The sequence below is a fragment of the Ruegeria sp. CDSC025 genome, assembly GCF_059610805.1.
This window is the reverse complement of sequence record NZ_JBXWOJ010000009.1, coordinates 113698-169342: the sequence shown is the minus strand read 5'-3', so window position 1 is coordinate 169342 and position 55645 is coordinate 113698. Positions and strand designations below refer to the sequence as shown.

The window sequence follows — 55645 nt, the reverse complement described above, 5'->3', positions numbered from 1 at the left end:
TGCGCCAGCCTGCGTCATACCTTGACCGGTGATATCACCAAACGTCTTGTAGACCACGTGGTCGTCGAGCAAGGTCTGATTCCGATAGACGAGCTCTATCATGACCTAAAGCCAGGTTCGCGAAACCTTGGACAGGTCGATCACAAGGCGCTGGTCAATGGTGCGTTCCCGTTCAGGGAAGAAGAGCCGGATGGCCAGTTCTATCTGGCCCGAATTGGTGACGCGATCGCAGGCCGCAATATGCACGCCGCGATTCTCGACGCTATGCGTATTTGCTGTTCAGCCTGAGCTGCGCTCCGAGCATTTTTCATCAGTTGCGGCGAAGGCAAAGCTGTACCTCGGCCCGCATCGAAATACCTTCAGGAAAGCAGAAGTTCGCAGCACTCGCACAGAGACCTAGTTTGCAGGCGAAAAGCAGATCTTAAGTTCGAAATACGATGCTTGCTCTACGCTGGAGGAAGCGGCCGCCCCAGCAAAGGGCTACCTAAACAATGCGGCATCAAAATACGCTCCCGATACTCAAACTTGGTGCTGTAAACAGGCTTGGCGGTTCAAAACCCACCGGTGCTGAAAACCAATGCTCGTTGAATTTTCTTGCAGAACCAACAGTACAGTGTTGAGATTGCTTTTGTCATTGGGAGGCTGGTCGGATGTTGATCTGGCCAACGCAATTAGATCAACTAGCGACTTAGAGCGACGGCCACTAACGACGAATTGACGAGTATCGCGCTGAAAATTTCGGCACGACACATAGGGGAGGAAAGAAATTGAAAAATCTGACGACGACGCTGGCGGGATCGCTGATAGCATTTGCGGCTTCGCTAACTGCGGCCCAAGCTGAAAAGCTGACGTTTTACTGCTCGGCACAGGAAGATTGGTGTCAACTCATGGCGCGCAGTTTCGAGGATGCCACCGGTATAGACGTCAATATGACCCGCAAGTCCTCGGGCGAGACGTTTGCACAAATTCGCGCGGAAAGTTCTAACCCTAAAGGCGATGTATGGTGGGGCGGTACCGGTGATCCCCATTTGCAAGCGGCCGAAGAAGGCCTGACGATGGAATACGTGTCGCCGATGCGTGACCAGCTTCACGACTGGGCGATCTCGCAGGCTGAAAGTGCAGGAAACAAGACCATCGGAATTTATTCAGGCGCACTCGGCTACGGCTATAACTCCGACCTCTTGGCCTCGAACAGCTTGCCCGAGCCCGCATGTTGGAAAGACTTGCTGAAGCCCGAATATAAAGGGCACGTGCAAATGGCGAACCCGAATTCCTCGGGCACCGCTTATACGACGCTTGCCTCGATGGTTCAGATATTTGGCGAAGACGACGGCTTTGAGTTCATGAAGGGCCTGCACTCGAACATCAACCAATACACCAAGTCGGGTTCGGCCCCAATCAAGGCCGCCGGCCGGGGTGAGAACACCATCGGCATCGTCTTTATGCATGATGCGGTCAAGCAGGCCGTATCAGGTTTTCCGGTCAAGGTCGTGGCCCCATGCGAAGGCACAGGCTATGAGATCGGTTCGATGTCGATCATTGACGGCGCTCGAAATGAAGAAGAAGCCAAAAAGTTCTATGACTGGGCGCTCAGCCCCGAGGCCCAGAACCTTGCGCTTGAGGTTAACGCCTTCCAGGTTCCGTCCAACAAAAATGCGGAAACCTCTGAAAGCGCACCTGACATGAGCCAGATCAAGCTTATTGACTATGACTTCAAAAAGTACGGCTCGTCTGACGAACGCAAGCGTCTCTTGCAGAAATGGGACGAAGAGGTCTCAGTACTGCCACAGTAAGTGACTGACACCACACCAAAAACGAACCACCCGGTTCTGATCTTCTGGATTGTTGCCGGGTGGGTTGGTTTCTGTCTGCTGCCATGGTTCATGGTGGAGGATGGCATTTGGTCATTCGTATGGCTGGTCGATGGATATCCGTTCGATGAAGATTATGCGCCCGCTGCTTTCCTGATCGGACAGGGCGAAAAGCTGTGGCTTACGCCGCTTTTGGTCCCGCTTACCTTGCCTTTGTTGATACTCGGCAAGCCAAAGTCCGATCCACAATATGCACGTATCCTGATTTTGGCTGGTGCCTTGGGTTTTGGCTGGCTGATTGCGCAAGGGTTCTCAATTGGCCTTCGCGGGTTCAATTTCGAATGGATGAAGGTGCTGTTCGGAGAACCGAAGATCCGCCAGTTCGGCATGGGATACGGCGCGATGATCTGCGCCACAGCGTTTCTGTTCCTTTTAACTCAGGGTATTGCAGCGCGCGGCGCTATCAACGGCGACGTTTTCGTCGTTAGCGCTATTGGTGGCGTAATCACCATTGTTACAATTTTCGTTTTCTTTCCAATTGCGAAGATGTTGTTTGCCGCCTTCGTTACCGAAGATGGTGTCTATTCAGTTTCGGTTTTTGCCTCGAAGTTCTTTGATGACCGACTTTGGGGCTTGGGCTGTTTTGCCGGTGCCAAATGCGGCGCCGCGTGGAACTCTCTGTTTCTTGCAGTTCTTGTGGGCTTCATCACGACGGCACTTGGACTATGTTTTGCACTTGTCGTCACACGGTCAGGTTTTCGTTTTAAACGCGGGATGCGCGCGCTGACAGTTTTGCCGATTATCACACCGCCCTTCGTGATTGGTCTTGCACTGATCCTGCTGTTTGGGCTTTCCGGTTCGGTCACCAAATTTGTTGCTGAGATCTTTGGTGTGCAGCCTACGCGCTGGCTTTATGGTATGCCCGGGGTGCTGATCGCTCAGACTCTGGCATTTACGCCGATCGCCTTTCTGGTTTTGATCGGGGTGGTCGAAGGGGTGTCACCTTCGATGGAAGAGGCCGCCCAAACCCTTCGAGCCAATCGTTGGCAAACATTCAAAACCGTGTCCCTGCCTCTGATGCGTCCCGGCCTGGCCAATGCCTTCCTGCTTGGGTTCATCGAATCCATGGCCGATTTTGGCAACCCACTTGTCTTGGGCGGAAACTTCGATGTGCTTTCGACTGAGATATTTTTTGCCATCGTCGGTGCGCAATACGATCAGGGCCGGGCTGCTGTTCTGGCCATGGTGCTGCTGTTCTTCACACTTTCCGCCTTCTATGCGCAGCGCGCGTGGCTGGGGAAAAAGAGTTATACCACAGTTTCCGGCAAGGGCGACGCGGGTGTGCACCCCTTGATGCCGCGCGGCCTTGCCATACCGGTTCTGGGCATTGCAATTGCCTGGGCGGTTTTCACTGCCGTGGTTTACGGGATGATCATCTATGGAAGTATCGTCGAACTGTGGGGCGTTGATAACTCGCTGACGTTCAAGCACTACGTCACAGCCTTTTCGGTTCGCTTCGAAGAAGAAGGTATTCGCTGGACCGGAGCCGCCTGGGATAGCTTCTGGACCACAATCACCATTGCTGCCATTGCCGCACCGTTGACGGCCGCCGTAGGGTTGGTCACTGCCTATCTGCTGACACGGCAAAGTTTTGCGGGAAAGAATGCGTTTGAGTTTGGTACGATGCTCTCTTTCGCCATTCCCGGCACGGTTATTGGCGTAAGCTATATCCTGGCATTCAACGTGCCCCCGATCGAGATCACTGGCACAGGCGTTATCCTTGTCGTCAGCTTTATCTTCCGCAATATGCCGGTTGGGGTTCGCGCGGGTATTGCGTCTATGTCACAATTAGACAAGTCGCTTGACGAGTCTTCGCTGACGCTCGGTGCAAATTCCTGGCAGACTTTCAGGCGGGTAATTCTTCCTCTTTTACGGCCCGCTATCCTAGCTGCGCTGGTTTACAGTTTTGTCCGGGCCATGACGGCGATTTCGGCGGTGATATTCCTTGTTTCAGCAGAGTATGACATGGCTACCAGCTACATTATCGGTCGGGTCGAAAACAACGATTACGGTCTTGCAATCGCATATTCCACAACGCTGATCTTCGTGATGTTGGCGGCAGTCGGGATGTTACAAATCCTCGTGGGCCGTGTTCAGATCGGGCGACGTACACAACTCGGGACAGAGAAAACGACATGACCGAAACGACTATAGCAAGTAAAGCCGCGCCTGTTCGTTTCGAGGGGGTTTCGAAAGTGTTCGGCAGGGATGTGGTGGCTGTCGACAGCATCGATCTACACGTCCAGGCCGGCAAGTTGGTGACGCTTTTGGGCCCTTCTGGTTGCGGCAAAACGACGACGTTGCGCATGATCGCAGGTCTGGAAATGGCGACCTCGGGCCGAATTCTGATCGGCGACCGAGACGTGACCAAATTACCCGCTACCGACCGTGACGTGTCGATGGTATTCCAATCCTACGCGCTTTTTCCTCATATGAGCGTGCTGGAAAACGTCATGTATGGGTTGACCTTTTCCGGCTTCGACAAGCGCGAGTCCCGATCGCGCGCGCTGCATGGGTTAGACTTGGTTGGCCTGAAGGGCTTCGACAACCGTTTGCCAAGTGAACTCTCCGGGGGGCAGCAACAGCGCGTTGCCGTCGCTCGTGCGTTGGTTTTGGAACCGCAGGTTTTGCTCTTTGACGAACCTCTCTCAAACCTCGATGCAAAACTGCGCCGCCAGGTGCGCGAAGATATCCGCGCCATTCAGCAAGATCTCGGTTTGACCGTCGTCTATGTGACTCACGATCAGGAAGAAGCCCTTGCCGTTTCAGATGAGATTGTCGTCATGCGCAACGCTGCCATCGCACAGATCGGCACGCCGCGTAAACTCTATGATGCGCCGGTTGACCGGTTTGTGGCCGATTTCATTGGTGAGGCTAACCTGATCAGCTGCACTATTTATTCCGTCAAAGGCGATTTAGCCACGATCGAAATCGAGGGCTATCAACACACACTCCCCTCTCGTGGCCTAACGCCTGGTCCCGCAACACTGGCCGTGCGCCCGTCACGGATATTGATTGGATCTGATATCGGCATCCCGGCCAAAGTTGCCAAGGCGACCTATGTTGGCGTGCGGATGGAGTACACTCTGGCCGGTGCCTTCGGGCAGGTATTTGCTGTGCAGGACGACGTGGACGAGCCACTGGAAATCGGCTCGGAAGTCAAAATGTCTTTTGCCGAACGTGGCCCCGTTCTGTTGCCGGAAGGGTGACGTGGGTAAACTTTTAGTCGTCTCTCACCCGGAGGTCGTCCTTGAGCCAGAGAAACCAGTCACCGAATAGGGTTTGAGTGAAATTGCCCGCGCCCGAGCCGACACATTTTCACAAAGTAAGACCATGTCTAGCGTGACAGATATCTGGTCCAGTACCGAGCGAAAAGCGTCCGATACAGACGCTATCCTTGCAAAGCCTTTGGGGCTGGTCGCGAATTCCGAGCCTGGATTGAGTGAGAACGACCGAAACACTACCGGGTTCCTTCCTCCCTCGATATTCAAGGTCCGCCGCTGACACCTTTTTCAAGGCACCTATGTCCAGCTTCTGCAGTTGGGAAACAGCCCATGCCGCGCAACTGCGTATCGTTCGAACAGTCCTGTCAATCGTCATAAACCAAGACGGAAAAGACTTGGCCATTGTAACCCAAGGCGCGGTCGGAACACTGCTTTGGTGCCATCTTGCAGGGCAGAAAATCGATCGTCGGATTGTTCAACCTGGTCTGGGCCACTTCTGGCGTGCGGATATTAAAACTCTTCAACCTGAATTCGGGTCGAGCCCGATTGCCTGAAGGACGTCATTCGTTCCAAGCGTCGTCGCAGATCATTTTCAAGGTCCCGAACACGGCCGGTGTGCCAGCGATTACGCGACCACCGTCCCGGATCATCCCGTCGGCGTCTTGATCCTCGATCTCGCCACCTGCTTCGGCAATCATCAACTGACCGGCGAGGCAATCCCAGGCGTTCATGTGCTCTTCAGTGTACCCCAATAGACGTCCCGCCGCGACATAGGCCAGCGAAAGCGCACCGCTTGCATTGCGATGATAGAGAGCGCCACGTTCGATAAGGGCCGCAATCACCGGTATGACTTTTGATGCCTCGACCCGGTTCGAATAACCTATTGAGACGGTTCCACTTGCCAGCTCCACGCTTGAGGCAACCTGCATGGCGTGTCCATTCAAAGTGGCACCTTCGCCTCGGACCGCCACGTAAGTTTCACCAACGTTTGGCTCGAAAATCACACCGACCTGCGTCTGACTGTCCGAAACGCACGCTAAGACAATCGTCCAGGCCGGAATGCCATTGACGAAGTTCGTTGTCCCATCAATCGGATCGATCACCCAGTCAAAACCGCTGGAGCCAGCTTTTTCCGCGTGTTCTTCGCCATAAATCCCATCATCGGGAAAAGAGTTCACAATCTTTTGGCGAATGAAGGTCTCGACGTTGCGATCCGCCTCGCTGACCCAGTCTTGCGCGCCTTTTTGATCAATGACCAAGGTATCTCTGGAAGCAAAATACTCTAGTGCAAGCGCGCCTGCCTCTTCTGCTACCGCAACGGCGAAGTTTCTTCGTGCAATGATGTTATGCATAGGTCGGCTCACTTCCTGCTAAATGCAAAACCATCCCTAGTGGATGGGGTGTCAGAACACAAAACAGTGTTTGCCAGACAGAAATCCACTTTCTTCGAGTCGCCCGAGTTTCTGTCGAAAGAATATGCCAATCAAAGCACTCATTCACTTCCGTGCAGTGAAGTCGCCTATTGCTCGTGACCATTGCCGGATTTTGAGAACGCTGCATCGCAGCACTTGAAGTTGCGATGACGGTCCGCTTCGGGCTGCCTGCGAGAGCGGCCCAGAGATATTATATTTCAATGGCTTCGGAGATAGCCAAGGCATCTTCAAGTTCAACACCAAGATACGTGACCGTGCTGTCCATCTTTGTGTGCCCCAACAGAAGCTGGAAGGCGCGAAGCCCAAATTCCATATCCTGCGACCTGCATCATAGTCCGCTTTCGTTCAGTCGATCCAATGAGCCAAATCACATAATCACAATTGTTCCCTTCATATGTGGATGAAACGCACAGAAATATTTTGTTTCCATACCTTTGGTAACCTCAACTTTGGCGCTGACACCGTTTACCATCTCCCCAGTGTCCCACCCGAAGTCATCGGCTGTCGCGGTATGTGGCGCCAGATCCTCATTCGTCCATAGAATGGTGTCACCAACAGACACGTTCAGAAGCTTTGGCGTGAATGCGAATGCCTTGATCCTGACTTCATGGATTACGGGTTCTGCGGCTCGGGCCCGCGTTCGGGTTAAAGCGAGAGCGGCCGCCGATGCGACCGCTCCAACCATCACGCAACGGCGTGACTGAGTTTTTCCCATCACTGAAGCGCCTCGACCATCATTTCGGCGTGACCTTCATGGGCTTTAAAGATTTCAAGACCCTGCTCGAACAGGGCCTTCACTTCGGCATTGTCGATATTGGGGATCATTGTGTTCTCCACCAGATCATTCACCGCCTGATGATAGGCCAATTCATTGGCTGCATAAGCGGCATCAAACTCTGCGCCACGCAGCTTGACGAAGCCATCGATGATCTCTTCGGCATTGGCATTCAGCGTCTGGCTGAACGCGTTGTCCTGCGCTGACGCGCCCAGTTTGTCGAGCAAGCCCAAGGCCGCTTCGTTCACGGCAGTATGGTCGCGGATCATTGTGTTTGCGAATTCATGGATGTCGGGGTTCGACGACAAAGCCAGCGCCAGATAGGCATACCGAATGTCGATGTTGTCGGCCGTATAGGCAATGTGAGCGTATTCGAGATCGCTCATCTCGGCGACGTCTTGCGCAGAGGCTTGAGCGCCAGTCATGGCAAGTGCCACAGCAAATGGGGAAATCAGTTTCTTCATTTTGGAGACTCCACTGAGTGTTACGATGGCAATAGGAGTAATCCGACCCGGGAAGTGAGATACATGCGGGAACGTTCGATTTTCTGTGCAGATCGTTCAAGATACTGTACAAAAACGCCAAATACTGCCATGAAAATGCATGCTTGATTTGCTTAGCGATATCCTTACGAAACTGTCTGTTCAAGGCGCGCTCTATTTTCGAACTTCGTTGACCACCCCTTGGGGGATTGAAGTTCCCAAGTTCAATAACGTCGCCCGATTTCATTTTGCTCATAGGGGCAATTGCCTGATCGAAGTTGAAGGATATGAAAAAGTGGTGGCGCTGGAGCAGGGCGATCTGTTGATTGTTCCGCATGGCGCGTCACACAAGTTGTACTGCGCGGCTGAAACAAGAGATGCAGTTTTGCCGCTGGACACGGTAATCGAGCGGTCGGGATACACTGGAACTGGGGTTCTGGTTTACGGCGGCGACGGCGATGAACGTGACACGCAACTTATCTGCGGCCATTTTTCATTCGACCCTCATGCAAAACACATACTGTTGGAACGCCTTCCACCGATCATTCACCTAAGGAATTACGGGGAATCCGCTGGAAAATGGATGGAGGCGACACTGCGCATGATCGGAGATGAGGCCGGGGGTCTTCGCCTCGGTGGCGATCTCATTGCTTTGAAGATGTCAGAAGCCATTCTTGCGCAGGCAATACGTTCGTTTGTGGAAAGTGACGAATCCTCGAGGTGGGGCTTGAACGGATTCTCTGATCACCATCTGGCTCGGGCTCTTGACGCGTTTCACAAGGATCCAAGCGCATCCTGGACGATAGAAACAATGGCGCGCATTGCAGGCATGTCACGAACAAACTTTGCGGTTCAGTTTCAGAAAAAGATGGCGATGTCGCCACTGCAATACGTAACAGCTTGGCGGCTGGAGATCGCGAAACGCTGTCTTACTGACCCATCAAGTTCTGTTTCGGATGCGGCAGAACGCGCTGGATACGCATCGGATTCTGCTTTTGCACGCGTTTTCAAGAGGGAAATTGGCCTCTCACCTGCCGGCTTCCGTCGGCAGATCACATTATCATCGGCGCAATAAACCGGACGGGATCTGTTGCGAAGTTTTAACTTGCCACAGTGATATCTTTGTACCGGCGGACTAAGCCGCCAGCTCCGTAAATTGCCGAAACGGACAGACACCGGGCGTGATTTGCCCTTTGCGGATTATGTGCACCACTTCTATTCCGTCGAGCGTTTTGCCGTGGTTGTCGACGGCTGGGTAAAGATAGACCCACGCGCCTTTCCCCTTGATGTTGATCACACCATTCACGTTATAATAGGTATTGACAATGCCTATTATAGCACACAGATAGTGAGGCGTATCGTTAAGGTAGATCCGATGACTCGTACCATGCCAATTCGGCCACATATGTTTGACATCACAGCGGATGAAATCGCGACTTTGGTCAACCAGTTCTATGCGCGCATCAGAGTGCATCCTGATCTGGGGCCGGTATTTGACAGGGCAATCGAAGATTGGCCGGAACACGAAGAAAAGATCGCAGCCTTTTGGCGCGGCGCCATTCTACGAGAGGCAGGCTATTCGGGTAACCCGATGCAGGTTCACCTGGCGAACTCTGAAATCCTACCAGAACATTTTCGCCTGTGGCTCGACCTGTTCGAAGACACCGCAAAAAAAGCCCTTAAACCTGCAACCGCCGAAGCGTTCTCTCATTTGGCCACCAGGATCGGTAAGGGCTTGTCATTCGGAATTGAGAACTTTCGTCGTGAGGCTGACACTCCACCGGTGTTGTCATGACGGTCTCTGTCTATACCAAAGCTCAGGTCATCTCTGATCCTCCCGCACGCGTTGTCAAACGTTGGCTGCAGGCGGGCTGGGGCGACGTGAAACGCAACCCGGGATATTCCTTGCTTTACGGTGGTTCACTCGTAGTTCTGGGGTGGATTTGCATTGCGGCCCTGATGCTCAACGATCTTGGTTGGGTTTTGTTGCCTTTGCTAGCTGGCGGCGTTTTGGTCGGACCACTTGCAACGATTGGTCTTTATTCCGTAGCAAGCGGTAAAACAGGGCTCAGAGCGGCCACGGGTCAGATTACGTTGGTGGGCGTCATACTGATGGTTTTTGCTCTCATCTGGATTCGCGCGGCCACAGTTATGTTCGCCATAGTCTACGGGCTGCGCCCATTCTCAAGCTTCGCAGATACGCTGCTTTTGCTGATTACTACGCCATCAGGATGGGCGCTGTTAATCGCAGGATCATTGGTTGGCGGGCTGTTTGCGGCATTAGGGTTTGCGGTGTCAGCGTTTTCATTGCCAATGCTGATCGACCGCAAGATCGATGGCTTCTCGGCTATGGGGCTCAGTTTCAACGCCACCACTCACAACTTCAAGCTTTGCTTGTGCTGGGGAGCCATCATCACTCTTTTGACTTTGGTTGGAATACTGTCCGGGCTACTGGGTTTGGTCGTGGTGTTCCCATTGCTCGGGTACGCGACCTGGCATGCTTATGCCGAGCTTTTTCATGGAGATGCATAAATGACTGAAGCGCTTCCAAAAGGCGTGGTGCACTATGCGACCTCGCGGTTCACGCATGAGACATTGCCAGAAAAGCTGCGCAAAGATCACAGCACCAAAGCGGGTGTTTGGGGTCAATTGGCTGTGCAACATGGGCAACTTCTACTGAGCCGGGATGACAAGGGTGATCTGGTTCTGGGCGTTGGGGCCACTGCTGTGTTCGCGCCACAGGAAACTCATTCGGTGAACCCGATTGGCGAAGTTGAGTTTGAAGTACGCTTCCACCGGCAGGAGGCGCCCGATGCAGCGTGAGAGTTTTCTTGAGGATGCTGCCGTCCTGTGTGCCCTTGCTTTGATCTTTGTCGGTGGCGTAGCCATACTTGGCTGGGGGGTTCCTACCGCCTACGTGCTGCACGGTTGGTTGATCGCAATAGCCGCTGGTTGGGGGTTGATGTGGATGATCAACCGTTTGAGCGAGGCCCCAAAGGACATCCCTTTAGAATACAATGACAAGGTCATTCGGTTTGGTGTCATCGCCGCGCTGATTTGGGCAATCATAGGGTTCACGGTTGGCGATATCCTCGCCTGGCAGTTGGCGTTTCCAGCACTGAACGGTGATATGTTCTGGTCGAACTTCGGCCGGTTGCGCCCGGTTCATACATCTGCCGTGATTTTTGGTTTTGGTGGCAACGCGTTAATCGCGACGTCGTTTTATGTGGTCCAACGTACCTCGCGCGCCAGATTGGCCAGTGAATCGCTGCCCTGGATGGTGTTCTGGGGGTACAATCTGTTCATGGTCCTTGCGGCGACCGGCTACCCCTTGGGGATCACCCAATCGAAGGAATATGCCGAACCGGAATGGTATATGGATCTGGTTTTGCTGATCGTCTGGGTTGGTTATCTAGGTCTGTACCTAAAGACGCTCTCTCGCCGGGCCGAACCGCATATATATGTGGCTAACTGGTACTATCTGGCCTTCATCGTCGTCATCGCGATGCTGCATACGGTGAACAACCTCTCGGTTCCGGTTTCCATTGCCTATCCCAAAAGCTACTCGCTGTTTTCCGGCACACAGGATGCAATGACGCAATGGTGGTATGGGCACAATGCTGTTGGCTTCCTGCTGACCGCCGGGTTCCTAGGGATGCTGTATTACTTCTTGCCCAAAGCTGTGAACCGGCCAATCTACTCTTACCGAATGTCAATTGTTGGCTTCTGGGGGATCACCTTCCTGTATCTTTGGGCTGGCTCACATCACCTTCACTACACGGCGCTACCGGACTGGGTTCAGTACCTTGGCATGACCATGTCGATCATCCTGCTGGTCCCCAGCTGGGCCTCTGTGTTCAACGGAATCCTTACGATCAACGGGGCTTGGGATAAGGTCCGGACGGATCCGGCGGTCCGGTTTATGATGGTCGCGATTCTGTTCTACGGACTGTCGACATTCGAAGGGTCGTTCATGGCGATCCGTCCGGTCAATTCGCTGAGCCACTACACGGATTGGACCGTCGGCCACGTACATGCCGGCGCGTTGGGCTGGGTCGCCTTCATCACCTTTGGTGCCATGTATAAAATGGTGCCCTGGATTTGGAAACGAGATGGCGTGTATTCATTGCGGCTGGAGGCATGGCACTTCTGGCTCGCCCTGAGCGGGACGCTGATTTACGTCGGCGCAATGTGGAACAGTGGCATCACACAATCGCTGATGTGGCAGACCTATGATGCGGATGGTGCGTTTCTTTATTCCTTCCTCGACAGTGTGATCGCAATGCATCCTTACTATGTCGCCCGTGCGATCGGGGGGCTGCTGTATCTGATCGGAGCGTGCATCGGTGCATACAACATCTACATGACGGTCAGTGGGCCGCGGCAAACCGAGACCAGGCAATCCGGACCTTTGGTCCAGCCGGCGGAGTAGCAGCCCATGAGTACACAACACCAAAAGCTCGAACGCCACTCACTTGGCTTTGCCATGGCCATCCTGCTGGTTGCATCAATCGGTGGCATTGTTGAAATCGCCCCTTTGTTCACCATCGAAAACACGGTGGAAGAAGTCGACGGTATGCGGCCCTACACTCCGCTGGAACTGGCCGGGCGCGATATTTATGTGCGCGAGGGCTGCTATGCCTGCCACAGTCAAATGATCCGCACCCTACGGTCGGATATCGAACGCTATGGGCACTACAGCCTCGCCGCCGAAAGCATGTATGACCACCCGTTCCAATGGGGCTCGAAACGTACAGGGCCGGACTTGGCGCGAGTTGGCGGTAAATACTCTGACGCATGGCATGTGGCGCATCTGGAAGCGCCACGAGAGCTGGTGGAAGGCTCGATCATGCCTGGTTATGCGTTTTTGTCTGACGCGCGGCTGGAAACAGGCCACCTGCCTGCCTCTTTAAGAGCCCTTAGCCGCGCCGGGGTGCCTTACACAGATGCTCAGATCGAAAATGCGGAAAAGGATGCTGCATGGCAAGCAGATGCCGAGCAATATTATGAAGGTGAACTGCAAGAAAGTTACGGTGAAAACGTTCAGGTCAGGGATTACGACGGGCACCCGAGTGAGTTGACGGAAATGGATGCCCTTGTGGCCTATCTGCAGGTTCTTGGCACATTGGCCGATCTGGATTCGGTAGATCACGAGGAGATTAATCGATGACACATGATACCGTTCTTGTCTTCTCCAAGACCTGGGGTGCAATCTACCTGCTGGTCGTCTTTCTTGCCGCAGTTGTCTGGACCTACTGGCCCTCACGGCGAAAAGTCTACGATGACGCTGCGCAATCTCCGCTGGACCATCAGGAGGATCAGCCGTGGCGCTAAAGGGAAAGGATCCGGTTTCCGGTACTGATCTGACCGGCCACGAGTGGGACGGTATCAAAGAGTTGGACACACCTGTTCCCTGGGCGGCCCGATGGGCTTTGTGGATCAGTATCATCATCGCAGCACTGTTTTGGGTGTTCTACCCATCCTTCCCAGGTGCGCGCGACTATGCAAAAGGGCTGTTGGGGTATTCATCCCGATCAGAGGTTGTTGCAGAACTTCAGCAAGCGAATGCTGATCGTGAAATGACATTTGCGCCTTTTGCGTCACAGGATCTCGAAGAACTGGCCGCAGACCCAACACTGGAGGCAAGGTATAGCGCGTCGATTTCCAAGCTTTACGCTGACAATTGTGCCGCTTGTCACCGGAATGATCTGAAAGGGCAGCCTGGTTTTCCCAATCTGGTAGACGGACATTGGCTGTGGTCAGGCGCACCGGAAGAGGTTGAGGCGACCATACGCTATGGGATCAATGCGCAGCATGACGATACACGGATTGCACAGATGCTGGCGTTTGGCGCAGACGGCATGATCGAAAAGCAGCAGGTTGAAGAGGTTACAGAGTTTGTCTTGGCCCTCTCTGGAAAGCAGCATGATGCGACGGCGGCTGGCGCCGGTAGATTGATCTTCGAAGAAAACTGCGCGGCCTGTCATGGCGGTGACGGGCGCGGGGGCTATGAAATCGGCGCGCCCGATCTGGGTGATGAACGCTGGATCTATGGAGGCGACCGGGATGAGATTTACCATAGCATTTATCACGGTCGGCAAGGTGTGATGCCTGCGTGGGAAGGACGTCTGAGCGACGCCCAGATTCGAATGCTCACGTTGTATCTACTGTGGAATGCAGAAGATGCACCAAGTTGAAGAAAATCCACGATCCCGAAGGGCAATGTATCTGATGATACTGGTCCTTCTGGTCGGCTACATCGGGTTCAAGGCATGGCACCTTTCCATGGCTTTCGAGGCATGGGAAGGGCAGGCGATTGAAAAGGCTGTGCCTGGCGCGGCCAAGTAACAATCAAATTATTATAGGACTACAGTTTGCGTATTAATCGCTTGATGCCAGCGCATGACTGACTTCCAACGCTCGGATCAGGTTTTTCATGCCACGGTTTCCTTCCAATACGTCCTGTAAAGTCTTGGTGTCCAAGGCAGCAAAAAACGCCTCCTGAGCTTCGTTCAGAATTGGCAACAATCCACAAGCGGGCGTCATTACACAACAGCCGCCGTCTTCCTTCATGCATTCCACCAAAGGTGTGCCGCGTTCGGATTTTCGTAGTAGGCCGCCAATCGATATCGCATTGGGAGGTAGGGCCATACGCATACCACCGTTGCGCCCACGCATGGATTCTACATAGCCCTCGTGTGTAAGCCACTGCGAGATCTTGGCCAGGTGATTAAAGGGCAAGTTTTGCATAGCCGCGATCTCACGCGTCGACATCAACCCTTCTTCGTGGGTGGCAAGATGGATCAGGATGCGCAGGGCATAGTCGGAGAACTTGGTAATTTGCATAGTTATTCTTCCCATAAAAAATAGGCTTTGAAAATGCCTATTTTATTGACATCTTTTTTTACCCTTATAATAGGCATTTAGAATACCTAATAGAGGGGATGGCTCATGCAGCCCGTTGTGTTATTGATCTCGCTGATCCTGATGGCAGTGCTGTCACTTGTCTTCTGGTTGGCCGTGCGGGCTTCTGATGGGCCGGAACCCGGACCCAAGGCCAACTCGAAACGTTCGGGCTTGATCTGGGCAATGACGATTGTCGGCGTAATTGTTGCGGTTGGCACATTGCGACCGTGGCCACATGCCGTAGCCAGCACAGACGACGCCTTGACCGTCTCTATCACCAGCGGGCAGTGGTGGTGGGATATCGACACCGTCGAGATTCCCGTTGGAATACCCATAAATTTTAGCGCCACGACCGAAGACGTTACCCACGGATTGGGCATTTACACCTCAGACCTTCGCCTTCTGACGCAGGTCCAGGTGATCCCGGGCTACACAACCGAAGTCACGTATACGTTCGATGATCCGGGCTCCTACCAAATCCTGTGCATGGAGTTCTGCGGAGTGGCGCATCCCCGCGTAAAGACAACTGGCAAGCCCCCGATCTTCGGGGGCTTGCCTGATACTGCGGGGTATTCGACGGCGGGCACCGTTTGGTGTGATCGGGTATTCCGTCGCTGCGTGTGGCTAAACAGCCTTTTGGCGACGACCTTGGGGAAAGACGGTTTCCATACGCGGGCGCATTGGCCGGCTCACACATTGCAGCTACCTGATGCGCCTTCGTTTTGATTGACGGTGGCGGGATTGCTTGTGACCGATGCGGCCCCTCGTGTCAGAAGACTGCCAATCTCAGACCCCAATTGCAGTTCTGAGACCTGTCCAAGGTGATGCACAACGATCCGTCCCGACTGATCCAACAAGACAAGGCTTGGTGTACCGCGCATGCGAAAGCGGGACATCGTGTTTGGCAATTGCCCCACCCCCTGCCTGTCCACGCCGACAGGGAAGGTGATGCGATATTCATGCAGGAAGGCTTTCAGAGACACCGGTGTCATGGCGTCGTGATGCTCGAACACAGTATGCAAGCCAATCACGGCTACCTTTTCTTCAGGAAACGTTTTTTGAATTGATTGCACCAAGGGAATACCATGCAGGACGCATCCCGGGCACAACATTTGAAATGCCTCAATAACAACAACCCGTCCCCTTAGACCACCTAAGGTTAGGGGTGTGTCTGTGTTAAACCATTCCGAAACGTCTAGTTCTGGTGTTTGCATTTTCATTGCCCTCAATAACACGCAGCCGTCTTGGGTTCGGCGGCTGCGTAGTCGAATGTCAGTGAAGCTTCCCCGGCAGGCTCAGGTCGCCGGATGCGACGTCGAAAACATCTGTGACGCACAGCAAGGGCGCATGGATGTTAGCGTTCACTCGCAATGCAGAAGTGACACCATCGTAAGCGACACCATCCAGTTCTACTTTGCTGGCAAAGCCGGCATTCACCGAGATTTCGGGCCCGTCGAACAAAGGCGTAAACCCAGGGCTGTCCAGAAAGATCGGGAACCCAGGCCATGTCGCAGGTAGCTTGGGCGAGGAACCCTCGGGGATGTCACGTACGGCAAGCGCGTCGGGTCCGCACGCTTCGGTCGGGGTCAACACAACCCAGTGGCTGTGCCATTCGATGCCGTCATTCGCCGGATCTCCGTCGCCGTTCTCGTCAAAAAGCGGTGTGTCATCAAAATCTGGATGACTGGTTGCGGCCATTGCAAGGATGCCTGTGCCGCCTTCGAACCCAACGACCGAAGGGTCCAAAGAAGTAGGCCAGACATATGACCAGACATCTGATCCACCAACCTCTCCGGTTGCCACCGGAACCGAGGCGCCAGCCGCTCCATTCGTTGTCATGTGAAAAGTGACCGTGTTTCCATTGCGATGCGCATGCGCTGCCAGAATGTCAAAGTCCACGACTTTACTGGCGTCCGGCGAAGATATGATGGCGCCATCTTGATGGATGGCATGGTTCCCATCTGCAAGAGCCGTGCCTCCGATGACCAGCGCCAAAGTGGAAGTGAGCATTGAGAGTTTCATGAGTGTCTCCAATCAAATAATATCGAGTCGCTACTATAGTGAGAAATGCATTGCAACTATAATTTCGAGTCGCTACTAAAAGTGTTATGAACACAGATCATCGCATACGCACGCTAATCAACCGTTTGGCCCGTATTGATGCTTCCGAAGGATGGGCGGGAGATTTGAACCCGACTCAGAGGATGGCGCTGGAATACCTCGCACAGGCGAACATGTTTTCGCGCTCGCCGTCGCAAGTTGCAGAGTATATCGGAACAACCCGTGGAACGATGTCACAAACGCTCAAGGCTTTGGCGCGCAAGGGCTATGTAGAAGAGCAACGCAAAGAGCTTGATCAACGGTCGATCTCTTATGACCTGACCAAGGAAGGGGTCAAAATTGTACGTCAGCCGAACCCTGTTGCACAGGCAATTGGAGATATGCCCGTAGAAAACCAAGTCATGCTTGAACAGGGTCTGATGCAAAGCCTCAGTCTGGCTCTGGCCGCAAATGGAGGCCGATCATTCGGCCAATGCAAATCCTGCACATACCATGATACCACGACGGAAAACGGTTTCTGCAAACTGTTGGGTGTATCATTGGACGTCGGTGAAAAAGACAAGATCTGTATCGAGCACGAGGAAGCCAGATGAACCATTTTGATTTATCGGCGAACATCGACGGCATATTTGTCGGAGCGGTCAAAGATTGTTGGGAAGGCAAACCTCCATCGGCCATTCAAAAAGACAGGGTGGACGGGCGGCAGTTGATTACCTCGCTCGGATTTTCCGAGGATGCACAGGCAGATTTGACCGTGCATGGAGGCGAAGACAAAGCCATCCATCATTATGCTTTTGATCACTACTCGGCTTGGCAAGCAGAGGGCCTAATAGCACCCGGCACACTGCCAGTGGCGTTCGGTGAGAACATTTCAACAACGGGGCTGACCGAGGAAAACCTCTGCATTGGCGACATCCTGTCACTGGGTACGGCGGTTGTTCAAATCAGTCAGGGGCGGCAACCGTGCTGGAAACTCGGGCTACATACGGGGCACAAGGAAATGCCTTACCAGTTTCAGAAGACGGGCCGAACCGGATGGTACTATCGTGTGCTCGAACCTGGCGAAGTTGGTTCCGGTGATCGGATTACCTTGGTTGAAAGGTTAAATCCCAATTGGTCTGTATTGGCCGTCACACGTGCAAGGTTGACTCGTCGCATTCTGCCAGAAGATGCCGAGGTGTTGTCTCAGATGAAAGAACTGGCTCAAAGTTGGCGACAAGCGTTCTGCCGAATGGCGGAAGGCAACGCCATGGAGGATACATCGGCGAGACTAGGTGCCTGAGGCATTCTATGAAGCATTTAAGCCGTGGTTGGCGATAACGCACCTTCCTCGAACCGAAAACAATCGAGAATACGAAAGCAGCCAGCCGCCAAATATCAATCCTTTGGCAAACCGAACTCAATTGAGACATAAGCCTTAGCTTCGATGAAAGTTAGTAGCCTTGGGGCAGAACTACTTGACGTTAGGGTCAGAATTGAATGACGCAAACTGCTCATTGCTTGAGGACACCCTCTGATGGGCATGTTTCTCATATCACGTCGCGGCGAGGTCACCCGCCGCTTGAGCAAGAATCCAGTCAACCCCACGCAGAAAATCGTCTATTGTCAGGGGGCTGTCTTCTCCGCTCGAGGCTGAGAGCACAAACCCATGTGCATAGTCGATCAGCACGTGAACAAGAACATCACCGCCATCGCTGTTTTCGAGTTGGTCCGTGCTGACTTTTAATTCCTCGGCCACGTTCATGAGGTCCGCGCTCATGAGCGTTACATCGTCTAGGATTGCACGGAGTAGATTGGCGTTCTTCAAAGCGCAACCATAGTAAGTCGCCATAATGCAGCGTGCGCGTTTGACCGGGTTGCCACCATTCACTCCATCCAAGACGCCTGCAAAGGCAAGTTCCACCAGATCGGACAATAGTTGCTTCTTGCTACCTGCGTGATAGGTCACGGCCATCGGAGTGACGTCAAGCTGATCGGCAAGTATGCGAAACGATAGCGCATCAACACCTTTGCTTTGGGCAATCGGCAATGCGGCCTGCAGGATCACTTGCTTCGAAAGGCGCTGTGCAGCCTTTGACGGTCGCCCTGGTGGAGAAGCTTTCGTCACCTGGTTTTCAGTCTGTAATCGAGATCTACCAGACCGGAGGAAAAGCTGCTAACCGAAACCAATTCCAGATCAACGTCACCTTCTGTTTTACCAAAGATCCGAATGCCTTCACCGATCAGAATGGGAACCAAGGTAATCTGCATGTCCTCAATCAGCCCGGCTTTGAGGAAGGATTGGATGATTGCACCGCCATCCACATAAACTCGATTGTAACCACGCGCGCCAAAATCCTCCATCAAATCAGTGGGTGTTTTGTCTGAAACTTCAACTCTATCGCGCAGTTCATCTGGAATGCCTGAGGGTTTCATTGAGCGACTGAGAACCACCACCGGTTTCGTGTAAGGCCACTCCCCAAATCCCAGAACTGTCCGGTACGATCCGGACCCCATCACGATCACGTCGACGCTACTCTGAAACGCGGCGAACCCGTGATCTTCGTCGGCAGTGGGTTGCTTTTCCAACCAATCCAGCCTGTGATCTGGCCTTGCGACAAAACCGTCTAGGCTCATTGCCATCATGATATGTCCTGTCGGCATCTTCTGGGTCCCTGTGATTTATTTATATGCTGTATAATAACGGCTCTGAGGATACTCAAGGGGAATGACTGCTACGATTGACCCAGAATCCAGTCCGAGAAGGACTGTACTGCGCCGGTTGGAGCGGAGCTATGCGGTTGAACCAAAAAATACCCATAGTCGGGCAGATCGGTTTCCGACAACCGAAACAGTCTTTCAGCATTTAGATCGTCCCGAACCAGATCATCCATCAAAGCTATTCCCTGTCCGTCGATGACTGCTTGCGCCCGGACATTTGGGTCAGGAACGATTAGCGCATCTCTCCTTGATTGTCGGGGAAGCTTTGCGACGTTCAGCCAATCAGACCAGGCGTTGCTGTCATCACGATCTCTCAGCAGCGTAAGATGCGATATTGCCTCTTTCATTCCTAACTCTATCACTAGGTCAGCTGCCGCCCGGTCACCCACAGGATAGGGCGGCATGGGCATGAATGGAGTAACGGTGCCGCCGATCCAATTCCCGTTACCCCACCTGATTGCAAGATCCACATCCTGCATCTCAGCTTCTGAAAACTCGATCATCGGTTGAATGCGAATCTGTACGTCCGGGTGGCTTTGCATGAATGACATCAGGCGTGGCGACAGCCAGCGCGCAGCGAAATAGGTCGAGACCCCAACGGTTAGAGAACGCGTTGAAATCCCCTTTAATGCATAAATTTCAGCTTCGATTTCTTCATATCGGGTCTGGCAGATCGCGAGCAGTTTTAATCCTTCACCAGTGAGTGTGACACCACGCGATGTGCGCTGGAACAGGATCACCCCAAGATCGGCTTCAAGCGTTTTGATCTGATAGCTGATGGCGCCCTTTGTCATGTTGAGCGCCGATGCTGCCGTCGAGAAGCTGGAATAACGAGCAATCTCGGCAAATAGCCTGAGTAAGTCATGGTGATGAAATCGGGTACTCATATTCTTAGTGTACAAATTTTCTAAACGCTAAGAGTAGTTTTTTTCGATTTTCAAACATGTTTTTAAGGTCGACAACCGCATTCAAGCTCGTGGAGCGATGAAATGAAGTTGGACTTGTTGAACGCAAAAGCAAAAACACCGACACCGGCGGGGCACCGCGGCCGCGCGCGCAGGCGCCGCTTGGCCCGTAGTATTGCCCCTCCTGAGAACACACCGTTCACAGGTCGCAGGATACCTGCATACAATCTACTAAGTGAAACGGCCCTGACCCGGATCGAAGATCAAGCCGATTGGATTCTAAGCAATATTGGCGTCGAGTTTCGGGGGGATCGAACGGCACTGGATCACTTCGCCCAAACGGGTGCCCGCATCGATGGCGATCGCGTGCGGTTTGAATCGGGTCATGTCCGTGCGCTTTGCGCTACGGCCCCAAGTGAATTTCAGTTGCATGGCCGAGACCCGGTCAGAACGGTGACACTTGGCGGTGACAACGTTGTGCTGATGCCGGGATACGGCTCTCCCTTTGTCAGCGATCTGGTGACGGGCCGACGATATTCGACGCTGAAGGATTTCCGCAATTTCGTCAAACTGGCCTACAGTGCGGCTGCCCTGCACCATTCCGGCGGCACGGTTGTCGAGCCGACAGATATACCGGTGAACAAACGACATCTGGACATGATGCTGGCGCATCTGACACTCTCAACCAAGCCCTTTATGGGCTCTGTTACGGCACCCGAGCGCGTGCGTGACAGTATCGAGATGGCACGCCTCGCCTTTGGACGCGACTTCATGGAGCACCACGCGGTGATGCAGGCCAATATCAACGTCAATTCGCCATTGATTTATGAGGATACCATGTCAACGGCTCTGCGTATCTATGCGGAGGCAGGCCAATGTGTCTGCGTCTCCCCTGCGATTTTCGCGGGTGCCATGGGGCCGCTTTCGCCGGCGGCGGTGGCGGCGCAAACTCTGGCAGAAGCGATGGTTGGCATTGCGCTTGCGCAACTGGTGCGCCCCGGTTGTCCGGTGGTGTTCGGCTCGTTCCACTCCACAATGAACTTGCGCACGGGCGCTCTAACCTTTGGATCGCCCGAGGCGAACATGACCACGATGGCGCTGACACAATTGGGACGAAGGCTTGGCGTACCTGTGCGCTCTGGCGGTGGGCAGATCACCGCCTCCAATGCGCCAGATGGGCAAGCGATGCAGGACAGCACCGGTGCCATGTGGTCCACGCTTTTGTCCGGAGCCCATCAGGTCTGGCATGCGGCAGGCTGGCTCGAAGGTGGGCTTGTGATGTCCTACGAGAAATTCATCATGGATCTCGACCACTGTGGCGCGATGCTGAAACTGCTGCAGGGCTTCGAAACGAATGAGGAGGCATTTGGCCGTGATGCCTATTTTGAAACGGGCCCGGGCGAAAATTTCCTGTCGACCAATCACACGCTGCGCCACTATGCGGCAGCGAATTTTGAGCCACAGATTTCTGACGCCGGGCCATTCGAGACCTGGTCTGAAAATGGTGCTCTCACGTCAGACCAACGCGCCACGGCGCGGTGGCATCAGATGTTGTACGATTACCAGCGTCCTGAAATGAAACCTAGCGTACAAGCCGCGCTTGAAGACTTCGTGTCAGAGCGCAAAGCGCGAATGCCGGATGAATGGTACTAGAACGGAATACCCAAGACCCAAGAACTCTGCCGGGATTGCCAACTTGCTTAAGCCCGATTGAAGAACGTCGGCGCCTATGTCGTCAGGAGGACATTTCGCGGGCATAGCTGATCCAAAACTGGAAGGCATCTGATCGGGCATGGTGGTATAAAGCTGAAGCAAGTTGATAGCGGGGAGACGGGAGCTGATGGTGATCTGGTCATGGGCAACCAGAAATCTCTGAGCCTGCCAGAGTGACTTGTTCGGACCGATGATCTTTTCGCGTTTTCGGGTTGATTGGTGGGATCCTTCAATCCGGTTACTTCGACCCTTGTGCACCGCGCAGTGCTGGGCTCAGGTTTTTGAAGACACTGAACAATTTCAAAATTTGATTTCGAGAACGAACTCACTTCGGTGTTGTCAGTCGCCTTTGTTCTCGCTCTTTTCTTGTCTTCGCATTGATACCGGCTCGGGCCTATTCAGCAATTTCGTTGATCAATCGTGTCTCGAGAAGTTGACCGTTCTGGTAAAGGACCGGGTAAGCAATCGATGCAATATGACTGTTGAACTCCCGGAAAGCCCGCAATGTCTCTAGATGAATATCACTGGTTTCGAAGCTTTCCGTTGTTCCATGCTGCAACCGGCGCAGGTGACGCTTGCGGCTTTCACGTTCCACGCGTTTGATTTCGGTTTTTTCAAGGCTGAGAAGCCGGGCGCTTTCCAGATCGTCTGAAACAAGTACATTTGATGCCAGTTTCATGTTTGCAAGAATACCTTCATGCATCTGAACAAGTTCGGACCAGCCATCTTGCGAAAAGCTTGAGCCTTTGGCCCGCATTTCACCGGCCAATACAGTCAGGCGTTTGGCAACAACGTCACCCGCCGTTTCAAGCCTGATCGCAAACTCCATAAGGTCGCGTGCGGTTTTAGCATCGTGTTTTTCATATAGCTCAGGGGGTATCGCGGCGACGAAGGCTCGAATACCCGAGAGGCACCGGTTTACGTCCTCGTCAATGGCCTGAACTGACCGGATCCGTTCTTTGTCTCCGCTGCGGTAAAGTTCAAGAGCAGGACGGAACATGGTTTCGAGAAGGTCGCTCATCCGCAGCAGCTCACGCTTGAGGCTCGGCAAGGCCTGATTGGGATTTGCCACATCTTCCATGTCCAATGCGCTGACCGGTTGTGCGGGTTGCGACTTCTGTACTTTCTGCTGGTCTGGCAAGAGCCTTTCGAGCAAGTTCTGCCAGTGTCCACAAAACGGAAGGGCTAAAACCAAAAGCGACAGGTTGAAAGCAAGATGCACGTTGACTAGCATTTGCCCCCCTTGCGGGTCGCCCAAAAGCCCGGTTCGTAGGGCAAAATTAGCTGCAAACAAACTAGCCAACGCCCAACTGCCTCGCAGCGCCAAATTTGCATAGGGTATTCGTCGGGCAGTCACTGGCATTCCTCGGGTTAGCCATACCGGAATGAAGGCCGAGCCAAAGTTCGCGCCAAAAACCAAAGACATTCCGGCGGCAAATGGGATCGCTCCAATTTGCACAAGTGTCACACACATAAGGATGGCCGCAACCGAGGAATGCATGACGAAGGCTAAGGCACTCCCGACAAGAAATGCAGTGATATAGTCGCGCGACAAGTAATCCGCGACTGTGGGTAAAAATGCACTGTCCCGAATTGGGTCCATCGCCTCACGAAGGAACCGAAGTGAGATCAGGATAAAGGCAACGCCCATCAGAATGCGCCCTAGTTGTCGGGCTTTTTTGGCTTCGGTCTTGACGAATAGATAGCCTCCAATCGCCAGCAGCATTGGAATAAGCCAGTCCAACCGGAACGTAAGAATCTGGATGATCAGTGCTGAACCTAGATCGCCTCCGAGCACAATCGCCAGACCGGCAGGAAAACTCAACATTCCACTGGCAGCAAACCCAGAGGTCAACAGCGCCACTGCCGCCGAACTTTGCAGTACAACCGCCATCATCAGACCCACAAGTGAGGCCTGCAGGTAACTGTGCTGTCGCGTCAAAACGCGCTGGAACGACGCTCCATAGCTGCGCTCAATTCCAGTGCGTACCATTCGAACTGCAAAAAGTAGCAACATCGTCGCGCCAGCAAGGCTGATTAAAAAGCTGACTATCGCCATGCTCTACCTCACTCCCAGGGTTTGCTTGGAATAACAGGGTGCGCTGCAATCCTGCCAACCAACGACCGGAGACCGACCCGGTGATTTTGCGGACGAGTAATTTCGATAAAACGCTCAGCGCCCGAGTTTGCTGAAAAAAATCGGACGCGCCTGTTCCACCGGGAAAACGCATTCACTTTCTTGGTGGTAGGCAGTGGCCCTTGGCGCCATAATTGAGAATTGATCTCCACGTCCATTGACCACTGTTTTCCTGGAAGCAGAGAGAGCAACGGCGTGTTTTGCTCTAAAGGTATGGCCACAAAGATTAACATTCGTCCTTAATCGCGTTGACAACAATGTCGATTGCACAGTCGAGATCCTTGCGCGTGATCGTTAGCGGCGGTGACAATGTAAGCACACACCCCTGACTGATTTTGTAGCTTAGGCCAGCTTCCAAACAAGCATAATAGATCCGCTCGGCTCGTGCATTTCCAGGTGTCTTGTCGGCACGGTCATCGACAATTTCGACACCAAACATCAGACCACGGCCGCGAATGTCACCGACGATCGGGATATTCTGAAGCTCACCCATCAGACGATCCATAGCGTGCTCGCCCAACTCAGCCGCCCGGTCAACCAACCCCTCATCTTCGATGATTTGTATTGTGGTAAGCGCGGCGCGTGCAGTCACCGGGTTTTTTTCGTGTGTATAATGTCCAATGGCAAAGTCTCCGCAGACGTCCAGTTTGGTTCGCGCGATACAAGCTGCAATCGGCAGGATGCCTCCGCCAAGTGCCTTACCCAAGGTGACGATGTCAGGGATAATCTCGTCATGCTCAAAGGCAAACATCTTGCCGGTCTTTCCAAGCCCCGTGGGAATCTCGTCCATGATCAAGAGAGCCCCGTGACGATTACACGCCTCCCGCACAGCTTTCCAGAAGCCCGGTGGCGGCACATAAGGCACCGCGCGCATAGGCTCAGCGATGACCGCAGCTACGTCTCCCTCGCGTTCTAGAACGAACTCGACCATTTTTGCACAAGCCAACCCACAGGTATCTGGGCCGGCGTGATTGTACGGGCATCGGTAACAGGCAAAAGGTGCCACGTGCTCTGCACCCGGGAGAAGCGGGCCGGCTATATGGCTGCGAAATGTCGCCTCGCCGCCGACGCTTGCGGCGCCAAAACCGGCACCGTGGAAGGCATCCCAGAAGCTAATTGTTTTGAACCGACCGGTGGCAGCGCGCGCTATCTTGAGAGCGACCTCGTTTGCATCAGAGCCGCCGGTCGTAAACAGCATTTTCCCAAGGTCGTCTGGCGCGATTTCGGCGAGCTTTTCGGCCAATTCAACCGCGGGATCATTAGTGAAGCGACGGGGTGCGAAAGACAGGTCATCCAGTTGCGCCTTGATCGCGGTGATCAAACGGGGATGTCCGTAACCGATATGATGCACTGAATTGCCATGGAAATCCATGTAACGGCGGCCGTCCAGGTCTTCGACCCAAATCCCCTCAGCTTTGGCAATGGTGCTAACGCATGGCGAGGACAGTGACTGGTGGAGAAACGCGTTAGCGTCGCGTTTCAGCAAGGGTGAAGATTTAGGCCCTATAGATTCCTTCATCCATGCTTTTCGCGCGCTGGAAGTATTGGATTCGCCTTCCGTGTGGACGATTTGTGACATGCTTTTTCCTCAACGCCGCTTGTGAAAAAATGCGGACCTCGCAAAGTCCGCCAGTACCAGGGAGGAACTTGTGGTGCCCCGACCCGGGTCGGGACGGGGCACAAAAACTAGCGTGGCCAGGGCAGCGAGTAAGTTTTTACGTTAGTAAAAAACTTCATTGCCTCGATGACACCTTCTTTAACCCCATTACCGCTGTCCTTGATGCCTCCGAAGGGGGACATTTCGATACGGTATCCGGGTTGTTCCCAAATGTTGCAGGTGCCCACGTTCAGACCGTTGATAAAGGCAATCGCACGGTTCAAGTCGTTCGTACAGACGCCTGAGCTGAGGCCGAATTCGGTACCGTTCGAAATACGCATCACCTCGTCGTCATTGTCCGGAACCCGAACGATGGGCACAATGGGGCCAAAGGTTTCTTCCATCACCAGCTCGCTGTCATGGGGGACCTTATCGACCACGATGGGCGGCAGTAGTGCACCCTGACGGCCCGGATGATAGAGGATTTCTGCGCCGTCGGCCTCGGCCATGTAAACGCGATTTTCGAACAGTTCAGCTGCCTTGTCATGGATGACACAGCCCAGTTCGGTCTCGGGGTCTTGTGGGTCGCCGAACTTGATCTTCTTCGCCTTTTCCAGAACCAATGGCACAAACTTGTCGGCCACGCTTTCTTGCACCAGAATACGTTTGATCGCAGTGCAGCGCTGACCCGAATTGCCGGTGGCGCCTGCCACAGCAATGGTCGCGGCCTTCTCAAGGTCCGCGTCAGAAAGATCGTTCAAAACGATCAGAGGGTCATTGCCCCCCAGTTCCAGAGCTTGCCGCTTGTAAACACCTTTTTCGGCGATCATCTTACCCACCGGCACGCCGCCGGTGAATGTGATGATGTCGATGTTTTCATTGGTGATCATCTCGTCGCCAATGTCACCTGGCCAGCCGGTAACCACTTGGAACATCTCGGGTGGTAGACCCGCGTCGTAGAGGATGTCAGCTAATGTCAGCGCCGTCAGCGGCGTCAGTTCCGTCGGCTTACACACCATGCAGTTGTTGGTCGCGATTGATGGCGCGATCTTGTGGCTGACCATGTTAAGTGGATGATTGAATGGTGTGATTGCCGAAATCGCATTCACCGGCTCGCGCATGGTGAATATTTTTCGATCTTTGCCATTATGGGTCAGGTCGCATGAAAAGATCTCGCCATCATCCTTCATCGCCTCAGCGGCGGCGAACTGATAGACATCTTGCGCACGCTTGGTCTCATAAATCGCATGCTGGTGACAGATACCCAGTTCCAACGTCAGCCATTTGGCAAGGTATTCACGACGTTCACCAATCAACTCGCCCGCACGCTGCAGGATCTGGCTGCGCTCATACCGTGTGAGCTTTGGAGTGTAATTCGCCGCGACTTCGAACGCTTTGCGCGCATGTTCTGCCTTGCCGGCGGGTACATGCCCGACAATCTCGTTTGTGTATGGGTACAGAACCGGCACCGTTTCGTCGGTAAAGACGATCTCGCCCCCGATGCGCATTCCTTCATTGCGGATTTCGATTTTAGACATGGTTTGATCTTTCATGGATTACTGCGCCGCCGCTGTAGTTGCATAGAAAAACGCATCAAAATTGCGCAACTCGGGCGCAGTCCCCAAGTCGATAACCCGGTTTACGATGAATGGAACTTCCTGCTCGGTCAGTCCACCGTGGCTGCGCAGCGGCTCGTTGAGAGCGGCCAGATCGTGGCGGTCTTCAGAGGTACCGATACAGATGTTTTCACCCGAGACCATCACGATATCACCAATGCGGTCACCGGGCAGTTCAAAACGCTTGATCGCTTCTTCCTTGGTCAACACGTGGGTGATGCCGGGTGTAGCTTTCAGTTTGCCGATGATGTCGTTGCGATCCGCGTCTTCGGGCAGATAGCAGGTGGCAAACGACCCGAGTGCGCCGTGGTGCACCACATAGGGGTCCGTGATCGGCAAGATGACACGGGCCGCGTCCTTGCCCAGCCATTCATCCACCAGATCCTGCACATATACCACGCTGGGCGAGCCATCGGCGTGGTGCTTGGGCTTCATGCCGTGGTCGGCGGTGACCACGATGGCAGCGCCCATGGCGTCCAGTTCGGTCAGATATTTGTCAAACATCTCATAGAATGCCTTGGCCTCGGCTTGATCGGGTGCGTATTTGTGCTGCACGTAGTCGGTGGTGGTCAGATACATCACATCTGGTTTCCACTCTTTCAGCAATTTGACACCCGCAGCAAAGACAAACTCGGACAACTCTGCCGAATAGACCTCGGGTTGGGCCATGCCCAACCATGCGCTTGCTTTCTCCTGACCATGCTCAGCCTGGGTCGACGTGTCGGACTTTTCCGCAGAGAAGCATTTGGCCCGGTCGTCGTCGAACTTTAGACCCGCCCCCAACAACGCGCGCAGCTTGTCCTTCGCAGTGACTATGGCCACCTTGGCGCCAGCGTCATAGAACTGCTTGAACACGGTCGGTGCACGCAAAAAGCGCACATCGTTCATCATCACTTCTTCACCACTGTCCGGATCAATCAGATAGTTTCCACAGATGCCGTGCACGATAGGCGGACGGCCAGTCGCAATGCTGAGGTTGTTAGGGTTGGTAAACGACGGGATCACCGAATGGGCCAGCCGGTCAGTGCCGGTTTCGCGCATTCGCTTGAGAGTCGGCATCAGACCGTCAGCAATAGCTTTGTCCAGGTATTCTGGCTCACAGCCGTCAAGGCAGATGGCAATGGCGGGCACTTTGGGCATCGGGTAGACACGCTCGTTGGCTTCAACAGGGGTGTGGATGGTCATTTGGTTTGTTCCTTGATCCTTAAGCGGCCAGTTTGGCGCGTTCTTCTAAAGCTTGGAGAGGAGGTGTGGCACTCGACACCCCCATTTTTTCCAAAGTTTCCTTGGCGGCAATTACAACTTTCCGCATAACCTTGTCGTCCATCTGACCGATGCACCCAACGCGGAAGCTGTCGACGACGGTCAACTTGCCCGGGTAAATGATGAACCCTTTTTCTTTCATCAGATTGTAGAACTGATCAAAGACAAAGTTATCATCGGCCGGGCAGAAGAATGTTACGATGATTGGGCTCAGCCAGCGATTGTCGAGCAGAGTTTCGAAACCCAGCTCACGCATGCCGGCGACCACAACATCCCTGTTGCTGGTGTATCGGGCTCCGCGACCGGAAACGCCGCCCTCAGCCGCATGTGCCCTGAGGGCTTCGATGAAAGCGGCAACCACATGGGTGGGCGGCGTAAATCGCCATTGACCGGTTTTGTTCATATGCGCCCACTGCGCGTGAACGTCCAGAGACAGCGAATGACTGTTGCCCTTGGCATCCTCAAGCTCGTTCTTGCGCGCGATTATGAACCCAAACCCCGGAACACCCTCAATACACTTGTTGGCGGACGAAACCATTGCCTCATAGCGGACTTCCGTAGGCTTCAACTCGATCGCACCAAAGGCTGACATTGAGTCGACAAGAAGCTTGCGACCAGCGGCGTAAACCGCCTCCGATATTTCCTCTATCGGATTCAGAATGCCCGAGCTTGTTTCGCAGTGGATAGCAACGACATGGGTGATCGTGGAATCATTCGCCAGAATCTCGGCAACTTCTGAACCACGCGGCGGCAGATAGTCGCCCTTGTCCAAGACAACATGATCGCGTTCCAGATACTCGAGCGTTTGCGCCGAGCGTTGACCGTAAGCGCCATTGGCCAGCACCAATGCCTTGCCATCGCGCGGAATGAACGAAGCCAGCATCGCCTCTACTGAAAACGATCCGCTCCCCTGCATCGGTACGCAGTCAAACTCATCGGCGCCCTCGCCAAGCAATGCCAAAAGACTGGAGCGTAACTCCTGGGTCATACCCCGAAAGTCATCATCCCAGCTTCCCCAATCCCTCAACATGGCTTCTTTCACGGCGTATGACGTGGTCAAGGGGCCAGGAGTTAGTAGATAGGGCTCGCCGAGACGCGGTTGTTCAATTTGAGGAAAAGAAGACGTCATAACCAAGCTCCAGATCAACGTTTCAAAGACACAGTTGCAGCAACCGCAGCTATATGTGAAATTGCAAATATCAATCTAATTATAAGCTCAGCCTATGCTCGAACCTTCAGGAGTTTGAAATGCGACATAGCCAGCTCAAAGCCTTTCATTTCGTGGCCAAATATGGTGGGTTTTCGCGTGCTGCAGAGGCGCTTTTTTTGACGCAGCCAGCAATCTCAGAGCAGGTTCGCAAACTTGAGCAGGATCATGATTTGTTGTTGTTCAAGCGTGAGCGAAAAAGAGTGAACCTAACCCCGGAGGGGACTCAGCTTTACCGGTACACCAAACAGTATTTTGAGATCGAGGATCAGATCGAGGACTATCTGTCAGAAACGAGGGCTGCGATCGACGGCGAGCTGCGGATCCTTGCCGATTCCGCGCACCACTTGACCGACTTTCTGGGACCGTTCCGAGAAAAATATTCGAACATTACGATTACCGTCCGCGCTGGCAACACCGAGGACATTTTGGAGGAGCTCAGATCTTACAATGCAGAAATTGGTGTTGTTGGCAGCGTGTCTCCCGGCAAGGACATGAGTGTTCTTAGCCTCGGTTCGACCGAGATCGTGGCATTCACGGCCCGCAGTTTGCTTCTCGCCTCAAAACCTACATTGTCCCTCGCAGAGCTGGCGGAGTTGCCTCTCATCTTCAGGGAACAGGGATCAAAAACACGCCAAAAGCTCGAAGATGAAGCCAGTAAACGGGGGGTGCCGCTGAAACCGGCGATTGTGGCCGAAGGAAGAGAGGCCGTCAGAGAGTTGGTGGCATCAGGTGCAGGTATCGGGTTCGTGTCCCAGGCAGAATACGGTCACGACGACCGTCTCAGACAAATCAAGCTGCAAGACGTCGACCTGCAAATGGGAGAAAGTATGATCTATCTCTCCCAACGGCGTGAGGTGAAGACCATTCGCGCCTTCATGAAATTCGCCAATTCTGTTCTAGAAGAAAAACAAAACCCCACCAATCAGTGATCGGTGGGGAGATGCCTAAATGGGTTTTCTTGTCAGCGGGTTCGCCAGGCTTGCGTGCGGCCGAGGACGCCTTTGGAAGCAATCAGGTGGATGATCCGCGCTGCGGCGTTTGTGTAGAAGATCATCATCCCCATTGCGGCAGCTGGCGCAATATCGCCCGCATCGTCCATGTTTAGCACTGCAATAGATGCCAACGTGGTTTTGGGCGAGTATAGGAACACAACCGCAGATACCGTCGTCATTGCGTTTACGAACAGATAGATTGATATGTCCAGCACGGCTGGCAGGCAAACAGGGACCGTGACACGGGCAAACAACTTCATCGTCGGTTGCTTGAGCGAGGCTGATACCGACTCGAATTCTCTGTCCATCTGCTTGAGCGCTGTCACTGCCGTCAGGTGCGACACAGTATAGAAGTGTGTCACCGTACAGATCACCAAAATTGCCATTGTTCCGTAGATACCGTTCAGCGGATTAGACGGGCTATTGAAGAAGAAGATGTATGACAGGCCCAGTACCATGCCCGGGATCGCCATTGGCAGCATCGCGAACATCTGAAAGATCGATCGACCTGTTCTAAACCCGTTCGACTTTTCAACCAGATATGCACCAAAGAAGACGACTGAAGTACCGATCACCGCTGTCAAAAGCGCCAGCTTGATCGAGTTAATGTAAGAGCCCCAACCGCCACCATCCATCTTGTTGAAATCGTAGTTCTTCAGGCTCAGGCTCAGGTCGTAGGGCCAAAACTTGATTAGCGCTGCGAATTGGCACACAGCCAGCAGCCCAACGATGAACAAACCGATCAGACAGCAATAGACTAGAAAGAACCGATCTGCCTTTCGATTTGGGGTTGGCTGGTACGGGACCGACCGGGCCGACAATAAGGCAACCTGCTTTGATTGCACCATGCGGTCGATGGCGAAGGCCAGGATTGCCGGGATCACCAGAACGACCGAGACTACGGCACCCATTTCAAAGTTCTGCTGGCCGATCACCTGCTTGTAGATATCAACCGCCAGAACGTTGAACTGACCTCCAATCACTTTTGGCAGACCAAAATCAGTTATGACCAGATTAAATACAACGAAAGCGGCCGAGATCAGACCATATCGCGCGCCGGGAACGGTGACCGTCCAAAAAGTACGCCACGGCGTTGAACGCAGGCTGACTGCAGCTTCGTATAGTCGTGCATCAGAGATCGCCAGCGCCGTTGAAATGATCAGGAAGGCGTGCGGGAAGGTGAAGAACACCGAGCCTATCACGATGCCAATCGGACCATAGATACTGGCGCCGAACAGCAACTCTTTTATCATGCCCTGATTGCCGAACAGATAGACCAGCGCGATCCCGGGCAACAGCGAAGGCACCAGGATCGGAGCCATCGCAATCAGACGAAACACACCCTTGAACCGCATGCAACTCCGGTTCAGCGCATAAGCGAACCAGAACGCCAAAGTTACTGTGACAATGGTGCTAATTACAGAAATCCAAAGGGAGTTCTTGATAGAATTGAACAGTGCCGGGGTTGAGAAGTAGTTGACGAAATTTTCCAAGCCTCGCGATTGAACTGGCCTCAGCTGAACCCGCCGGAACTGATTGGAATCGAGCGTGACCCAATCCATATTGTCTTGCAGCGTAGAACCGACAAGAAACCGCCCGGTGTCGCTCGTGTTACGGATTTGGTACATGACCGGACTGCGAAAGCTGAAATCGGGAAAAAGCTCGGTTACCGATAGCCGCCCGTCTGAGCCGGTAGACAGTTCGGTGCCTGAAAAAGCCCCGATTTGTTCGTTCAGTGTGTCGGCTGACAGGATGGTTCCGTCAAATTGCCCCGCTTCATCACTGACCTGAAACTCGTATTGTGACAACTCCATCCGATAGGTCGAGAATGACTTGGAAAGCATCGTGTAAAGCGGCAGGACCAACGTCGCGACCAGATAGAGTGCGATCACGATCATGCTGCCGCGCATCAGGATGTCATCCCTGCTGAGCTTGGGTTTGATGTCAGGTCCGGCTGGAAGAGTCCCCGGGTTGGTTGAAATCTCGCTCATGCTGCCGTCTCCGGAACATCGAAGGCCATTAGCCGGTTTTCGGGCAGCTCAATCACCATGGTCCTACCCTCTTCCAGTTCTAGGCGGCGCACGGCATTGATCGAAAAATCTGCGATCAGTTCCGAAGATCCAAATCGCTCGTTGCTTAAGCGGCATCGCCAGAATGAACCGAGGAATTCCATTTCATCGAGAGTGACGTCGATGCAATTCCTGTTGCCGCCGGTATCGAGATAACCAGCCTCATGCGGGATGATATCCTCCGGTCGGATCGCCGCAATCGCTGGCATTCCGTCGTTGAACGTGTGGCTGAGGCACGCAAAGGTCTTTTCGCCGACACTCAGTCGACCACCCTTGGTGACCTGAGACTGGATCTGGTTCATTTCCCCGATGAAGTCTGCCACGAACAAGTTTGCGGGTTCTCGGTAAATTTCTGTAGGTGACCCCACCTGCTCGATAACCCCATGATTCATGACCACGATCCGGTCCGCCATCGCCAGCGCTTCTTCCTGATCATGCGTAACCATCACAGTAGTCACACCCAGTTTGCGCTGCAGCTCTTTGATTTCGTGACGTAGATGGACGCGCACCTTTGCGTCCAATGCCGAAAGCGGCTCATCCAGCAACAAGAGACCGGGGTTGGTCGCAATGGCGCGGGCCAACGCAATCCGCTGCTGCTGGCCACCGGACAATTGCGCAGGATACTTTTTGCCTTGTTCAGGCAACCCAACCAAATGAAGCAGTTCGCTGACACGAACGGCAATATCCGATTTGCTGCGACCAGTGTTTTCCAAGCCGAAAGCAATGTTCTTTTCGATCGTCAGGTTCGGGAACAAGGCGTAAGACTGAAACACAATCCCGAAATCACGCTCTGACGGCGGCAGATTTGACACATCCTTGCCGTCTTGCATGACAGTGCCCTTGGTTTGCAGATCGAGACCCGCAATCGCCCGGAGCAAGGTTGTTTTGCCGCAACCCGACGGCCCCAGAAAGCAGACAAATTCGCCTTCGTTGATTTCGAGGGATATGTCCTTGAGTGCAAGAAAGCTGCCGAACGCCTTCCACAAATTCTGGATGCTTAGATACAGTTCACCGGGTGGGGTTTTCTGAAGCACGGGAGCGGTCCTCATATCTGCACCTCGGGAACGGCCGATCTGGGCCGGTTGAAGCCGGGCGCGCTGGTCGCGTTGTTTGGAAAAATAGAGTGGTGTGCAGAAGAGGTGCTTACACCTCTTCTGCAGGTTGGTTTACTTCGCTTCAGACTTCCCGTCATAGCGAGACTGCCATTCTTTCAGTATCGCCGCGCGGTTGTTGGCGGCAAATTCAAAGTCGTTGTCGATCATCGCATCCAGAAGACCTTCAGGGAAGTGCTCGACCGGTTTTGCGACGCCAGGATAGGCGACAACGGCGTACCCTGTATTGTACATCTCGTTGGCTTCCTTGGTGACGGTGAAATCAACCAGTTTCTGCGCGGCTTCGAGATTTGCAGTACCGGCAACAATAGCGGTCGCTTCCATGTCCCAGCCGACACCTTCTGACGGGACAATGATCTCAAGCGGCGCACCATCAGCTTTCGACTTAGCACCACGGAAAGCAAAAGAGATGCCAATCGGGATCTCACCTGCAGCAGCCAGTTTGCACGGCTTTGAACCAGAGTGGGTATATCGCGCGATGTTCTCGTGCAATCCGTCCATGTACTCCCAGCCGCCTTCTTCGCCGAACATCTGCAGCCAACTTGAAACATCAAGGAAACCAGTGCCCGACGAGTTCGGATTTGGCATGATCACCTGATCCTTATACATGGGGTCTGTAAGATCCTTCCACGAAGTTGGTGGCTTCAGTCCCGCCTTCTCGGCCTCGACGGTATTGTAGCAAACTGCCGCAACCCAAGCGTCCATGCCAACCCACGCCGGAGGATTGTCGCCATCGACAAATTTCGCGTCTAGGTCGCCAACACCCGCAGGCGCGTAAGGCTCCAGCATACCTTCGGACTTGAGCAACAACAGCGAAGTGGCTGCGAGACCCCACACGACGTCTGCCTGAGGGTTGTCCCTCTCGGCCAACAGTTTGGCGGTGATGATCCCGGTCGAATCCCGCACCCAGTTGATTTTGATGTCCGGATTGCTCGCATTGAACGTCTCAGCGTAGCGCGCCAGGTCTTCAGCTTCGACGGCTGTGTAAACTGTCAATTCGGTTTCAGATAACGCAACTGTAGCAGTCAAGGAGCTTACGGCCAGGGCTGCAAGAAATTTGGTCTTATGTTTCATCGTGATCCTCTGTCGGTTGATTATTCTCGGGAACGCCATTCTTGAGCAGCGCTTATTTGCAGTTCCATGCCCCGGCAGTGTGACAGATAAATAGATCAAGAAAAATCGATTATACCTTCCACATCATAAGCAAAACCTATGTAAGGCAATCCGCCCTAGCGCTCGGAATTGAGTGTCATACCCCATTGATATGAGATAGGAACTCTCCCTGCACCAGTCACCCAAGAGTTCCGTTCAAATCAGTACGCTTCGGCATTGGCCCATCGAACGGGCGGTGGGCTACGAAATCCGAGGCTACATACTGCTACCCGCAAGCACTATTCAGCGGAAGAGAAGATCAGGATCGTTCTGGACAGGCTCTAGGGTAAAGACAGCATTGCGGAGCTGTGCTGCCGGGCAGGCATCGCTCAGAGTCTGTACTATAGCTGGTCCAAAGAACTCCTTGAAGCTGGCAAGAAGCGCCTCGCGGGCTATAAGATACGTGCGGCGACCTTATCCGAAGTTAAAGACCTGCGCCTTGGACTCGTTATCCCGCAACTTCCTTCTCCTTAGTCCAACTTGTACGTCATCTTGTTAGGGCCAGAACCACAATTCCAACTGCCACGATTATCGCCGCCAGGAGCCTGTTGGATTTTGGACCCTCTCCAAACCACATCACACCAATTATTGAAGCGAAGATGACCGAACTTTCTCGGAGCGCCGATACGACACCCAACGGTGCGAAACTCTTAACATAGAGCACCAGACCATAGGCTAAGCCGGAAATGATTCCTCCTGCTAAACCTGACCAGACATATCTCTTTGGAAGTGCGATGAGGCGTTCCCATCGGGTCGAGAAGATGAACCCCGCCACGAAGATCTCGGCCACGAACAATACCGTGATATATCCAAGCGTATTCCCTGACAATCTCACGCCAATACCGTCAACCAAAGAGTAGGAAGCAATCATCAAACCAGTTCCGAATGCCGCCGCGATGCCTACCCAGTTCGTGCCCTTTCCAAGTCCGCCAAAAGACAGGCAACCGATGCCGGCCGAAATGCAGACAATACCGATCCACGCGCCCGGAGGAAGGAATTCACCGGCAAGAAAGACCGCTCCCAACGCCACTAATATGGGCGTTATCCCGCGCGAGATGGGGTACACCACCGATAAATCGCCGTAACGGTAGGCGGTGTTGAGAAACCAGTAGTATCCCCAATGAATCAAGGTGGAACCAATAATGTATGGAATTGCAGCCATTACTGGAAAGCCCGTAAAAGGAAGCACGGCAAGCGCAGGTATGGCATGCCCGATCGAGATTAATCCCAACATAATGGCCTTGTCAGGCGCGCCCTTTACGACCGCATTCCACAGCGCATGAAGGAAAGCCGCAAACAGTACGATGAGGATCGCATGTACTGTCATTGCTCGTCGCAATCAGCGAAAACGCCTTGTAGACACATATGATTTTGCACCTCTATGCGCTCTGCTTCATGAGCTGATCGACTGGTGTTCTACCAAATCTTCGCTTGTATCGCTGCGAAAGCGTCGTACAGGAAACAAATCCACAGGCCAATGCAATTTCTGTCATTTACAGGTCAGTGAATTCGGCGATGGCATGAGCCTTCTCCCACCGCTCTGCCATATAGTTTGGCTTTGAGTTCGTCATGGTTCGTAACGAAGTTAGGCATTGATTCGCGGTCAAAACTGTCCGGCTTCCGTGTCTTGAGAGAATTCAATCAGAATTGAAGAAAACGTATTATATGCGAAATGAACGCCGCAGGGCCCTATACCCGCCTCAAGGCCAAATCCGTTAACCATATTCAACACGCCAGCAGGCAGGATATCCGCGATCAGTTCACAGAACACCATGATCGTCGCTGGTGTTGCTTGGCCGGATTCAGGACCACGCAATAGCCAGCAGCTCCAGATTGTCGTCCAGCTTTTTGCTCTATCCGCATGAGAACATTCGCGCGCTCGGTCACGCTGGTCGAACCTCAGGTATCGGCAGTCGAATGCGCTGGGTCCAGTGCGGCCTCAACGTCTGAAGCATCAGACCGTGCGATTTGGCCAATGGGCTGGCCGTTGATCGGACTTAGATTGTCAAAATACCGGCCTGCCTTTGGCTTGCAAAAGTCGCCTCCGATGAAATTGTCATAATGGGATAGAAAGGGCGAGATACTCGTTGGCGCGTGCAGATTGGTCATCTCATTCATTGAATTTCTCCATAAGTTCACGGTCGGGGTTTTTGACATCCCGCGCAACGGCTGATGCAGCGGTGTGGAACCCGGCCCACCGTTCTTGTTGTACGGCGACTTGGCTAACACGATGAATTTTCAGAATGTATCCGACCATAGTAGTATTACTTTGGTCGCTGCTTGGGGTCTTCCTTTCCGCAATCGCCGAGAGCGCCAAAAAATGTGCCTCGAATGTAAGCGCTTGCACGAATCAAATGTAAGCGCTTACAGTGTCGCTCAGAACTGCAACCTTTTCGGATCCTGTTTTATGTTCCTTACCGCCTCGCTGATCGTCTTTGTCATCTACTTCGCCAACGTCGCTCTGGGGGCCTTTGCAGCAAGCGCATTCCTTGGGGACGTGGGCGAAATGCTGGTTCTGTTTGCCGCGTCGATATTGTTTGTCGTCGCCATTCTTCAAAAAGAGGCTGACCGAAACAAAAAGAACGGCAGCTAAGGATTTCTGGGAGGAAACATAATGGACAAAGATCGCAAGGACCTTGCGTCGGCAGCACGCCGAAATTTTCTGAAATTGACGGCAACAGGCGGCTTCACGGCGGCCATGGTAGCTGGTGCTGCGGGGACGTTGTGGTCAACTGAAGCTGCAGCGCAAAGTGCCAGCGAAGAGCGCGACCGTGAGGCTGCCGCGGACCATATCATGGTTCTGGCAACTGCCTATCCAGTCGGTGCGTCGCGTGGTTATCCAATCATGCAGCTGGACCTGAAGGAAAACATCCAGAACGCGACCAACGGCAAGATCTATGTCAAACTCGCGCCTGGCGGGCAGCTGGGTGCAGGCGGCGCGCTGGTGCAGGCGGTGCAGGGTGGCACAATTCAGGCAGCACAGCATTCGCTTTCGAATTTCGCGCCGTTTGCGTCGACCGTTGACCTGATCAACATGCCGTATCTGTGCGGATCGAACCAGCGTTTCACAAACCTCGTCAACTCGCAGTTCTGGAAAGACTCGGTCGAGCCGAAGGTCGAAGAAAACGGCTTTAAGGCGCTGTTTTACATCAATATCGACCCGCGTGTCGTCGCCATCCGCAAGGGCGGCCCCGGACCGGTCCTGACACCCGGCGATCTGTCCGGCGTCAAGTTCCGCGTTCCCGGCTCGAAGATGCTGCAGCAATACTATCGCATGGTTGGTGCAAATCCGACGCCTGTGGCCTGGGGAGAAACCCCGTCTGCGATCAAACAGGGCGTCGCTGACGCGCTTGACCCGTCCGTGGGTGCGCTCGAAGTCTTTGGTTTCAAAGATATCCTGAGCCATGTGACTTTCACCCAGGCCGTGCCAGACAGCCAAGTTTATTCGTGCAACCTGGAATGGTTTAACTCAATGCCCGCCGACGTGCAGGAAGGGATCATGTGGGGGTCCGAGATGACCTCGCACCAGAACCTTGCCAAAGTGCCATCGGCCCGCGCCTACGCTATGGCCGAACTGATCAAAGCAGGTGTCGAATTCCACTCGCTCAGCGAAGAGCAACTGGCCGAATGGAAAGCCGCTGGTGGCTACCAACGGTCCGAATGGGACGAGTTCAAGATCGATCTGGCCGGGTCCATGGACAACTTCGCCAAGATGGAAGAAGCCGCAGGTACCCAAGGCAAGTACTACGTGCATGACGCTTAACAGTCGGGTCGGGCGTGCCTCCACGCGCGCCCGATCACCAATATTCTCCCGCCTCAGTAAAATCCAAACGCTTCAGCGCGGTTCGTTTTGCTAGGCAAATCAGCAGGTTCTCACATGAGCTTTTTGCGCCGAATTGATAGAGACGCCGAGCGCTGGTTGCTTCTGGTCTTCTACGTGATGCTTGTCATCACCATGGCGATCGAGGTGCTGCGCCGGGAAATATTCTCTTTTTCCTCGATCTGGGGCGAAGAAATTGTGCGGTACTCCTTCATCTATCTCGCATGGATTGGTGCTGCGGCTGCAGTGAAAGAGCGCGCGCATATCCGCATTGACGTGCTGATGCACTACCTTGGGCCGCGTCCGAAGGCTTTGCTGTATATCTTTGGCGACCTGGTGATGTTCGGTGTTGCTGTGATTGCCCTCTATTGGTCCTACGAAGCCGTGCATGTGTCTGCCAAATTCGGGTCGGTCACGGACGGGCTGCGCATTTCCAAAGTATGGTTCCTGATGGCGGTTCCATTGGGGTTCGGCCTGATCATATTGCGGCTGATTCAATCCCTACTGCGCGACATCCATTCTCTCAGAACGGGCAAACCCGTTTTTGAGGGCGACACACTCTTTGATTGAGGGATGAATTGAATGCTTTGGCAAACCTTTGATCAAACCGTCGAGCTGGGTTGGGATTTCTATCTCCCCGTTATCATATTCGTCTCGCTGATTGCACTGGCGGTTCCGGTTTGGGCCGCCATCGGGACTTCGGCGATCCTGATGCTGGTCATGTCCGGCGACCTTCCCCTGAGCCTTGTTGGTGAAAAGCTGTTCACCGGCATTGACGCCTTCGCGCTGACGGCGGTGCCGCTGTTTATCCTGACAGGGGACGTGCTGGTCCGAACCGGGCTCAGTCGAAAATTCCTTGATGTTGCCGAGGCATTGACGTGTTTCACCAAGGGTGGTTTCGGGTCTGCCACGGTTCTTGTCTGTGGCATGTTTGCGGCCATTTCGGGATCGGACGCAGCTGGTGCGGCCGCGGTCGGACGTATGACTATCGCACGCTTGGTCGAAAGCGGCTATCCGCGCCCCTATGCCTGCGCTCTGGTGGCGGCAGGCGCCTGTACCGGCATTTTGATCCCACCGTCGATCGCCTATATCATCATCGGCCTTGTTCTGGGGATATCCGCATCGACCTTGTTCCTTGCGGCCTTGATCCCGGGGATCGCGATCCTGTTGTCGATCCTGATCACGAACCTGATCGTTAACCGCATCTACGCCTATGAAGGTGGTGGACAGATGACGATGGCCGAATGGTTGGGTAATCTGGGCCGTGCTCTAAAATCCGGTTGGTATGCGTTTATCGTGCCGGGCATCATCTTTTACGGCATATTCTCGGGCCGCCTGACACCAACAGAAGCGGGTGCAACGGCCGTCGTCGTGACAATCATCATGGGCTTTATTCTGCGGACGCTGTCCCTTGCGGATTTTCCCGCCATGCTGGTCAGTTCGGCAAAGGTGAACGGCGTCATCCTTCCCATAATCGCTTTCTCGGCTCCGCTGGCCGAAGCGCTGGCCATCATGGGCGTGCCGCAAGGTTTTGTGACATCGGTGACCGGGCTGACGGATGAACCATGGTTACTGATCCTGCTGATGATCGGAATCCTGATCGCCGCCGGTTGCGTTATGGAAACCACGCCGAATATCGTGATCCTTGCGCCTATCCTGAAACCACTCGCGGACAACATCGGCATGAACGAGATACAGTTCTGCATCATGATGATCACAGCTCTTGGCGTAGGCTTCATCACGCCGCCATTGGGGCTCAACCTGTTCGTGGTGTCTGGCATAACCGGGGAATCCATCCTCAAGATTGCCGCCCGTGCCGTTCCCTTTGTTCTTTGCATGTTCTTGGTTGTGTTGCTGATTGCTTATATGCCAGCGATTTCGACTACGTTCTTGCCCGAAATCTACAAGTAGGACCTCGCTAAGATGAAACGTGAATACCTGAAAAAAGCGACCCTAACCGCTAAATCGGATGCTTCCGAAGTCCACGAGACGGTCAGGACAATTCTGGCTGATATTGAGGCAGGCGGAGATGCAAAGGCTATGGAATACGCCGCCAAGTTCGATCAGTACGAGGGCAATGTCCTTTTGACTGCCGAAGAAATCGAGGCGGCAGGAGCGCTTGTGCCGGAGAGGCTGAAAGCGGACATCCGGTTTGCGCATGACAACGTCAAACGGTTTGCCGAGGCGCAAAAGGCCACAGTATCCGATGTCGAGGTTGAAATCGTACCGGGCATGATTGCGGGGCAAAAGGCTATCCCTGTTGATGCGGCGGGCTGTTATGTGCCCGGCGGTCGCTATAGCCACATTGCTTCGGCCATCATGACTGTGACAACGGCCAAAGTTGCAGGTTGTCGCCACATTACCGCCTGTTCGCCACCCCGTCCCGGTGTAGGAGTTGCCCCGGCCATCATTTATGCCGCGAACCTGTGTGGTGCGGACAAGATTATGGCACTTGGTGGCGTTCAGGGTGTGGCTGCAATGACGTTCGGACTGTTTGGCCTGCCCAAGGCCAACATCCTCGTGGGCCCCGGCAATCAGTTTGTTGCAGAAGCCAAGCGCATTCTTTTTGGCCGTGTCGGGATCGACATGATCGCGGGCCCAACGGACAGTTTGATCCTTGCAGATGCAACAGCTGATCCGCATATCGTGGCAACGGATTTGGTAAGTCAGGCCGAACATGGCTACAACTCGCCTGTTTGGCTGGTCACAGATGACCGGGTGTTGGCCGAAAAGGTGATGGAGCTTGTGCCTGCCCTGATTGATGATCTGCCCGAGGTGAACCGCGACAACGCCTTTGCCGCTTGGCGTGACTATGCGGAAGTGATCGTATGCTCAGATCGCGAAGAAATGGCTGTTTGCTCCGATGATTACGCGCCCGAACACCTGACAGTGCAGGCCGAAGATCTGGATTGGTGGCTTGAGCGGCTCACATGTTACGGCTCGTTGTTCCTTGGGGAAGAGACGACCGTTTCCTATGGTGACAAAGCGACGGGTACCAATCATGTGCTGCCAACGTCAGGGGCCGCCAACTATACTGGCGGTTTGTCAGTCCACAAATACATGAAGATTGTCACATGGCAGCGTGCAACACGCGAGGGTGCCAAGCAGGTTGCCGAAGCCACAGCGCGCATTTCCCGCCTTGAAGGGATGGAGGGGCACGCCCGTGCTGCGGATGTTCGTCTGGCCAAGTATTTCCCGGATGAAGCATTCGACCTGACCGCAAATGGCTGATCCAAGATCACTGTTTGACCTGACTGGCCGCGTGGCCTGTGTAACCGGCGCCAGCTCCGGCCTCGGGCGGCGTGCGGTCATCGCACTGGCAAGTGCCGGGGCCCGCGTGGTGGGCGTAGCCCGGCGCGAGGACGCCCTGCAGCGCTTGCAAAACGAGGTCGGCGAAGATGTGGACTACGTTGCAGCGGATGTCGCCGACCGTGATGCACTCCCACACTTGGTAGAAGCGGTCAGCGCACCGTTCGGAGCGCCAGACATCATTGTGCACGCCGCTGGCATCAACATCCGTCAGACGGCGGATGACGTGACACCAGAAGGTTGGGATCAGACCGTGGCGCTGAACATCTCGGCTCCGTTTTTCCTGAGCCAGGCACTGGTGCCCGCCATGAAGGCCAAGGGGTGGGGGCGGATCGTGAATTTTGCATCGCTCCAAACCACGCGCGCTTTTCCCGGTGGCATCGCCTATGGGACGACCAAGGCGGGCATAGCCCAACTGACCCGCGCAATGGCTGAGGCCTGGTCGACCTATGGCATCACAGCCAATGCGATCGGACCCGGATTTTTTCCGACAGAACTGACCGAGGCCGTCTTTGCCGATCCGAACCGAGCCACGCGCAATGCCGTCCAGACCTGCATCGGACGCAATGGCCGTTTGGAAGACATGGACGGCCCCATGCTGTTTCTCTGCTCGGACGCGTCCGGTTACGTGACCGGACAAACCTTGATGGTCGACGGAGGGTTCACAGCAAAATGAAAGCGTTGGTCTACGAAGGTGTCGAAACGCTTGGTGTGCGCGAAGTCCCCAACCCGACGGTCGGCCAGGGCCAGTCGCTGGTTCGTATCGAGGCCTCGGGCATCTGCGGGTCGGACATGCACGCCTACCTCGGCCATGACGACAGGCGTCCTGCGCCCTTGATTCTGGGCCATGAGGCTGCTGGTGTGATTGAGGGCGGCGCGCGTGACGGCGAACGGGTCACGATCAATCCGCTGGTCAGCTGTGGCACTTGTCCCGCGTGTCAGACGGGCCGAGATAACCTGTGCCCGGACCGTATGATCATCTCCATGCCGCCGCGCGAAGGGGCCTTTGCTCAATATGTGGCAATGCAAGGCAGCAATCTTATCGTGGTGCCGGATCATGTTCCGTTGCAAAAGGCTGCACTGGCCGAACCTCTGGCCGTCAGTTGGCATTCCATACGGTTGGGGCTGACGGCGCTTGATCCGGGTGCCAGCCGCACGGCGCTTGTACTGGGGGGCGGGGCTATTGGTCTTGCCGCGGCCCTTGCCCTCAAGGCGCAGGGGGTCGATGACGTAACTGTTGCTGAACCAAGCGACAAGCGACGCACATTCCTGGAAGATCAATGCCTTGTGAAATCTGTACCCACAGGGGCAGGGCAGTACGGCATCGTGGTCGACGCCGTCGGATACGCGGCAACACGCGCGGCAGCTTCTGCCATGGCTGAACCGGGGGGTGTCATTGTCCACATCGGCCTGGGAGAAGACACGGGTGGCCTCGATATCCGGCGGATGACCTTGCAAGAGGTGACGTTCATTGGAACCTATACCTACACACCGGAGGACTTCCGGGATACCTGCAGCGCGCTTTTCGATGGCGCGCTTGGCCCGCTAGACTGGGCAGAACATCGCAGCCTGAATGATGGACCGCAGGCATTTGCCGATCTACGATCGGGAGCGGTTGCAGCCCCCAAGATCATCCTCGATCCGTGGGCCTGACACTTATGATCACCAACCAAATGGAGACACTTCATGTACTATAAAATCCTCGTCCCGATGGCGCTGGACCATGGCGTGTCGACTCATACACTTGAGATAGCCAACGCGCTGAGCGCAAAGGATGCCCAGATCTTCGCCCTTCACGTTCATGAGGCGCCCCAAGGCTCTGTTAGTGCGTATCTGGACGAAGAGATGGTTGCCGCCGGGTTTGAAAAAGCGCGTGCTGATCTTGAGGGCAAATTGTCTGGACATCCCGGTGTCACGCCTGTGATTGTAAAAGGACATTCGGCCCGCACTATCATCGACTATTCCGAGGCGCATGGCATCGACTGCATCGTGCTTGGATCCCACAAACCTGGTCTGAGAGATTATTTCCTGGGCTCCACAGCTGCTCGCGTCGTGCGGCACGCAGGCTGTGCCGTCCATGTGCATCGCGCGTCCTCTTGATGACGCTCTCCTCTCCTTTCAAGAAAGGCCCTTCTGCAACATGAACATAGACAAGAAGATCACCGATGATCTTGTCGCGAATGACATCTCGTTCGTGACGACGGTGCCCTGCAAACAGCTTGCGGGCGTTATCGAGGAAATAGACCAACACCCCGATATCTTCCATATTCCGTCGAACAAGGAAGACGAGGGCATGGGCCTGTGTGCCGGTGCGTGGATGGGTGGAAAACGCCCTGCGATCATCATGCAGAACACAGCCATTGGGGTGACGATCAACACTCTTGCGACGTTGATCCAGTATTACCGGATGCCGCTGCCGATGTTGATCAGCTACCGCGGAGAGCTGCGTGAGCCCGTGGCTTGCCAGGTGGAAATGGCGGTGCATACCAAGGCGCTGCTGGCACAGATGAATATCCCCACCTACCACTTCCATCACCAGAAGGATGTGGAAGAGCTGGATATGATCCTGAAGTATACCTTTATGTGCAACAAACCCGTGGCAATCCTGACCGATGCCAGTTTCTGGGGAGGCTATGGCGACCAATGATCCGTTCTGAAATCCTCAAGGAAATTGCACCTCAACTCCGTGATCAACTAGTGGTCTGCAACATTGGCATCCCCAGCCAAGAACTGCATGCCATCGACGATCAACCAACGAATTTCTACATGCTCGGCACGATGGGCCTCGCTTCGTCTATCGGCTTGGGTCTGGCGCTGGCGCAGCCTAAAACCGTGATCTCCATTGATGGCGACGGGTCGGTGTTAACCAATCTGGGCACCTTGCCAACCATTGGGAACAATATGCCTCCAAACTTTATCCTGATGATCATCGACAATGGATCATATGGATCAACCGGTGATCAGCCGACCTATACCGGGCGCAAGACCGACTTGGCGGGCATGGCGCGTGCGGCCGGATGTGACAATGTCGTTGAAGTGCAGGATGTTGATACCGGGAAAGCATTGCAAGAGGCGATGGACGCGCAGGTCGGCACGGTCATGATCGTGAAATGCGACAGCGGAAATGCCAAGATGCCAGTCATTACAATGGACCCGGTGATCATCAAGGATCGCTTTATGAAAGCGGTGGCTGGTTGATGAACCGCGCCGCGCGAATTCATTCCAGTGAGGATGCGCGGCGTTTGGCCAAGGCACGTCTGCCTTGGATGGTGTTTGACTATATCGATGGGGCCGCAGGGTCAGAAACGGGGGCTGCGCGTAACCGCGCTGCTCTGGATGACATTTGCCTTGAACCCCGGATACTGAAAGATGTCAGCCATCGGTCTTTGGACATGCCGCTGTTTGGCAAGATTGCCAAGCGGCCCTTTGGCATTGCGCCGATGGGCATGTGTAATTTGTCCAGACCTGGTGCAGATCTGATGCTGGCGCGGTTGGCCGCGCGCGCATCCGTGCCTTTGGGGGTCTCGACCGTGGCCTCAACCCCGCTGGAAAAAATGATCGAGGTCGCCGAAGGGCACGCGTGGTTCCAGCTTTATTTCAGCGGGGACGGAACGGGGTCATTCAAGCTGGCAAAGCGGGCGCAAGATGCCGGATACGAAACCCTGATCGTAACCGTCGACGTGCCCGAGGTTGGTCGCCGACCGCGTGAGTTGCGCCATGGTTTTACCATGCCATTCCGTATCGGACCCCGCCAATTTCTGGACTTTGCCCTGCACCCGCAATGGTCGCTTATGTCACTTGCCGCAGGTCGTCCGCAGATGGCAAATTTCGAGATGCCGGGCTTTGAATTCGACCGCACCGAAAGCCGCGCGAGGGCGACTTGGACAACATTGAAGGCTCTGCGCGATTTGTGGCAGGGCAACCTGGTAGTAAAAGGCGTGACCAACGCCGAGGATGCGCTGCAGTTGAAATCCGAAGGCGTTGACGCCATTCAAGTGTCAAATCATGGCGCACGGCAACTTGAAAGCGCACCCGCAGCCGTTCACGCGCTGGGCCGGATACGAGATAGCGTTGGTGCGGATTTTCCGCTATTTTACGACAGTGGCTTACGATCTGGCGAAGACGTTCTGAAAGCCCTCGATCAGAGCGCAAATTATGTGTTCTTTGGCCGCGTATTGCAATTTGCCATCGCCGCGGCCGGCGAAGAGGGTTTGCATAGACTGTGGAATATTCTCAGCGAAGAGTTGTCCAGTGCACTTGCTCAGGTTGGTCGGACGAAACTGACCTGAAGCAACGGAACAAATGTGAATGCCGTCGGTAACGCCTCTAACGCACACGATCCGGATGCCGTTACGAATTATTTTGCCCCGGACGCTGTGTTCGACTACGCCAGCGGCCCGAGGTGTTTGCCCGCCGGTTCGAGAGTGCAAAGACCCTGAATTGGGAAGCGTTGGGAAACCTAAGCAACCATTCATTTCAGACGCGCATGCGTGCGCTTTGCAGGAAGCGAAAGCCGATCACGTTTCTCTCGCCGACCGCGATTTTAGCCAGTTTACGACTTGCATCACCGCGTGTTGGTTTGCGGCCGAACGCTCTATGAGGAGGTAAAAATCGCTACCACCGATGTCTCTTGCCGCACCAACCTCTACCAGGCGTCCTGCCTCAAGATCTCGGGAAACCATGAAACGGCTGACAAGGGCCACACCCTGTCGCGCGATGGCAGCGTCAACCGCTAGCGCTGTCTGGCTTAATCGAAGGCCGCGTTGCGATTTGTCACGAACCCCTAGGTCTGCAAGGTATCGCGGCCAAAGGTCATGCGTGTCATGAATTTTGGGCAGGTGTGCAAGGTCATCTGGTGTTAACGAATCGAATGCTTCGCTGATAAACTCGGGTGCGGCTACGGCAATCACCTCTTGTCTGAAAATAAGCGCCGCACGAAGCGCGGCGCCAAACGGCGGCGATCCCTGCCGGACGGCAAGGTCGATCCCGTCGCTGTGAAAGCTGGAGACTTTTTCAGTGGCCATGATCCGCAAGTCGATTTCCGGATGGCTCTCTGCAAAGTCTGGCAGATTCGGGATCAACCATCTCGCAGCAAAAGTCGGGGTGACGCTTATTATAACCTTGTCCGGTTCCGGCTTTAGCTCGGCGGTTGCAGATCTAAGGCTCGCAAAGGCAACCGATATACGTGCGTGATAGCTACGGCCAACCGAGGTGAACTCCAATCCTTTGGGCACCCTTTCGAACAATGTGACTTCTAGGTGAGCTTCCAGCAGTCGCACCTGCTGCGCCACCGCCCCTTGTGTTACGCCCAACTCATCGGCAGCGGCGCGGAAACTGAGGCGGCGCCCAGCGACTTCGAATGCCCGTAAACCGTTGAGGGGAGGAAGATCAGCCATGAGACAATAGTATTTCTACTGTAATGAAACATCAAATCTCAATCGAACGATCCATCGAAACAGGATATTTTCACAGAATACAAAAGGGGAATCGTCAGATGGCAGTAGAAAAAGTAGCTTTGATTGCCGCGGGCGGGAGTGGCATGGGGGCTGACGCGGCGCGCCGGCTTGCCAAAGATGGCTTCAAAGTCGGCATCCTCTCTTCTTCGGGTAAAGGCGAAGCACTCGGCGCCGAGCTGGGTGGTTTTGGCGTCACTGGTTCTAACCTCAGTGGTGACGATCTGACTGCTTTGGTCACGGGCGCGACGGAGCGTTGGGGCCACGTCGATGTCTTGGTCAATTCCGCCGGTCATGGCCCGAAAGGGCCCGTATTAGAGATCGGTGACGATGATTGGCATCAAGGGATGGAGGTCTATTTGATGAATGTGATCCGCCCAACACGGCTGGTGACACCCTTGATGCAGCAACAGGGCAGGGGGGTGATTATCAACATCTCTACTTTCGCGGCGTTTGAGCCCGATCCGCTGTTTCCAACATCAGGCGTCTTCCGGGCAGGATTGGCCGCCTTTGCCAAACTCTATTCTGATAAATATGCCGCAGAGAATATTCGCATGAATAACATCCTGCCGGGTTTCATCGACAGCCTGCCCGAAACAGAAGACCGCAAAGCCCGGATTCCGATGGGACGTTACGGTCATGCTGCGGAGGTCTCTTCGCTTGTCTCATGGCTGGCGTCTGAAGGCGGTGGCTATATGACGGGTCAAAACTTGCGCGTTGATGGGGGATTGACCCGCGCTGTCTGAGGCAACGTATCTGTTTGCACAACATCAAGCCTCAATGCATTTGTGCATTGCCTGAGGCAGTACAAAAGGAAGCGGGCCGGTCGGCACAATGCCGATCGGTAGGTTGATGCCGTAAACTTGCTGCATCAGGTCGTCGGTGAGGATATTTGAAGGTGTACCAGAGCCCCAGACAGTGCCCTGTGACATCACGTAAACACAGTCTGCAGATAACGCGGTGAGGTTCAGATCGTGCATCACCACCACCACACCTCCACCTTGGGCGGCAAAATCGCTTGCGATACCAAGGACCGTAAATTGATGCGCGATATCCAGGCTGGCAACCGGTTCGTCCAGTAAAAGCCAACTGGGATGATCGGCCCGTTGTGCCTGCCAGACCTGCGTCAAAACACGGGCTAACTGTATACGCTGCTGCTCACCCCCGGACAGGGTCTGGTAAGACCTCTGCTCGAACCCGGCTAAGTCGACATGTGCCAGGGCGGTAGTGACCGAACTGTCATCTTGTGCGGCCAACCCGTTTGCCAGCCCCAGTCTGACAATCTCGTGCACTTTGAAAGGAAAGGCCACGCTGGTCGATTGTGGCAGCACGCCCCGTTTTGCGGCCAGTTGCCAGGGCTTTAACTCTGAGATGTCGTGGCCATTCAGGGTGATGGTTCCGGTCGAGGCAATCTCTCCGGCCAATGCCTTTAGTAAGGTCGACTTGCCCGATCCGTTGGGCCCGATGATTGCGGTGACCTGACCGGGATCGGCCTTGAAATTCACGTCGTGCAAGATGTCCTTTCGGCCCAGACTGACGCAGATATTCTTACCTTGCATGATTTACATTCCCATAATGCCGTGGCGGCGCAGGAGGATCCAAAGAAAGACCGGTGCGCCGAGAATTGCCGTGACGATCCCGATTGGCAGTTCCGCCGGGGCCACCACGACCCGGCTGATCATGTCGGCGCATAGCAGCAGACTGGCACCCAGCAGGGCGGAATTCATCAAAAGCCTGTGGTGGTCCGGCCCGGTTGCCAGACGTAGCAAATGGGGGACCACAATTCCGATGAATCCGATGCCGCCGGACACGGCAACAGCGGCCCCTGTTGCACCGGAAACTGCAAGAATGGCGATGTTCTTGCTGCGCTGAACCGGGATGCCCATGTGATGGGCCACAGCCTCTCCCATCGCCAGACCGTTAAGCGCGCGAGCCAGAAATTGTGTGCTTGCAAGGGCAACCAAAATGATTGGCGCAGCCGAGGCGATTTTGGTCCAGGTTGCCCCAGCTAACGATCCCATTCCCCAGAACGTCAGGTCGCGTAATTGCTGATCATCGGCCATGTATACCAGAACACCCGATGCGGCGCCGGATAAGGCACCTAATGCAATGCCGGCCAGTAGCATGGTTGCGACCGAAGTCTGCCCCCCGCTGGTCGAGACACGGTATAGGATCAGAACAGACGCCCAGCCACCAAGAAAAGCAGCAATGGCCACTAACCCGTTTCCTGTCCAGACCAAAACCGACACTGGCAAGTGGCTGCCAAGGATGATGGCTGAAATTGCGCCCAGACCTGCGCCCGCGCTGACGCCGACAATTCCGGGGTCCGCCAACGGGTTTCGGAAAAGCCCTTGCATGACCACCCCTGAAACAGCCAGCGCGGCACCGACCAGAATCCCCATGGCAAGCCGGGGCAAGCGTATGTCCCAAAGGACAATCCGATTCAGGTCAGACAGGGACCGCCCATTGATTAGGTCGATCACCGCCATGTTTAACGACGCATCCGAAGCACCGACTGAAATGCTTGCGGCGCTGGTCAGGCCAAGCAATACCAGTAAGGCCAAGGTAACCCGCCGTGCGGTTGCTCGCCGATTGTACCCGGGTGCCTCGGCGCTCATATGATCCAACGTCAGCGTCATGAGCCACCTTCATCCTGCAGGGCTGCTGACAGATCAGAAATGGCACTGGCGGTTCGAGGGCCAAACCCAAGAAGATATGCACCCTGCATGCGGATCAGCATCTTGTTCTGGCCCGCCGGGGTCAGCTTGACTGCGGGCAGTGAAAAGAGCGCGGCATCCTCGGTATTATTATCACCCCGCCGATCCATCATAAGGATGACATCAGGCGCAGCCGACACCAGCGCTTCGGGCGTCATTGGCTTGTAACCTGACACTTTGGCGGCGGCATTTACACCGCCAGCCAATCGAATGATGCTGTCTGCTTGGGTATCCACACCTCCCACTGTGATCCGGTTATCCTGCACCGACAGAACAAACAGAACCCGTTTCGGGTTGGATCCTGCGGCACTACTAGCCGCCAATTCCGCCTGATTGATCTGGCGTATGGTTTGCGCTGCCAATCCCTCGGCAGCAACGTCAGTGCCCAGCACGGCCCCAACGGTTTGGATTTTTTCGACCACGCCTTCCAGAGAGAACTCATCCTTGATCGTGACGTATTGCACGCCCGCTTCCTGCAGAACCGCAATCGCCTCTGGTGGTCCTGAACCTTCAAGCGCCAGGACCAAGTCTGGTTCTACCGACAAAACGCCTTCGGGCGACAGCGCGCGTCGGTATCCGATATCGGGCAGGTTCATCGCTTCTGTCGGGTAGGTTGATGTTCGGTCGCGACCAACTAGCCTGTCTTGCTGACCCAGAGCGTAGACGATTTCAGTGATGGAACTGCCGATCGCGATGATCCGCTTTGGTTCGTCGTCCGCAGCCTGCACGACCTGTGTACTTAGCAGCATAGCCAAGGCAGGCCAGATCACTCGCATCCTGTTCATGTCAGCGCGGCCTCGGGTTGTGGTTCAAGTTCGGCAACCAGCGCGTCCCAGACCGGGCGATGGTCGGTTTCGCCAGTGCGCAGACCGAATATCTGGAAGATCAGCCCACCTTCGGCATCGAACGCCTCGACAGAGACGGCGGGGCCGCGCTGCGTCGGTTTGGTGACAGCCCAGACCTCTGCAATATGGTCCGTCCTCAGATGCAAATTGAAACGCGGGTCTAGCACATTGAACCAGGGTCCCATCTGCTTGATCGTTCCGATACGGCCACCGTGAATTTCGATACATCCACGATTGCCAACAAAGATCATCACCTCAATCTCCTTGTCGCACACCTGTTCGAACATTGGTGATATTACCGACGGCGTCAGTTCCCTGACGAGCGGTTGGCCGGCGATGCGATAGGCCCCCAATCGGTTCATCTTGAGCTTTGAGGTCAAGCGCATGAACTGGTGGGTGTCCGTCATCTTGGCCCATTCCGCACGTAGGATTTCCGTCTTTTCGGGGTTGGACTTGGGCGCTTCGGTCGGTCGGCGCGGTTCTAAATCAAGAGTTTGCGATTGGTCCTCAGACGCAAGGGCGCTGACAAGCTTATCCCAATGGTCCAGATCCGATCCTTCGCGCAGGAATATCTTGTGCACCGCATCGCCTGCGGCATCAAAGACCTGAAGCGAGCGTTTCACACCGCTGTCGGTTTTGCGTTCGATCGCAAAGGCATGGACCCAATGGCCGGGAAACATGCGCAAATCAATCTCATCTGTCAGAACCATCGAGGCATGAGCACCCGAATGGTAGTTGTCGTATTGACCGACCTTTTCGATCACGCAGGAGATATTGCGCGTCAACCCCATAACCTCTCCCAACCCGTTGAGCATTGGGAAAAGGTCATCAAGTTTTGCCGTCAGCCGTGTAACGTCGTTCCCGGCGAAGGCAGCGACCAACTGGCCTTCGGTAAGTCCAATCGATTCTGCCAGATCGCGGTCACGTTTGCCGCTGTTTTGCGCATAGGCTGCACGAATTTGAGCCGGGGTGTTAGGCACCTTTTCCGTCATGGGTTTTCCCATCTTCGAGTTGATTTTCAGAGGTGCTGGCCCGGCAGCCGAATTGTTCGGGTGCCCGCTGGCGAGAGTCGGCGATGCGACAACGATTTATTGTTGACTGTTTTAGTAACCTTTATTAACGAGCACAAGTCGCCAAAAAAAGGCGGCTCCAAAAAACAATAAAACAGACTGACCAAAGCCAGCATGGCGCAAGCATTTCAGGTCCTCCTACTGTTTCGAAGGGACAGAGATGCGTGTGCAAATACGGAAGATAGCTTTGCTGGGAACGGCTTCGTGCCTCAGCATGATTGCGGCTGGCGCTATGGCGCAAGACCAAGACGATGGTTTCCTGGGCACCCTGATACTTGGGGAAAGCAAACGAGAGATTCAGACAGACACTGCCGTGCCGGTCACAAATATTGATCAGGAAGAGATCAACGACCGGCAGGCCAATACGGTTGCAGAGCTGATCGACTCGGTTCCGGGGGTAAGCCTGGTGAACGGCTCGACCCCTCAGGGATCGGGCATCAATATTCGCGGCTATGGTGCAAACGGCACGTTCGGAACCGACCAGAAGGTTCTGATCCTGGTCGATGGTGCCACAACGGGCGCGGAAGAGCTGTATCGGATCGGCAACCAGCTTTTTACTGACCCCCAGCTTTACAAAAGCGTCTCGGTCATTCGGGGCACTGTCGGGTCATTCGAATATGGGTCCGGGGTTGTTGGCGGTGTCGTTCAGCTGGAAACCAAGGACGCGTCAGATTTCACCGGTGGCGAGCCGGGTTTTCGGTTCCGTCAAACCTTTGAGGGGTATTCGAACGGCAACGGTTTTGCCTCGTCCTCTATCCTGGCTTGGCAGCCGAATACCCAAACGGAATTCCTGTTCAACTACACCTATCGCGATCAGGACGATCAGGAGGATGGAAACGGCAATACGATCGGCAACAGCGCGTTCACGCTGCCGTCGCTTCTGGCTAAGGGCAAATACAGTTTCGGCAACGATCTCGAACATTCGTTCACCGCATCCTACAACCAGTCCACATCTGAAGAGCGCGACGTCCCTTATGACTCGTTTGGCACCACGTCGGATGCCTTTGGTAATGTAGACCGTGATATCGAAACAAAGATCGGTATCCTGCGGTATCAATATCAACCCACTGGAAATGATCTGGTCGATCTGGATGTGAACCTCAGCTATTCTGAGCAGGCGATCGAAAGCAGCTATGTTTCCGGGTCTTCCAGCCTTGAAGGCACGCCATTCTTCCCCGGCATTCAGGCCCTGGCAGATGCCACACATAACTATGAAACGACAAAGCTGACGATCAAGAACACGTCGTATTTCCAGACCGGCATCGCCTCGCATGACCTGCGGGCCGGGATCGAGTTTATCAACCGCGAACGGTTGGACGCGGCCTCGGCCCCGGGTGGAACCGACCGTCGATTTGCCCTGTTTGCTGTGGACGATGTGCAGATCGGTGACAATCTGACGATTACCCCCGCGGTGCGATATGAGACGCAGGACATCGACGGTGATGATGACGCCGCGGCCCCGTTCAACGAAAGCTATGACAACAACGCGCTTATGGGCGGGTTGTCGGCGCGGTACGCGTTCAACAGCGGTTTCGCGATCTTTGGTGGTGCCGCCTACACGGAAAGCCTGCCGATCATCGATGATCTGGGCACGCCGCTTTACATGACGCAACCCGAGAGATCCCGCACGTGGGAAGCTGGTTTTTCCTATGATCGCGGTGACGTGTTTGCCGAGGGCGACGTGATCCGCGCCAAGGTCAATTTCTATCAAACGACCCTGTGGGATATCACCTCCTACGTCTCTGGCACCCCGTCTCAACCCCTGTCCGAAGTGGAAACAAAAGGCGCCGAGATCGAAGCCTCTTATGCCAATGCGGGTGGGTTCTACGTCGATTTCAACTCGAACATCGTGACGGGTACGGAAACCAGCGTCACCGGCGATGACTCGCGTTGGCGGAATGAGCCGTCGGATTCCGCGCGCCTGACATTGGGCAAGCGGTTCGGTCAGACGTTGGACGTCAGCTGGGAAATCTTCGGTGCCCGGGCCGGAACGGACTCGAGCGGGGACGCGACCGCGGGATACGGAGTAAACTCTCTGCGTGCGACCTACATGCCGCAAGAGGGTGTGTTTGAAGGCTTTGAGCTGCGCGCCGGTATCGAGAACATCCTTGATAAGGACTACCGCCCGAACCTGTCGACCCGCAATTCGACGGGCCGGACCTTCAAGCTCGGCCTGGCCAAAACCTTCTGATCCCAAGGAAAGGACCCGTTATGCGAAGTGCGGCAGCAAACAAAGCCAGCGCTGTCCTGTCGACCCTGCTCTCAGTCTTGGGGGCAGGGATCGCCAGCGCAGAAGACGTGCCCAAGACTGGCGGCGTATCAATCGAACTCAGCTCTGCCGAAGCAAGGGGGCAAAACTGTCTGCTCAGCTTCGTCGCCGAAAATATGCATGAGGTTGACATCAACGGTGCGGTCTATGAAACCGTCCTGTTTGGCAAAAACGGTGCGGTCGCGTTAATTACCCTGCTGGATTTCGAAGAACTGCCCGCAGGCCGCCCACGGGTCAGGCAGTTTCAATTCACCGACATGGCCTGTGACCAGATCAGCCGGATTCTGTTCAACGGCGTGCAGGAATGCATGACCCAGAGCGGTAACAAAGATGCCTGCATGAATGGCCTCAGTCTAAAAAGCCGCCTTGAAACTGAGATGATAGGATAAAGCCATGTCCAAAATGCTGCAAAAACTGATGGAAATCCTGCAATTAGGGGGCCCGGTGGTGGCGATCCTGATTGCAGCCTCAATCGCGACCCTCGCCTTGGTCTTTTACAAAATCTGGCAATACAAAGCGGCGGGGGTCGGCCGTCACGTCGAATTGTCCAGGGCGATCGACGCATGGGACCGAGAAGACCCCACGGCCGCCAGAACATACCTGAACAAAAGCCGTAGTTACCTGGCGCCGGTGATCGCAATGGCATTGTCCGGGAATGATCGCACCTTGTCCGAGCGGGTCGATGCCGAGGCTGAGACGCAATTTGCTCAGCTGGAACAGGGCCTCAATGTACTGGACATCGTCTCGCAACTTGCGCCCCTGCTCGGATTGTTTGGCACGGTGCTGGGCATGATCGAAGCTTTCCAGACTCTGCAGGGGGCGGGCAACGCCGTTGACCCGTCGCTGCTGGCTGGGGGCATCTGGGTGGCGCTGATGACAACAGCAGCGGGGCTGGCCGTAGCCATGCCGACGTCACTGATCCTGACCTGGTTTGAGGCCCGCGT

The 55645-nt window shown here is 54.6% G+C and carries 58 protein-coding genes and 3 pseudogenes (2 of these 61 running past the window's edge); 34 read left to right on the top strand and 27 right to left on the bottom strand.

Going from position 1 to position 55645, the window contains the following annotated elements; genetic code table 11:
• The 4 genes from AC2FH8_RS14275 to AC2FH8_RS14260 form a co-directional block, all read left to right on the top strand.
• Window positions 1-288 carry the 3' end of an oxidoreductase gene (locus tag AC2FH8_RS14275; protein WP_496690065.1) on the top strand. It extends 1740 nt beyond the left edge of the window, so only the last 288 of its 2028 coding nucleotides appear in the window; its start codon lies off the left edge, out of view; the stop codon is at window positions 286-288.
• A 479-nt stretch (window positions 289-767) separates the two neighbouring features.
• A complete protein-coding gene (locus AC2FH8_RS14270) occupies window positions 768-1793 on the top strand; it encodes an ABC transporter substrate-binding protein (protein ID WP_496690064.1) in 1026 nt (341 codons plus the stop codon).
• Window positions 1794-4010, top strand: coding sequence for an ABC transporter permease (locus tag AC2FH8_RS14265; RefSeq protein WP_496690063.1), 2217 nt, complete (start codon window positions 1794-1796; stop codon window positions 4008-4010). It begins immediately after the preceding gene.
• Window positions 4007-5080, top strand: coding sequence for an ABC transporter ATP-binding protein (locus tag AC2FH8_RS14260; protein WP_496690062.1), 1074 nt, complete (start codon window positions 4007-4009; stop codon window positions 5078-5080). Before AC2FH8_RS14265 ends, AC2FH8_RS14260 begins: the two co-directional genes overlap by 4 nt.
• A 575-nt stretch (window positions 5081-5655) precedes the next feature.
• Here AC2FH8_RS14260 and AC2FH8_RS14255 read toward each other — a convergent pair.
• From AC2FH8_RS14255 to AC2FH8_RS14240, 4 genes and pseudogenes are all read right to left on the bottom strand, one after another.
• Window positions 5656-6447, bottom strand: a complete 792-nt coding sequence (locus AC2FH8_RS14255) for an inositol monophosphatase family protein (protein ID WP_496690061.1) — start codon at window positions 6445-6447, stop codon at window positions 5656-5658.
• A 271-nt stretch (window positions 6448-6718) separates the two neighbouring features.
• Window positions 6719-6829, bottom strand: a pseudogene (locus AC2FH8_RS14250) (integrase); the annotation flags it as partial.
• Window positions 6830-6895: 66 nt separating this feature from the next.
• A complete protein-coding gene (locus AC2FH8_RS14245; RefSeq protein WP_496690060.1) occupies window positions 6896-7243 on the bottom strand; it encodes a cupredoxin domain-containing protein in 348 nt (115 codons plus the stop codon).
• Window positions 7243-7767 carry a DUF4142 domain-containing protein gene (locus tag AC2FH8_RS14240; RefSeq protein ID WP_496690059.1) on the bottom strand — a complete coding sequence of 175 codons (525 nt, stop codon included), beginning with the start codon at window positions 7765-7767 and terminating at the stop codon, window positions 7243-7245. Before AC2FH8_RS14240 ends, AC2FH8_RS14245 begins: the two co-directional genes overlap by 1 nt.
• A gap of 139 nt (window positions 7768-7906) precedes the next feature.
• On the opposite strand from AC2FH8_RS14240, the gene AC2FH8_RS14235 reads away from it, so the two are divergent.
• A complete protein-coding gene (locus AC2FH8_RS14235; RefSeq protein WP_496690058.1) occupies window positions 7907-8860 on the top strand; it encodes an AraC family transcriptional regulator in 954 nt (317 codons plus the stop codon).
• Between the two features lie 60 nt (window positions 8861-8920).
• Here AC2FH8_RS14235 and AC2FH8_RS14230 read toward each other — a convergent pair.
• A pseudogene (locus tag AC2FH8_RS14230) lies at window positions 8921-9019 on the bottom strand (IS6 family transposase); the annotation flags it as partial.
• Between the two features lie 141 nt (window positions 9020-9160).
• Here AC2FH8_RS14230 and AC2FH8_RS14225 point away from each other — a divergent pair.
• Genes AC2FH8_RS14225 through AC2FH8_RS14190 form a run of 8 tightly spaced genes read left to right on the top strand, consistent with a single transcriptional unit; the run spans window position 9161 to window position 14133 of the window.
• The gene (locus tag AC2FH8_RS14225) at window positions 9161-9580 is read left to right on the top strand and encodes a group III truncated hemoglobin (RefSeq protein ID WP_281973920.1); all 420 of its coding nucleotides are present in this window, start codon (window positions 9161-9163) and stop codon (window positions 9578-9580) included.
• On the top strand, window positions 9577-10317 hold the full coding sequence (locus tag AC2FH8_RS14220) for a DUF2189 domain-containing protein (protein WP_142637647.1): 741 nt from the start codon (window positions 9577-9579) through the stop codon (window positions 10315-10317). Before AC2FH8_RS14225 ends, AC2FH8_RS14220 begins: the two co-directional genes overlap by 4 nt.
• Window positions 10318-10608, top strand: coding sequence for a TehB-like domain-containing protein (locus AC2FH8_RS14215; protein ID WP_142637649.1), 291 nt, complete (start codon window positions 10318-10320; stop codon window positions 10606-10608).
• Window positions 10598-12217 carry a cytochrome-c oxidase, cbb3-type subunit I gene (gene ccoN, locus AC2FH8_RS14210; RefSeq protein ID WP_142637651.1) on the top strand — a complete coding sequence of 540 codons (1620 nt, stop codon included), beginning with the start codon at window positions 10598-10600 and terminating at the stop codon, window positions 12215-12217. Before AC2FH8_RS14215 ends, ccoN begins: the two co-directional genes overlap by 11 nt.
• Window positions 12218-12223: 6 nt before the next feature.
• Window positions 12224-12955 (top strand): cytochrome-c oxidase, cbb3-type subunit II, encoded by a 732-nt coding sequence (gene ccoO / locus AC2FH8_RS14205; RefSeq protein ID WP_496690057.1) that lies wholly within the window; start codon window positions 12224-12226, stop codon window positions 12953-12955.
• Entirely contained in the window at window positions 12952-13119 is a 168-nt protein-coding gene (locus AC2FH8_RS14200; RefSeq protein WP_281973918.1) for a cbb3-type cytochrome c oxidase subunit 3, read from the top strand. Before ccoO ends, AC2FH8_RS14200 begins: the two co-directional genes overlap by 4 nt.
• A complete protein-coding gene (ccoP, locus tag AC2FH8_RS14195; protein ID WP_496690056.1) occupies window positions 13110-13982 on the top strand; it encodes a cytochrome-c oxidase, cbb3-type subunit III in 873 nt (290 codons plus the stop codon). The genes AC2FH8_RS14200 and ccoP overlap by 10 nt, the downstream gene beginning before the upstream one ends.
• 25 nt (window positions 13983-14007) lie before the next feature.
• Window positions 14008-14133 carry a hypothetical protein gene (locus AC2FH8_RS14190; RefSeq protein ID WP_271949891.1) on the top strand — a complete coding sequence of 42 codons (126 nt, stop codon included), beginning with the start codon at window positions 14008-14010 and terminating at the stop codon, window positions 14131-14133.
• Window positions 14134-14166: 33 nt separating this feature from the next.
• Here the strand turns inward: AC2FH8_RS14190 and AC2FH8_RS14185 are convergent, their stop codons facing one another.
• On the bottom strand, window positions 14167-14631 hold the full coding sequence (locus tag AC2FH8_RS14185) for an RrF2 family transcriptional regulator (protein ID WP_281973916.1): 465 nt from the start codon (window positions 14629-14631) through the stop codon (window positions 14167-14169).
• A gap of 105 nt (window positions 14632-14736) precedes the next feature.
• Here AC2FH8_RS14185 and AC2FH8_RS14180 point away from each other — a divergent pair, with 105 nt between their 5' ends.
• On the top strand, window positions 14737-15417 hold the full coding sequence (locus tag AC2FH8_RS14180) for a cupredoxin domain-containing protein (RefSeq protein WP_496690055.1): 681 nt from the start codon (window positions 14737-14739) through the stop codon (window positions 15415-15417).
• Here the strand turns inward: AC2FH8_RS14180 and AC2FH8_RS14175 are convergent.
• Together AC2FH8_RS14175 and AC2FH8_RS14170 are read right to left on the bottom strand one after the other, a co-directional pair.
• Window positions 15381-15911, bottom strand: a complete 531-nt coding sequence (locus AC2FH8_RS14175) for a redoxin domain-containing protein (RefSeq protein WP_496690054.1) — start codon at window positions 15909-15911, stop codon at window positions 15381-15383. The genes AC2FH8_RS14180 and AC2FH8_RS14175 overlap by 37 nt on opposite strands.
• A gap of 52 nt (window positions 15912-15963) precedes the next feature.
• Window positions 15964-16713, bottom strand: a complete 750-nt coding sequence (locus tag AC2FH8_RS14170) for a hypothetical protein (RefSeq protein WP_496690053.1) — start codon at window positions 16711-16713, stop codon at window positions 15964-15966.
• Window positions 16714-16799: 86 nt separating this feature from the next.
• Here AC2FH8_RS14170 and AC2FH8_RS14165 point away from each other — a divergent pair, with 86 nt between their 5' ends.
• Together AC2FH8_RS14165 and AC2FH8_RS14160 are read left to right on the top strand one after the other, a co-directional pair.
• The gene (locus AC2FH8_RS14165; protein ID WP_496690052.1) at window positions 16800-17345 is read left to right on the top strand and encodes a MarR family winged helix-turn-helix transcriptional regulator; all 546 of its coding nucleotides are present in this window, start codon (window positions 16800-16802) and stop codon (window positions 17343-17345) included.
• Window positions 17342-18034 carry an MOSC domain-containing protein gene (locus AC2FH8_RS14160; protein ID WP_496690051.1) on the top strand — a complete coding sequence of 231 codons (693 nt, stop codon included), beginning with the start codon at window positions 17342-17344 and terminating at the stop codon, window positions 18032-18034. The genes AC2FH8_RS14165 and AC2FH8_RS14160 overlap by 4 nt, the downstream gene beginning before the upstream one ends.
• A gap of 252 nt (window positions 18035-18286) precedes the next feature.
• Here the strand turns inward: AC2FH8_RS14160 and AC2FH8_RS14155 are convergent, their stop codons facing one another.
• The 3 genes from AC2FH8_RS14155 to AC2FH8_RS14145 form a co-directional block, all read right to left on the bottom strand.
• Window positions 18287-18859, bottom strand: coding sequence for a TetR/AcrR family transcriptional regulator (locus AC2FH8_RS14155; protein ID WP_496690050.1), 573 nt, complete (start codon window positions 18857-18859; stop codon window positions 18287-18289).
• Entirely contained in the window at window positions 18856-19374 is a 519-nt protein-coding gene (locus tag AC2FH8_RS14150) for a dihydrofolate reductase family protein (RefSeq protein WP_496690049.1), read from the bottom strand. Before AC2FH8_RS14150 ends, AC2FH8_RS14155 begins: the two co-directional genes overlap by 4 nt.
• Window positions 19375-19466: 92 nt before the next feature.
• Entirely contained in the window at window positions 19467-20339 is an 873-nt protein-coding gene (locus AC2FH8_RS14145) for a LysR substrate-binding domain-containing protein (protein ID WP_496690048.1), read from the bottom strand.
• 102 nt (window positions 20340-20441) lie between these two features.
• Between AC2FH8_RS14145 and AC2FH8_RS14140 the strand changes: the two genes are divergently transcribed.
• Window positions 20442-22010, top strand: coding sequence for a trimethylamine methyltransferase family protein (locus AC2FH8_RS14140; protein ID WP_496690047.1), 1569 nt, complete (start codon window positions 20442-20444; stop codon window positions 22008-22010).
• 454 nt (window positions 22011-22464) lie between these two features.
• Here the strand turns inward: AC2FH8_RS14140 and AC2FH8_RS14135 are convergent, their stop codons facing one another.
• The 5 genes from AC2FH8_RS14135 to AC2FH8_RS14115 form a co-directional block, all read right to left on the bottom strand.
• On the bottom strand, window positions 22465-24129 hold the full coding sequence (locus AC2FH8_RS14135) for a Na/Pi cotransporter family protein (protein ID WP_496690046.1): 1665 nt from the start codon (window positions 24127-24129) through the stop codon (window positions 22465-22467).
• Between the two features lie 304 nt (window positions 24130-24433).
• Entirely contained in the window at window positions 24434-25786 is a 1353-nt protein-coding gene (gene pbfA / locus AC2FH8_RS14130; RefSeq protein WP_281973209.1) for a (R)-1-hydroxy-2-aminoethylphosphonate ammonia-lyase, read from the bottom strand.
• 107 nt (window positions 25787-25893) lie between these two features.
• Complete coding sequence (gene phnY / locus AC2FH8_RS14125; RefSeq protein ID WP_496690045.1) at window positions 25894-27357, bottom strand: phosphonoacetaldehyde dehydrogenase; 1464 nt, start codon at window positions 27355-27357, stop codon at window positions 25894-25896.
• Window positions 27358-27360: 3 nt separating this feature from the next.
• A complete protein-coding gene (phnA, locus tag AC2FH8_RS14120; RefSeq protein ID WP_271949911.1) occupies window positions 27361-28605 on the bottom strand; it encodes a phosphonoacetate hydrolase in 1245 nt (414 codons plus the stop codon).
• A gap of 19 nt (window positions 28606-28624) precedes the next feature.
• Complete coding sequence (locus tag AC2FH8_RS14115; RefSeq protein WP_496690044.1) at window positions 28625-29812, bottom strand: 2-aminoethylphosphonate--pyruvate transaminase; 1188 nt, start codon at window positions 29810-29812, stop codon at window positions 28625-28627.
• 119 nt (window positions 29813-29931) lie between these two features.
• On the opposite strand from AC2FH8_RS14115, the gene AC2FH8_RS14110 reads away from it, so the two are divergent.
• Window positions 29932-30822: a LysR substrate-binding domain-containing protein gene (locus AC2FH8_RS14110; RefSeq protein ID WP_142637687.1), complete on the top strand. Its 891-nt coding sequence runs from the start codon at window positions 29932-29934 to the stop codon at window positions 30820-30822.
• 32 nt (window positions 30823-30854) lie between these two features.
• Here AC2FH8_RS14110 and AC2FH8_RS14105 read toward each other — a convergent pair whose 3' ends face one another.
• The 3 genes from AC2FH8_RS14105 to AC2FH8_RS14095 form a co-directional block, all read right to left on the bottom strand.
• A complete protein-coding gene (locus AC2FH8_RS14105; RefSeq protein WP_281995492.1) occupies window positions 30855-32876 on the bottom strand; it encodes a putative 2-aminoethylphosphonate ABC transporter permease subunit in 2022 nt (673 codons plus the stop codon).
• Window positions 32873-33988, bottom strand: coding sequence for a putative 2-aminoethylphosphonate ABC transporter ATP-binding protein (locus AC2FH8_RS14100; RefSeq protein WP_281973207.1), 1116 nt, complete (start codon window positions 33986-33988; stop codon window positions 32873-32875). The genes AC2FH8_RS14105 and AC2FH8_RS14100 overlap by 4 nt, the downstream gene beginning before the upstream one ends.
• 132 nt (window positions 33989-34120) lie before the next feature.
• Window positions 34121-35140 (bottom strand): putative 2-aminoethylphosphonate ABC transporter substrate-binding protein, encoded by a 1020-nt coding sequence (locus AC2FH8_RS14095; protein WP_271949918.1) that lies wholly within the window; start codon window positions 35138-35140, stop codon window positions 34121-34123.
• Window positions 35141-35395: 255 nt separating this feature from the next.
• On the opposite strand from AC2FH8_RS14095, the pseudogene AC2FH8_RS14090 reads away from it, so the two are divergent.
• Window positions 35396-35656, top strand: a pseudogene (locus tag AC2FH8_RS14090) (transposase); the annotation flags it as partial.
• Window positions 35657-35705: 49 nt separating this feature from the next.
• On the opposite strand, the gene AC2FH8_RS14085 reads toward AC2FH8_RS14090, so the two are convergent.
• The 3 genes from AC2FH8_RS14085 to AC2FH8_RS14075 form a co-directional block, all read right to left on the bottom strand.
• A complete protein-coding gene (locus tag AC2FH8_RS14085; protein ID WP_142637693.1) occupies window positions 35706-36545 on the bottom strand; it encodes a DMT family transporter in 840 nt (279 codons plus the stop codon).
• A 52-nt stretch (window positions 36546-36597) separates the two neighbouring features.
• On the bottom strand, window positions 36598-36711 hold the full coding sequence (locus tag AC2FH8_RS14080; RefSeq protein WP_496690043.1) for an AraC family transcriptional regulator: 114 nt from the start codon (window positions 36709-36711) through the stop codon (window positions 36598-36600).
• Window positions 36712-37117: 406 nt separating this feature from the next.
• On the bottom strand, window positions 37118-37336 hold the full coding sequence (locus AC2FH8_RS14075; protein WP_496690042.1) for a hypothetical protein: 219 nt from the start codon (window positions 37334-37336) through the stop codon (window positions 37118-37120).
• 289 nt (window positions 37337-37625) lie between these two features.
• Between AC2FH8_RS14075 and AC2FH8_RS14070 the strand changes: the two genes are divergently transcribed.
• From AC2FH8_RS14070 to AC2FH8_RS14020, 11 genes are all read left to right on the top strand, one after another.
• Entirely contained in the window at window positions 37626-37811 is a 186-nt protein-coding gene (locus tag AC2FH8_RS14070; protein ID WP_142637697.1) for a hypothetical protein, read from the top strand.
• 21 nt (window positions 37812-37832) lie between these two features.
• Complete coding sequence (locus AC2FH8_RS14065; protein ID WP_496690041.1) at window positions 37833-38981, top strand: TRAP transporter substrate-binding protein; 1149 nt, start codon at window positions 37833-37835, stop codon at window positions 38979-38981.
• 114 nt (window positions 38982-39095) lie between these two features.
• Window positions 39096-39608, top strand: a complete 513-nt coding sequence (locus AC2FH8_RS14060; RefSeq protein ID WP_281973202.1) for a TRAP transporter small permease — start codon at window positions 39096-39098, stop codon at window positions 39606-39608.
• Between the two features lie 12 nt (window positions 39609-39620).
• Complete coding sequence (locus AC2FH8_RS14055; RefSeq protein ID WP_142637703.1) at window positions 39621-40949, top strand: TRAP transporter large permease; 1329 nt, start codon at window positions 39621-39623, stop codon at window positions 40947-40949.
• Between the two features lie 12 nt (window positions 40950-40961).
• On the top strand, window positions 40962-42269 hold the full coding sequence (gene hisD / locus AC2FH8_RS14050; RefSeq protein WP_142637705.1) for a histidinol dehydrogenase: 1308 nt from the start codon (window positions 40962-40964) through the stop codon (window positions 42267-42269).
• Window positions 42262-43023: an SDR family NAD(P)-dependent oxidoreductase gene (locus tag AC2FH8_RS14045; protein WP_282022013.1), complete on the top strand. Its 762-nt coding sequence runs from the start codon at window positions 42262-42264 to the stop codon at window positions 43021-43023. Before hisD ends, AC2FH8_RS14045 begins: the two co-directional genes overlap by 8 nt.
• On the top strand, window positions 43020-44000 hold the full coding sequence (locus tag AC2FH8_RS14040; RefSeq protein ID WP_496690040.1) for an alcohol dehydrogenase catalytic domain-containing protein: 981 nt from the start codon (window positions 43020-43022) through the stop codon (window positions 43998-44000). The genes AC2FH8_RS14045 and AC2FH8_RS14040 overlap by 4 nt, the downstream gene beginning before the upstream one ends.
• A 33-nt stretch (window positions 44001-44033) precedes the next feature.
• A complete protein-coding gene (locus tag AC2FH8_RS14035) occupies window positions 44034-44447 on the top strand; it encodes a universal stress protein (protein WP_282027722.1) in 414 nt (137 codons plus the stop codon).
• A 40-nt stretch (window positions 44448-44487) separates the two neighbouring features.
• Entirely contained in the window at window positions 44488-44994 is a 507-nt protein-coding gene (gene comD / locus AC2FH8_RS14030) for a sulfopyruvate decarboxylase subunit alpha (RefSeq protein WP_496690039.1), read from the top strand.
• Window positions 44991-45545 carry a sulfopyruvate decarboxylase subunit beta gene (gene comE, locus AC2FH8_RS14025; protein ID WP_142637717.1) on the top strand — a complete coding sequence of 185 codons (555 nt, stop codon included), beginning with the start codon at window positions 44991-44993 and terminating at the stop codon, window positions 45543-45545. The genes comD and comE overlap by 4 nt, the downstream gene beginning before the upstream one ends.
• Window positions 45545-46636, top strand: coding sequence for an alpha-hydroxy acid oxidase (locus tag AC2FH8_RS14020; RefSeq protein WP_496690038.1), 1092 nt, complete (start codon window positions 45545-45547; stop codon window positions 46634-46636). The genes comE and AC2FH8_RS14020 overlap by 1 nt, the downstream gene beginning before the upstream one ends.
• A 228-nt stretch (window positions 46637-46864) precedes the next feature.
• On the opposite strand, the gene AC2FH8_RS14015 is transcribed toward AC2FH8_RS14020, so the two are convergent.
• Entirely contained in the window at window positions 46865-47743 is an 879-nt protein-coding gene (locus tag AC2FH8_RS14015; RefSeq protein WP_496690037.1) for a LysR substrate-binding domain-containing protein, read from the bottom strand.
• 98 nt (window positions 47744-47841) lie between these two features.
• Between AC2FH8_RS14015 and AC2FH8_RS14010 the strand changes: the two genes are divergently transcribed.
• A complete protein-coding gene (locus tag AC2FH8_RS14010) occupies window positions 47842-48546 on the top strand; it encodes an SDR family oxidoreductase (protein ID WP_496690036.1) in 705 nt (234 codons plus the stop codon).
• A 24-nt stretch (window positions 48547-48570) separates the two neighbouring features.
• Here the strand turns inward: AC2FH8_RS14010 and AC2FH8_RS14005 are convergent, their stop codons facing one another.
• From AC2FH8_RS14005 to AC2FH8_RS13990, 4 genes are read right to left on the bottom strand one after another with little or no spacing between them, the layout of a single operon-like run.
• Window positions 48571-49359, bottom strand: coding sequence for a heme ABC transporter ATP-binding protein (locus AC2FH8_RS14005; protein WP_496690035.1), 789 nt, complete (start codon window positions 49357-49359; stop codon window positions 48571-48573).
• Between the two features lie 3 nt (window positions 49360-49362).
• A complete protein-coding gene (locus AC2FH8_RS14000; protein WP_496690034.1) occupies window positions 49363-50439 on the bottom strand; it encodes a FecCD family ABC transporter permease in 1077 nt (358 codons plus the stop codon).
• Complete coding sequence (locus AC2FH8_RS13995; RefSeq protein WP_496690033.1) at window positions 50436-51302, bottom strand: heme/hemin ABC transporter substrate-binding protein; 867 nt, start codon at window positions 51300-51302, stop codon at window positions 50436-50438. The genes AC2FH8_RS14000 and AC2FH8_RS13995 overlap by 4 nt, the downstream gene beginning before the upstream one ends.
• Window positions 51299-52354 (bottom strand): hemin-degrading factor, encoded by a 1056-nt coding sequence (locus tag AC2FH8_RS13990; protein WP_496690068.1) that lies wholly within the window; start codon window positions 52352-52354, stop codon window positions 51299-51301. The genes AC2FH8_RS13995 and AC2FH8_RS13990 overlap by 4 nt, the downstream gene beginning before the upstream one ends.
• Window positions 52355-52592: 238 nt before the next feature.
• Here AC2FH8_RS13990 and AC2FH8_RS13985 point away from each other — a divergent pair, with 238 nt between their 5' ends.
• The 3 genes in view from AC2FH8_RS13985 to AC2FH8_RS13975 are tightly spaced (at most 20 nt apart) and all read left to right on the top strand, a layout consistent with a single transcriptional unit that may run on beyond the window.
• Window positions 52593-54623 (top strand): TonB-dependent receptor domain-containing protein, encoded by a 2031-nt coding sequence (locus AC2FH8_RS13985; RefSeq protein WP_496690032.1) that lies wholly within the window; start codon window positions 52593-52595, stop codon window positions 54621-54623.
• A 20-nt stretch (window positions 54624-54643) separates the two neighbouring features.
• Window positions 54644-55090 carry a hypothetical protein gene (locus AC2FH8_RS13980; RefSeq protein ID WP_496690031.1) on the top strand — a complete coding sequence of 149 codons (447 nt, stop codon included), beginning with the start codon at window positions 54644-54646 and terminating at the stop codon, window positions 55088-55090.
• Window positions 55091-55094: 4 nt separating this feature from the next.
• Window positions 55095-55645 carry the 5' portion of a MotA/TolQ/ExbB proton channel family protein gene (locus AC2FH8_RS13975; protein ID WP_496690030.1) on the top strand. 118 nt of this gene lie beyond the right edge of the window, so 551 of the gene's 669 nt are visible here — the first part of the coding sequence; its start codon is at window positions 55095-55097; the stop codon falls past the right edge of the window.

What these genes read in the sequence shown, in the direction of transcription:
- AC2FH8_RS14260 (WP_496690062.1), top strand. Translation starts at nt 4,007, where the DNA reads ATGACCGAAACGACTATAGCAAGTAAAGCCGCGCCTGTTCGTTTCGAG.
- AC2FH8_RS14255 (WP_496690061.1), bottom strand. Translation starts at nt 6,447, where the DNA reads ATGCATAACATCATTGCACGAAGAAACTTCGCCGTTGCGGTAGCAGAA.
- AC2FH8_RS14245 (WP_496690060.1), bottom strand. Translation starts at nt 7,243, where the DNA reads ATGGGAAAAACTCAGTCACGCCGTTGCGTGATGGTTGGAGCGGTCGCA.
- AC2FH8_RS14240 (WP_496690059.1), bottom strand. Translation starts at nt 7,767, where the DNA reads ATGAAGAAACTGATTTCCCCATTTGCTGTGGCACTTGCCATGACTGGC.
- AC2FH8_RS14235 (WP_496690058.1), top strand. Translation starts at nt 7,907, where the DNA reads ATGCTTGATTTGCTTAGCGATATCCTTACGAAACTGTCTGTTCAAGGC.
- AC2FH8_RS14225 (WP_281973920.1), top strand. Translation starts at nt 9,161, where the DNA reads ATGACTCGTACCATGCCAATTCGGCCACATATGTTTGACATCACAGCG.
- AC2FH8_RS14220 (WP_142637647.1), top strand. Translation starts at nt 9,577, where the DNA reads ATGACGGTCTCTGTCTATACCAAAGCTCAGGTCATCTCTGATCCTCCC.
- AC2FH8_RS14215 (WP_142637649.1), top strand. Translation starts at nt 10,318, where the DNA reads ATGACTGAAGCGCTTCCAAAAGGCGTGGTGCACTATGCGACCTCGCGG.
- ccoN (WP_142637651.1), top strand. Translation starts at nt 10,598, where the DNA reads ATGCAGCGTGAGAGTTTTCTTGAGGATGCTGCCGTCCTGTGTGCCCTT.
- ccoO (WP_496690057.1), top strand. Translation starts at nt 12,224, where the DNA reads ATGAGTACACAACACCAAAAGCTCGAACGCCACTCACTTGGCTTTGCC.
- AC2FH8_RS14200 (WP_281973918.1), top strand. Translation starts at nt 12,952, where the DNA reads ATGACACATGATACCGTTCTTGTCTTCTCCAAGACCTGGGGTGCAATC.
- AC2FH8_RS14190 (WP_271949891.1), top strand. Translation starts at nt 14,008, where the DNA reads ATGTATCTGATGATACTGGTCCTTCTGGTCGGCTACATCGGGTTCAAG.
- AC2FH8_RS14185 (WP_281973916.1), bottom strand. Translation starts at nt 14,631, where the DNA reads ATGCAAATTACCAAGTTCTCCGACTATGCCCTGCGCATCCTGATCCAT.
- AC2FH8_RS14180 (WP_496690055.1), top strand. Translation starts at nt 14,737, where the DNA reads ATGCAGCCCGTTGTGTTATTGATCTCGCTGATCCTGATGGCAGTGCTG.
- AC2FH8_RS14175 (WP_496690054.1), bottom strand. Translation starts at nt 15,911, where the DNA reads ATGAAAATGCAAACACCAGAACTAGACGTTTCGGAATGGTTTAACACA.
- AC2FH8_RS14170 (WP_496690053.1), bottom strand. Translation starts at nt 16,713, where the DNA reads ATGAAACTCTCAATGCTCACTTCCACTTTGGCGCTGGTCATCGGAGGC.
- AC2FH8_RS14165 (WP_496690052.1), top strand. Translation starts at nt 16,800, where the DNA reads ATGAACACAGATCATCGCATACGCACGCTAATCAACCGTTTGGCCCGT.
- AC2FH8_RS14160 (WP_496690051.1), top strand. Translation starts at nt 17,342, where the DNA reads ATGAACCATTTTGATTTATCGGCGAACATCGACGGCATATTTGTCGGA.
- AC2FH8_RS14150 (WP_496690049.1), bottom strand. Translation starts at nt 19,374, where the DNA reads ATGGCAATGAGCCTAGACGGTTTTGTCGCAAGGCCAGATCACAGGCTG.
- AC2FH8_RS14145 (WP_496690048.1), bottom strand. Translation starts at nt 20,339, where the DNA reads ATGAGTACCCGATTTCATCACCATGACTTACTCAGGCTATTTGCCGAG.
- AC2FH8_RS14140 (WP_496690047.1), top strand. Translation starts at nt 20,442, where the DNA reads ATGAAGTTGGACTTGTTGAACGCAAAAGCAAAAACACCGACACCGGCG.
- AC2FH8_RS14135 (WP_496690046.1), bottom strand. Translation starts at nt 24,129, where the DNA reads ATGGCGATAGTCAGCTTTTTAATCAGCCTTGCTGGCGCGACGATGTTG.
- pbfA (WP_281973209.1), bottom strand. Translation starts at nt 25,786, where the DNA reads ATGTCACAAATCGTCCACACGGAAGGCGAATCCAATACTTCCAGCGCG.
- phnY (WP_496690045.1), bottom strand. Translation starts at nt 27,357, where the DNA reads ATGAAAGATCAAACCATGTCTAAAATCGAAATCCGCAATGAAGGAATG.
- phnA (WP_271949911.1), bottom strand. Translation starts at nt 28,605, where the DNA reads ATGACCATCCACACCCCTGTTGAAGCCAACGAGCGTGTCTACCCGATG.
- AC2FH8_RS14115 (WP_496690044.1), bottom strand. Translation starts at nt 29,812, where the DNA reads ATGACGTCTTCTTTTCCTCAAATTGAACAACCGCGTCTCGGCGAGCCC.
- AC2FH8_RS14110 (WP_142637687.1), top strand. Translation starts at nt 29,932, where the DNA reads ATGCGACATAGCCAGCTCAAAGCCTTTCATTTCGTGGCCAAATATGGT.
- AC2FH8_RS14105 (WP_281995492.1), bottom strand. Translation starts at nt 32,876, where the DNA reads ATGAGCGAGATTTCAACCAACCCGGGGACTCTTCCAGCCGGACCTGAC.
- AC2FH8_RS14095 (WP_271949918.1), bottom strand. Translation starts at nt 35,140, where the DNA reads ATGAAACATAAGACCAAATTTCTTGCAGCCCTGGCCGTAAGCTCCTTG.
- AC2FH8_RS14085 (WP_142637693.1), bottom strand. Translation starts at nt 36,545, where the DNA reads ATGACAGTACATGCGATCCTCATCGTACTGTTTGCGGCTTTCCTTCAT.
- AC2FH8_RS14080 (WP_496690043.1), bottom strand. Translation starts at nt 36,711, where the DNA reads ATGACAGAAATTGCATTGGCCTGTGGATTTGTTTCCTGTACGACGCTT.
- AC2FH8_RS14075 (WP_496690042.1), bottom strand. Translation starts at nt 37,336, where the DNA reads ATGAATGAGATGACCAATCTGCACGCGCCAACGAGTATCTCGCCCTTT.
- AC2FH8_RS14070 (WP_142637697.1), top strand. Translation starts at nt 37,626, where the DNA reads ATGTTCCTTACCGCCTCGCTGATCGTCTTTGTCATCTACTTCGCCAAC.
- AC2FH8_RS14065 (WP_496690041.1), top strand. Translation starts at nt 37,833, where the DNA reads ATGGACAAAGATCGCAAGGACCTTGCGTCGGCAGCACGCCGAAATTTT.
- AC2FH8_RS14060 (WP_281973202.1), top strand. Translation starts at nt 39,096, where the DNA reads ATGAGCTTTTTGCGCCGAATTGATAGAGACGCCGAGCGCTGGTTGCTT.
- AC2FH8_RS14055 (WP_142637703.1), top strand. Translation starts at nt 39,621, where the DNA reads ATGCTTTGGCAAACCTTTGATCAAACCGTCGAGCTGGGTTGGGATTTC.
- hisD (WP_142637705.1), top strand. Translation starts at nt 40,962, where the DNA reads ATGAAACGTGAATACCTGAAAAAAGCGACCCTAACCGCTAAATCGGAT.
- AC2FH8_RS14045 (WP_282022013.1), top strand. Translation starts at nt 42,262, where the DNA reads ATGGCTGATCCAAGATCACTGTTTGACCTGACTGGCCGCGTGGCCTGT.
- AC2FH8_RS14040 (WP_496690040.1), top strand. Translation starts at nt 43,020, where the DNA reads ATGAAAGCGTTGGTCTACGAAGGTGTCGAAACGCTTGGTGTGCGCGAA.
- AC2FH8_RS14035 (WP_282027722.1), top strand. Translation starts at nt 44,034, where the DNA reads ATGTACTATAAAATCCTCGTCCCGATGGCGCTGGACCATGGCGTGTCG.
- comD (WP_496690039.1), top strand. Translation starts at nt 44,488, where the DNA reads ATGAACATAGACAAGAAGATCACCGATGATCTTGTCGCGAATGACATC.
- comE (WP_142637717.1), top strand. Translation starts at nt 44,991, where the DNA reads ATGATCCGTTCTGAAATCCTCAAGGAAATTGCACCTCAACTCCGTGAT.
- AC2FH8_RS14020 (WP_496690038.1), top strand. Translation starts at nt 45,545, where the DNA reads ATGAACCGCGCCGCGCGAATTCATTCCAGTGAGGATGCGCGGCGTTTG.
- AC2FH8_RS14015 (WP_496690037.1), bottom strand. Translation starts at nt 47,743, where the DNA reads ATGGCTGATCTTCCTCCCCTCAACGGTTTACGGGCATTCGAAGTCGCT.
- AC2FH8_RS14010 (WP_496690036.1), top strand. Translation starts at nt 47,842, where the DNA reads ATGGCAGTAGAAAAAGTAGCTTTGATTGCCGCGGGCGGGAGTGGCATG.
- AC2FH8_RS14005 (WP_496690035.1), bottom strand. Translation starts at nt 49,359, where the DNA reads ATGCAAGGTAAGAATATCTGCGTCAGTCTGGGCCGAAAGGACATCTTG.
- AC2FH8_RS14000 (WP_496690034.1), bottom strand. Translation starts at nt 50,439, where the DNA reads ATGACGCTGACGTTGGATCATATGAGCGCCGAGGCACCCGGGTACAAT.
- AC2FH8_RS13995 (WP_496690033.1), bottom strand. Translation starts at nt 51,302, where the DNA reads ATGAACAGGATGCGAGTGATCTGGCCTGCCTTGGCTATGCTGCTAAGT.
- AC2FH8_RS13990 (WP_496690068.1), bottom strand. Translation starts at nt 52,354, where the DNA reads ATGACGGAAAAGGTGCCTAACACCCCGGCTCAAATTCGTGCAGCCTAT.
- AC2FH8_RS13985 (WP_496690032.1), top strand. Translation starts at nt 52,593, where the DNA reads ATGCGTGTGCAAATACGGAAGATAGCTTTGCTGGGAACGGCTTCGTGC.
- AC2FH8_RS13980 (WP_496690031.1), top strand. Translation starts at nt 54,644, where the DNA reads ATGCGAAGTGCGGCAGCAAACAAAGCCAGCGCTGTCCTGTCGACCCTG.